This is a genomic window from Chelatococcus sp. GCM10030263, from assembly GCF_042666455.1.
In the GTDB taxonomy this organism is placed as follows: Bacteria; Pseudomonadota; Alphaproteobacteria; order Rhizobiales; family Beijerinckiaceae; genus Chelatococcus.
The window spans coordinates 1-56,798 of sequence record NZ_JBHTDB010000004.1 but is presented as its reverse complement, the minus strand read 5'-3'; the positions used below and the strand labels follow the sequence as shown (position 1 = coordinate 56,798).

General features: G+C 63.7%; 51 protein-coding genes (1 of these 51 running past the window's edge). 42 read left to right on the top strand and 9 right to left on the bottom strand.

Going from position 1 to position 56,798, the window contains the following annotated elements; translation table 11 throughout:
• On the bottom strand, positions 1 to 582 hold the 5' portion of the coding sequence (locus tag ACFQU1_RS09545) for a protein-L-isoaspartate O-methyltransferase (protein WP_378131771.1). 90 nt of this gene lie to the left of the window's left edge; the window shows 582 of its 672 coding nt (coding positions 1–582); the start codon lies at positions 580 to 582; its stop codon lies beyond the left edge, outside the window.
• 52 nt (positions 583 to 634) lie between these two features.
• Here ACFQU1_RS09545 and ACFQU1_RS09540 point away from each other — a divergent pair, with 52 nt between their 5' ends.
• Positions 635 to 1,117, top strand: coding sequence for an iron chaperone (locus tag ACFQU1_RS09540; RefSeq protein WP_378131769.1), 483 nt, complete (start codon positions 635 to 637; stop codon positions 1,115 to 1,117).
• Positions 1,118 to 1,851: 734 nt separating this feature from the next.
• Here the strand turns inward: ACFQU1_RS09540 and ACFQU1_RS09535 are convergent.
• On the bottom strand, positions 1,852 to 3,045 hold the full coding sequence (locus ACFQU1_RS09535; protein WP_378131767.1) for a M20 family metallopeptidase: 1,194 nt from the start codon (positions 3,043 to 3,045) through the stop codon (positions 1,852 to 1,854).
• A gap of 113 nt (positions 3,046 to 3,158) precedes the next feature.
• Here ACFQU1_RS09535 and ACFQU1_RS09530 point away from each other — a divergent pair, with 113 nt between their 5' ends.
• From ACFQU1_RS09530 to ACFQU1_RS09500, 7 genes are all read left to right on the top strand, one after another.
• Entirely contained in the window at positions 3,159 to 3,932 is a 774-nt protein-coding gene (locus ACFQU1_RS09530; RefSeq protein ID WP_378131765.1) for an IclR family transcriptional regulator, read from the top strand.
• A gap of 18 nt (positions 3,933 to 3,950) precedes the next feature.
• Positions 3,951 to 7,820, top strand: a complete 3,870-nt coding sequence (locus ACFQU1_RS09525; protein WP_378131763.1) for a hydantoinase B/oxoprolinase family protein — start codon at positions 3,951 to 3,953, stop codon at positions 7,818 to 7,820.
• A gap of 46 nt (positions 7,821 to 7,866) precedes the next feature.
• On the top strand, positions 7,867 to 9,429 hold the full coding sequence (locus tag ACFQU1_RS09520; protein WP_378131761.1) for an ABC transporter substrate-binding protein: 1,563 nt from the start codon (positions 7,867 to 7,869) through the stop codon (positions 9,427 to 9,429).
• 258 nt (positions 9,430 to 9,687) lie between these two features.
• Entirely contained in the window at positions 9,688 to 10,695 is a 1,008-nt protein-coding gene (locus tag ACFQU1_RS09515; RefSeq protein ID WP_378131759.1) for an ABC transporter permease, read from the top strand.
• Positions 10,692 to 11,585 (top strand): ABC transporter permease, encoded by an 894-nt coding sequence (locus ACFQU1_RS09510; RefSeq protein WP_378131757.1) that lies wholly within the window; start codon positions 10,692 to 10,694, stop codon positions 11,583 to 11,585. The genes ACFQU1_RS09515 and ACFQU1_RS09510 overlap by 4 nt, the downstream gene beginning before the upstream one ends.
• 11 nt (positions 11,586 to 11,596) lie before the next feature.
• Positions 11,597 to 12,625: an ABC transporter ATP-binding protein gene (locus tag ACFQU1_RS09505; RefSeq protein WP_378131755.1), complete on the top strand. Its 1,029-nt coding sequence runs from the start codon at positions 11,597 to 11,599 to the stop codon at positions 12,623 to 12,625.
• Positions 12,622 to 13,482: an ABC transporter ATP-binding protein gene (locus ACFQU1_RS09500; RefSeq protein WP_378131753.1), complete on the top strand. Its 861-nt coding sequence runs from the start codon at positions 12,622 to 12,624 to the stop codon at positions 13,480 to 13,482. The genes ACFQU1_RS09505 and ACFQU1_RS09500 overlap by 4 nt, the downstream gene beginning before the upstream one ends.
• Before the next feature lie 198 nt (positions 13,483 to 13,680).
• Here ACFQU1_RS09500 and ACFQU1_RS09495 read toward each other — a convergent pair whose 3' ends face one another.
• Positions 13,681 to 14,340 (bottom strand): FadR/GntR family transcriptional regulator, encoded by a 660-nt coding sequence (locus ACFQU1_RS09495; RefSeq protein ID WP_378131751.1) that lies wholly within the window; start codon positions 14,338 to 14,340, stop codon positions 13,681 to 13,683.
• A 328-nt stretch (positions 14,341 to 14,668) separates the two neighbouring features.
• Between ACFQU1_RS09495 and ACFQU1_RS09490 the strand changes: the two genes are divergently transcribed.
• Both ACFQU1_RS09490 and ACFQU1_RS09485 read left to right on the top strand, forming a co-directional pair.
• Entirely contained in the window at positions 14,669 to 15,892 is a 1,224-nt protein-coding gene (locus ACFQU1_RS09490) for an iron-containing alcohol dehydrogenase (protein WP_378131749.1), read from the top strand.
• A gap of 9 nt (positions 15,893 to 15,901) precedes the next feature.
• On the top strand, positions 15,902 to 17,374 hold the full coding sequence (locus ACFQU1_RS09485; RefSeq protein ID WP_378131747.1) for an NAD-dependent succinate-semialdehyde dehydrogenase: 1,473 nt from the start codon (positions 15,902 to 15,904) through the stop codon (positions 17,372 to 17,374).
• Between the two features lie 61 nt (positions 17,375 to 17,435).
• Here ACFQU1_RS09485 and ACFQU1_RS09480 read toward each other — a convergent pair whose 3' ends face one another.
• Entirely contained in the window at positions 17,436 to 18,215 is a 780-nt protein-coding gene (locus ACFQU1_RS09480; RefSeq protein ID WP_378131745.1) for a GntR family transcriptional regulator, read from the bottom strand.
• A gap of 321 nt (positions 18,216 to 18,536) precedes the next feature.
• Here ACFQU1_RS09480 and ACFQU1_RS09475 point away from each other — a divergent pair, with 321 nt between their 5' ends.
• The 12 genes from ACFQU1_RS09475 to ACFQU1_RS09420 all read left to right on the top strand — a co-directional run bounded on the left by ACFQU1_RS09475 (position 18,537) and on the right by ACFQU1_RS09420 (position 31,167).
• The gene (locus tag ACFQU1_RS09475; protein ID WP_378131743.1) at positions 18,537 to 19,517 is read left to right on the top strand and encodes a TRAP transporter substrate-binding protein; all 981 of its coding nucleotides are present in this window, start codon (positions 18,537 to 18,539) and stop codon (positions 19,515 to 19,517) included.
• An 18-nt stretch (positions 19,518 to 19,535) separates the two neighbouring features.
• On the top strand, positions 19,536 to 20,015 hold the full coding sequence (locus ACFQU1_RS09470) for a TRAP transporter small permease (RefSeq protein WP_378131741.1): 480 nt from the start codon (positions 19,536 to 19,538) through the stop codon (positions 20,013 to 20,015).
• Entirely contained in the window at positions 20,012 to 21,298 is a 1,287-nt protein-coding gene (locus ACFQU1_RS09465; protein WP_378131739.1) for a TRAP transporter large permease, read from the top strand. Before ACFQU1_RS09470 ends, ACFQU1_RS09465 begins: the two co-directional genes overlap by 4 nt.
• Positions 21,299 to 21,311: 13 nt before the next feature.
• Complete coding sequence (locus ACFQU1_RS09460) at positions 21,312 to 22,223, top strand: amidohydrolase family protein (protein WP_378131737.1); 912 nt, start codon at positions 21,312 to 21,314, stop codon at positions 22,221 to 22,223.
• 274 nt (positions 22,224 to 22,497) lie between these two features.
• A complete protein-coding gene (locus ACFQU1_RS09455; RefSeq protein WP_378131735.1) occupies positions 22,498 to 23,469 on the top strand; it encodes a Bug family tripartite tricarboxylate transporter substrate binding protein in 972 nt (323 codons plus the stop codon).
• A gap of 18 nt (positions 23,470 to 23,487) precedes the next feature.
• On the top strand, positions 23,488 to 23,955 hold the full coding sequence (locus tag ACFQU1_RS09450) for a tripartite tricarboxylate transporter TctB family protein (protein ID WP_378131733.1): 468 nt from the start codon (positions 23,488 to 23,490) through the stop codon (positions 23,953 to 23,955).
• A 1-nt stretch (position 23,956) separates the two neighbouring features.
• Complete coding sequence (locus ACFQU1_RS09445; RefSeq protein WP_378131731.1) at positions 23,957 to 25,489, top strand: tripartite tricarboxylate transporter permease; 1,533 nt, start codon at positions 23,957 to 23,959, stop codon at positions 25,487 to 25,489.
• A gap of 40 nt (positions 25,490 to 25,529) precedes the next feature.
• The gene (locus ACFQU1_RS09440; protein ID WP_378131729.1) at positions 25,530 to 26,726 is read left to right on the top strand and encodes a CaiB/BaiF CoA transferase family protein; all 1,197 of its coding nucleotides are present in this window, start codon (positions 25,530 to 25,532) and stop codon (positions 26,724 to 26,726) included.
• 78 nt (positions 26,727 to 26,804) lie between these two features.
• A complete protein-coding gene (locus ACFQU1_RS09435; protein ID WP_378131727.1) occupies positions 26,805 to 27,587 on the top strand; it encodes an enoyl-CoA hydratase-related protein in 783 nt (260 codons plus the stop codon).
• Positions 27,588 to 27,680: 93 nt separating this feature from the next.
• A complete protein-coding gene (locus ACFQU1_RS09430) occupies positions 27,681 to 29,045 on the top strand; it encodes a flagellar biosynthesis protein FlgA (protein ID WP_378131725.1) in 1,365 nt (454 codons plus the stop codon).
• 78 nt (positions 29,046 to 29,123) lie between these two features.
• Positions 29,124 to 30,065, top strand: coding sequence for an amidohydrolase family protein (locus ACFQU1_RS09425; protein ID WP_378131722.1), 942 nt, complete (start codon positions 29,124 to 29,126; stop codon positions 30,063 to 30,065).
• A gap of 94 nt (positions 30,066 to 30,159) precedes the next feature.
• Complete coding sequence (locus ACFQU1_RS09420) at positions 30,160 to 31,167, top strand: 4-hydroxythreonine-4-phosphate dehydrogenase PdxA (protein ID WP_378131720.1); 1,008 nt, start codon at positions 30,160 to 30,162, stop codon at positions 31,165 to 31,167.
• A gap of 70 nt (positions 31,168 to 31,237) precedes the next feature.
• Here the strand turns inward: ACFQU1_RS09420 and ACFQU1_RS09415 are convergent, their stop codons facing one another.
• Positions 31,238 to 32,182, bottom strand: coding sequence for a LysR family transcriptional regulator (locus ACFQU1_RS09415; RefSeq protein WP_378131718.1), 945 nt, complete (start codon positions 32,180 to 32,182; stop codon positions 31,238 to 31,240).
• Between the two features lie 207 nt (positions 32,183 to 32,389).
• Between ACFQU1_RS09415 and ACFQU1_RS09410 the strand changes: the two genes are divergently transcribed.
• Genes ACFQU1_RS09410 through ACFQU1_RS09375 form a run of 8 tightly spaced genes read left to right on the top strand, consistent with a single transcriptional unit; the run spans position 32,390 to position 40,428 of the window.
• Positions 32,390 to 33,361, top strand: a complete 972-nt coding sequence (locus ACFQU1_RS09410; RefSeq protein WP_378131716.1) for an ABC transporter substrate-binding protein — start codon at positions 32,390 to 32,392, stop codon at positions 33,359 to 33,361.
• 57 nt (positions 33,362 to 33,418) lie between these two features.
• Positions 33,419 to 34,195 (top strand): ABC transporter permease, encoded by a 777-nt coding sequence (locus ACFQU1_RS09405; protein WP_378131714.1) that lies wholly within the window; start codon positions 33,419 to 33,421, stop codon positions 34,193 to 34,195.
• Complete coding sequence (locus ACFQU1_RS09400) at positions 34,192 to 35,058, top strand: ABC transporter ATP-binding protein (RefSeq protein WP_378131711.1); 867 nt, start codon at positions 34,192 to 34,194, stop codon at positions 35,056 to 35,058. Before ACFQU1_RS09405 ends, ACFQU1_RS09400 begins: the two co-directional genes overlap by 4 nt.
• A complete protein-coding gene (locus tag ACFQU1_RS09395) occupies positions 35,059 to 37,101 on the top strand; it encodes a hydantoinase/oxoprolinase family protein (RefSeq protein WP_378131709.1) in 2,043 nt (680 codons plus the stop codon). It begins immediately after the preceding gene.
• Positions 37,098 to 38,927, top strand: coding sequence for a hydantoinase B/oxoprolinase family protein (locus ACFQU1_RS09390; RefSeq protein WP_378131707.1), 1,830 nt, complete (start codon positions 37,098 to 37,100; stop codon positions 38,925 to 38,927). The genes ACFQU1_RS09395 and ACFQU1_RS09390 overlap by 4 nt, the downstream gene beginning before the upstream one ends.
• Positions 38,924 to 39,343 carry a nuclear transport factor 2 family protein gene (locus ACFQU1_RS09385; protein WP_378131705.1) on the top strand — a complete coding sequence of 140 codons (420 nt, stop codon included), beginning with the start codon at positions 38,924 to 38,926 and terminating at the stop codon, positions 39,341 to 39,343. The genes ACFQU1_RS09390 and ACFQU1_RS09385 overlap by 4 nt, the downstream gene beginning before the upstream one ends.
• A gap of 16 nt (positions 39,344 to 39,359) precedes the next feature.
• Positions 39,360 to 40,199 carry a fumarylacetoacetate hydrolase family protein gene (locus ACFQU1_RS09380; protein ID WP_378131703.1) on the top strand — a complete coding sequence of 280 codons (840 nt, stop codon included), beginning with the start codon at positions 39,360 to 39,362 and terminating at the stop codon, positions 40,197 to 40,199.
• A gap of 28 nt (positions 40,200 to 40,227) precedes the next feature.
• The gene (locus ACFQU1_RS09375) at positions 40,228 to 40,428 is read left to right on the top strand and encodes a tautomerase family protein (RefSeq protein WP_378131700.1); all 201 of its coding nucleotides are present in this window, start codon (positions 40,228 to 40,230) and stop codon (positions 40,426 to 40,428) included.
• 102 nt (positions 40,429 to 40,530) lie between these two features.
• Here the strand turns inward: ACFQU1_RS09375 and ACFQU1_RS09370 are convergent, their stop codons facing one another.
• The 3 genes from ACFQU1_RS09370 to ACFQU1_RS09360 all read right to left on the bottom strand — a co-directional run bounded on the left by ACFQU1_RS09370 (position 40,531) and on the right by ACFQU1_RS09360 (position 42,093).
• Positions 40,531 to 40,917, bottom strand: a complete 387-nt coding sequence (locus ACFQU1_RS09370) for a type II toxin-antitoxin system VapC family toxin (RefSeq protein ID WP_378131698.1) — start codon at positions 40,915 to 40,917, stop codon at positions 40,531 to 40,533.
• Positions 40,917 to 41,171 (bottom strand): type II toxin-antitoxin system VapB family antitoxin, encoded by a 255-nt coding sequence (locus tag ACFQU1_RS09365; RefSeq protein ID WP_378131696.1) that lies wholly within the window; start codon positions 41,169 to 41,171, stop codon positions 40,917 to 40,919. Before ACFQU1_RS09365 ends, ACFQU1_RS09370 begins: the two co-directional genes overlap by 1 nt.
• A gap of 229 nt (positions 41,172 to 41,400) precedes the next feature.
• A complete protein-coding gene (locus ACFQU1_RS09360) occupies positions 41,401 to 42,093 on the bottom strand; it encodes a TetR/AcrR family transcriptional regulator (RefSeq protein WP_378131694.1) in 693 nt (230 codons plus the stop codon).
• A gap of 96 nt (positions 42,094 to 42,189) precedes the next feature.
• On the opposite strand from ACFQU1_RS09360, the gene ACFQU1_RS09355 reads away from it, so the two are divergent.
• The 8 genes from ACFQU1_RS09355 to ACFQU1_RS09320 all read left to right on the top strand — a co-directional run bounded on the left by ACFQU1_RS09355 (position 42,190) and on the right by ACFQU1_RS09320 (position 49,785).
• Positions 42,190 to 43,176, top strand: a complete 987-nt coding sequence (locus ACFQU1_RS09355) for a 3-keto-5-aminohexanoate cleavage protein (protein WP_378131691.1) — start codon at positions 42,190 to 42,192, stop codon at positions 43,174 to 43,176.
• A gap of 184 nt (positions 43,177 to 43,360) precedes the next feature.
• Positions 43,361 to 44,632, top strand: coding sequence for an amino acid ABC transporter substrate-binding protein (locus ACFQU1_RS09350; protein WP_378131689.1), 1,272 nt, complete (start codon positions 43,361 to 43,363; stop codon positions 44,630 to 44,632).
• Positions 44,633 to 44,668: 36 nt separating this feature from the next.
• Complete coding sequence (locus ACFQU1_RS09345; RefSeq protein ID WP_378131687.1) at positions 44,669 to 45,544, top strand: branched-chain amino acid ABC transporter permease; 876 nt, start codon at positions 44,669 to 44,671, stop codon at positions 45,542 to 45,544.
• Positions 45,541 to 46,542: a branched-chain amino acid ABC transporter permease gene (locus ACFQU1_RS09340; protein WP_378131685.1), complete on the top strand. Its 1,002-nt coding sequence runs from the start codon at positions 45,541 to 45,543 to the stop codon at positions 46,540 to 46,542. The genes ACFQU1_RS09345 and ACFQU1_RS09340 overlap by 4 nt, the downstream gene beginning before the upstream one ends.
• Complete coding sequence (locus tag ACFQU1_RS09335; protein ID WP_378131683.1) at positions 46,539 to 47,285, top strand: ABC transporter ATP-binding protein; 747 nt, start codon at positions 46,539 to 46,541, stop codon at positions 47,283 to 47,285. The genes ACFQU1_RS09340 and ACFQU1_RS09335 overlap by 4 nt, the downstream gene beginning before the upstream one ends.
• Positions 47,275 to 48,009 carry an ABC transporter ATP-binding protein gene (locus ACFQU1_RS09330; RefSeq protein ID WP_378131681.1) on the top strand — a complete coding sequence of 245 codons (735 nt, stop codon included), beginning with the start codon at positions 47,275 to 47,277 and terminating at the stop codon, positions 48,007 to 48,009. Before ACFQU1_RS09335 ends, ACFQU1_RS09330 begins: the two co-directional genes overlap by 11 nt.
• Before the next feature lie 35 nt (positions 48,010 to 48,044).
• Positions 48,045 to 49,001, top strand: a complete 957-nt coding sequence (locus ACFQU1_RS09325) for a cyclase family protein (protein ID WP_378131679.1) — start codon at positions 48,045 to 48,047, stop codon at positions 48,999 to 49,001.
• Between the two features lie 22 nt (positions 49,002 to 49,023).
• The gene (locus ACFQU1_RS09320) at positions 49,024 to 49,785 is read left to right on the top strand and encodes an SDR family NAD(P)-dependent oxidoreductase (RefSeq protein ID WP_378131677.1); all 762 of its coding nucleotides are present in this window, start codon (positions 49,024 to 49,026) and stop codon (positions 49,783 to 49,785) included.
• 110 nt (positions 49,786 to 49,895) lie between these two features.
• Here the strand turns inward: ACFQU1_RS09320 and ACFQU1_RS09315 are convergent, their stop codons facing one another.
• Complete coding sequence (locus ACFQU1_RS09315; RefSeq protein ID WP_378131674.1) at positions 49,896 to 50,798, bottom strand: LysR family transcriptional regulator; 903 nt, start codon at positions 50,796 to 50,798, stop codon at positions 49,896 to 49,898.
• A 140-nt stretch (positions 50,799 to 50,938) separates the two neighbouring features.
• Between ACFQU1_RS09315 and ACFQU1_RS09310 the strand changes: the two genes are divergently transcribed.
• The 4 genes from ACFQU1_RS09310 to ACFQU1_RS09295 all read left to right on the top strand — a co-directional run.
• Entirely contained in the window at positions 50,939 to 52,006 is a 1,068-nt protein-coding gene (locus ACFQU1_RS09310) for an ABC transporter ATP-binding protein (protein ID WP_378131672.1), read from the top strand.
• A 65-nt stretch (positions 52,007 to 52,071) separates the two neighbouring features.
• Positions 52,072 to 53,487 (top strand): ABC transporter substrate-binding protein, encoded by a 1,416-nt coding sequence (locus ACFQU1_RS09305; protein WP_378131670.1) that lies wholly within the window; start codon positions 52,072 to 52,074, stop codon positions 53,485 to 53,487.
• 80 nt (positions 53,488 to 53,567) lie between these two features.
• Entirely contained in the window at positions 53,568 to 55,292 is a 1,725-nt protein-coding gene (locus ACFQU1_RS09300) for a hypothetical protein (RefSeq protein WP_378131668.1), read from the top strand.
• Positions 55,293 to 55,376: 84 nt separating this feature from the next.
• The coding region (locus tag ACFQU1_RS09295; protein ID WP_378131666.1) for a hypothetical protein at positions 55,377 to 56,798 on the top strand (1,422 nt) is incomplete at its 3' end.

The window sequence follows — 56,798 nt, the reverse complement described above, 5'->3', positions numbered from 1 at the left end:
CACCGTCTCGGGGTCGCCGGTCGCGAAGGCGGCGCGCAGCCGCGCAACATCGTCAGGATCGGCTTCAAAATCTCCTTCCGCGCAGACGAAATAGGCCGTGCTGACCGCGCGTGCCGCGTAGCCGTTGCCGCGGCGTTCGATCCGCAGCGCCGCGCCGCGGTCGCTGTGGCGGCCGCCGGAATTCGGCCGCTGCGGTCCGGGCACGCCGAGCGGGAAGACGAGCCGGCCGCCCGGCGCCAAATTCTCGACCCAGCGATCGGCCGGGCGCGCGACGGCAAAGTTCACATAGACGCCGTCGGCCGGGCTTTCGGGCCAGCGGCCGCCGTCGTCACAGACGACCCGGACGTTCGGGCGGCCGGACAGGGACGCCTGAGCGTGCTTGGCCAGGGCGGCGTCGAACTCGACCGCCGTAACCTCGCCGGAGGTCCCGACCAACTCGGCCAGAACCGCGCTATAGTAGCCGGTGCCGGCGCCGACATGCACGATGTGGTCGCCGGGCTTGGGGCCGAGCGCCTCGAGCAATTTGGCATGCAGCGACGGGCTGCCGTTGTTGACGCCGCGCGCCGGATCGAGGGCGATCACCAGATCCTGGTAGACAAGGACCGGATCGGTGCCGGGCAGGGGACGATAGCCCGTGAACGGCGTGGATGCCGTCGCACGCGGCGTGCAGCTTCGAGTTCAGGCCGCCCTTGGTGCGCCCGATACGTCGGGGAAGCGCCCCTTTGTTGTCTTTGGACATGCTAAAAGGCATACTGTCAGCATGACGAAGAAGGATAACCATGACGCCTATATTGCCGCCGCACCGGAGCAGTTTCGCGCCATGTTGGGTCAACTGCGTGCACAGCTATCGCGCGCACTACCAGACGCCGAAGAAGTCATGAAGTACGATATGCCCGGATTTCAGATCGAAGAAACGATTATCGCGGGCTATGCTGTATTCAGTAAACAATGCGGTCTATATGTTGACCCGGGTGCAATTGCTGCCCATGCAGACGAGATCGCTTCTTTGCAACTCAAGGCAACTAAGACCGGAGTTACGTTCTCGGTGAGCAAGCCTATCACCGATGAACTAGTTGAGAAATTGGCAATTAGTTCGCGCAGCAAAAAGGGACTTTAGCGACTGTCTTCGGCAACCCCAAATTCGGCTTAAAAGCCGGTGCAAACTCGGAGCGGGTCATTTGGACTTGAAGCGTTCGGCCAAAGCGGACATTAGCTAATCACATTTCGGATGCAGTTTGGGCTCGGCGCTGTCATTCCATGCTACTCGGAATTAATTGGTCCTGACCCTAGGTGTCGTATCGGCTGACGGTCAGAACCCCCGGCCTTGGAAGTCCGGGCAAATCAGGGCTGCGGGTCCTGAGATCGTGGCGGCTTACAATATGCGCGCCTTGTGCAGGTCTCTGCAGCATCTTCGCGCCGCTGAACGTCATAAGCCGCAGAATTCCTTAGCCGGCTTCTCTATTGAACCCAGACCTCACTCGACGTTTTGGCTCGAGCAATGATTAAGATCTTCGCGAATAGCGGCCGTGGAATAATAGCGGAAGCGAGTATAAAAGCGCTTGCGGCCGAGCAAAACATCGGCGGCAACGGCATCATGCGGCGGAAGTGACATCGAAAGATGTCCGGAATCGCGGTCGAAGCAGCACGGCTAGTTAGTCGGCGAATACAGTGGCGACGTCGCAGCATCTATGGCGGAGCGGCGTGCCGCGCCGCGCATGTTTCCGCGAAGCCCCTGCAGACGGCTGTCGATGGTCGAGACCGCCTCCAGGAGGCTGCCAAGACGGGCTGGACGTTTCTTTGCCTCGGCAACCGTCATTTTGAGCAACGCCTTGTTGGGGGCGTTCCGCCTGTTCAGGCCTCCATGTCGCGCAGGCGCATCACCGCGAGTGCAAGCGCTTGCGCCGCGGGAGCGAGGCTTGCGATCTCCACATATTCCTCGGGCGTATGGCCATGTGCCCCCACCGGCCCGATGCTGCACAGCGTCGGGCAGCCGACGGCGGCGGTGAGGCCGGAATCGGCACAGCCACCGGTGAAGCTCGCCGCGACCTCTATGCCGAGCTCGCCGGCCGCGCTGCGATAGGCCTCGTAGAGCGCGGTGCTCTCGGGCGTCTGTTCGAGTGGCAGGAATTCGCCTGAAATTGCAAGTTTCGCGGTGGTGCCCGGCAACGAGCAGGTCTCGCCGATTGTGCGAATGGCGGCGACGGCCTCGTCGCGATCGGCTACCTTCACGTAGCGCAAGTCGATTTCGCAGCGCGCATGGGGCGCCACCGTATTCACCGTCTGCCCGCCCGAGATGAGCCCGACGTTGACGGTGATGCCGCGTTCGAGATCCGTGAGCTTATGCAACTCCGGGATCTTACGGGCGAGTTCCTCGATCGCCGAGATGCCGCGCTCGTAATGGGCACCGGAATGGGCGGCCTTGCCGTAGACGTCGAGCGCCATGAAGACGCCGCCCTTGCGGCCCGAGGTAACGACATGCGGCCCGAGCTGGGGATCGGCGCGGCTCGGCTCGGCGTTGAAGACGGCGCGGGCGCCACGAGCCTCGGCCTCGATGACCGGGCGAGATGAGGGCGAGGCGATCTCCTCGTCGCTCGTCACGAGCGCCACGACCGGTCCTGGATGACCGCCGAAACGCGCGAGCGCCGCGATGACGAAGGCATTCATGACGAGGCCGGCCTTCATGTCGGCGGTGCCGGGGCCATAGCCGCGCCCGTTCTCGATGCGGAAGGCTCGGCGCGCCGCCTCGCCCTTCGAGAAGACCGTGTCGCGATGGCCCATCAGGATGATCGGCCGCTGGTCGTTGGCCGTGGGATGGGCGAGCGTCGCGCGGATCGCGTCGCCGTATGTGTCGTGCGGCACCGTCTCGACGCTTAACCCGGCCTCGCCAAAAAAGCGCTGCAGCACCTCGCCGACGGCATCGACGCCCGCCTTGTCGTAGGTGCCGGAATCGATGTTCACGAGCTCGGCCAGCAGAGCGATCATCGCCGTCTCCTGCGCCGCGAGCCAGCCGGTGACATCCTGCTCGGTTCCCGCAATTCCACCCATCCGCTCGCTCCTTCCATTGCGTCGCAGCCGGCGCTTGCCTGGCGGTTGCGTGCATCGTATGGTTGCTGATATCGCAACACAAGTTCCATTTTTTGGAACAACTGGTTGGTCGTATGAGCATTCTGGTCGGCGCGGCCAATGTGCTGAAGTGCTTCTCGCCCGATCGTCACGAAGTCACCGTGACCGAGGCGGCGGCCTTGCTGTCGCTTCCGAAAAGCAACGTATCGCGGCTCCTGCGCAGCATGCGCGAGGTCGGTTTTCTTGATACCGTAGGCAATTCGAAGCGTTATCGGCCGGGCATCCTGCTGGTGGAGGCCGCGCAGATCGCTCGCCGCAGCTCGACGCTGCGGTCGCGCGCCGACGCGGTCGTCTCCGAGATCACGGCCGAGTTTGGCCACACCACCTATGTCAGCGCCCGGCTCGGCTGGGAGGTGCTGGCCCTGTCCGATCACACCGGCACCAATGTGCTGCGCGTCGCGAGCACGGTGGGCGAGCGCCTGCAGGCCTTCGCCTGCGCTACCGGGCGCACGCTCCTCGCACGGCTCGATGACGAGGCCGTGCGTGCGCTCTATCCCACCCCCCTCGATCCGCCCTCGAAAAACGCGCCGCAGACGCTCGATGATCTTCTCGTTCGCCTCAACGGGGTGCGTCGCGATGGCTATGCGGAGGCAGACGACGAGGCGAACCGCGGCGTCGGCGGCATCGCGGTGGCGGTTGGCGATCCGGAAACGAGCGAAGAGGTGAGCCTCTGCGTCACCTTTCCCGTCGCAACTATTGAAACGTCTGAGCGGACGGCGATGCGAGAGCGGCTCCAGCAAGGTGCGCGCGAGATCGCCGCGATCCTCGGCGATCCGCTTTTTTATCCTCAGGGCGCGATGGCGCGCTGACAGACAGAGGGACTGACGATGCAGCCTGCGAGTGAAGGGCGACGGACGACAGGGCAGCCATCCCGCTGGCGGATCGGCTTCGACATCGGCGGCACCTTCACCGATTTCATTCTCTATGATGATGTCGAAGGAACCGTGCGTCTGCACAAGCGGCTGACGACGCCGCACGATCCCTCCGAGGCAGCGCTGATCGGCCTGGGCGAACTCGTCGACATGGCCGGCATCCGCCTCGCCGATGTGGGCGAGATCGTCCACGGCACGACGCTCGTCACCAATGCAATCATCGAGCGCAATGGCGCTAAGCTCGGCCTCATCACCACACACGGCTTCCGCGACGTGCTCGAAATGGGCACCGAGCAGCGTTACGACATCTACGATCTCTTCCTCGCCTTCCCGGAGCCGCTCGTTCCGCGCGATCTGAGGCTGGAAGTGCCCGAGCGCATGGACCGCGACGGCCATGTCGTCGAGCCGCTCGATCACGAGGCGGTTCGGGCGACGCTCAGGCATTTCCGTGACGCAGGCATCGAGGCCGTCGCGGTCTGCTTCCTCCACGCCTACCGTAACCCGGCGCATGAGCGCGCCGTCGGCGAGATCGCCCGCGCTGAATTCCCGGAGCTCGCGGTGTCGCTCTCATCAGAGGTCGTCGCCGAGCTCTGGGAATATCAGCGCTGCGTCACGACTTGTGCCAATGCCTATGTGCAGCCGCTGATGGACCGCTATCTGAAGCGCCTGCAGCATGAATTGGCGCTGCGCGGCTTCGGCGGGGCGCTTCGGCTGATGCATTCGGCCGGCGGCCTCGTCTCGCCCGAGACGGCGCGCGCTTTCCCCATCCGCCTGCTCGAATCCGGGCCGGCCGGCGGCGGGCTCGCCACGGCGCTCTTCGGCGCGCTCGCCGGCAAGAAGGATGTCATCTCCTTCGACATGGGTGGCACCACGGCGAAGGCCTGCATGGTCGAGGATGGGCGCACGGAAATCGCGCCGATGCTCGAGGCAGCGCGCGTCCACCGCTTCACCAAAGGCTCTGGCCTGCCGATCAAGGCACCCGTCATCGACATGATCGAGATCGGCGCCGGCGGCGGCTCGATCGCGGCGATCGACGAGGTCGGCTTGCTCAAGGTCGGGCCGCATTCGGCGGGCTCCGATCCCGGACCCGCCTGCTACGGCATGGGTGGGACGAAGCCGACCGTCACCGACGCCAATCTCGTGCTCGGCTATTACGATCCGGGCTTTTTCCTCGGCGGCCGCATGAGCCTCGACGTGGAGGCGGCGCGCTGCGCCGTCGCGACTGTCGCCGAGCCGCTCGGCCTCACCATCGAGGAGACCGCCTGGGGCATCCACAAGGTGGTCGGCGAGAACATGGCGGCGGCCGCCCGCGTCCATATCGTGGAGAAGGGCAAGGACCCGCGCAACTACGCCATGGTCGGCTTCGGCGGAGCCGGACCGGCGCATGCGGCCAATGTGGCGCGCGTGCTCGGCGCGCGCGAAGTCATCGTGCCGCCGGCCTCGGGCGCTGCCTCAGCGCTCGGCTTTCTCGCCGCGCCGCTTTCCTTCGAGCTGGTGCGCTCGCATCCGGTGGAATTTTCGGAAGGCTTCAACGCGGAGGATGTCAACGGCCTGCTCGCGGAGCTCGAAGCCGAGGGTCGCCGGCATCTGAGCGAGGCCGGCATCGCGGCGGGCGATGTCATCGTCGAGCGCACCGCCGACATGCGCCTCGTCGGCCAGATGCACGAAATCTCCGTGCCGCTGCCGGCCGGCACGCTCGGCGCCGAGAGCCTGGCCGCGATCCGCGAGGCCTTCACCCGGGTTTATTCCGCCCGCTACACCTCAGTCTATGAGGGCGCGCGGCTCGAGGCGATCAATTTCCGCGTGCGCTGCGTCGGGCCGACCCCCGTGCTCTCCTTGAAGGGCGCAGCCGGCGGCGGCGATGCCGCAATGAAGCAGAAGGGCAGGCGGCGTGCCTGGTTCGAGGGCGGCCATGCCGAGACGACGGTCTACGACCGCTATGCGCTCGTGCCGGGCGACCGCATCGCCGGCCCCGCCATCATCGAAGAACGTGAAGCGACAACGATCGTGCCGCCGGGCGACACGGTTCTCGTGGATGAAAGCCTCAATCTCAGGATCGCCATCGGCGACACGGTCGCGGTCGAGACCGGCATCACGGCGGACCTGCCGCTCGCCGAGGCGATGGCGCGGATCGAGGCCGATCCGATCGCGCTGGAGATCATGTGGAGCCGGCTCATCACCGTCGTCGAGGAGATGTGGCTCACGGTCTGCCGCACCGCCTTCTCGCTCGTCATCTCGGAAGCGCAGGACTTCGCCTGCGAGCTGCTCGACCCCGAGGGCGAGACCCTGGCGCATTCACCACGCGCCATGCCGGTCTTCAACCTCACCCTGCCGCGTGCGGTGAAGGCGCTGCTCGAACGTTACCCGGCAGAGTGTCTGAAACCCGGCGACGTGCTCATCACCAACGATCCCTGGCTCTGCGCGGGTCATCTCTTCGACATCGCCGTCGTCACGCCGGTCTTCCGCGACGGTATCGTCGTCGGCCTGATGGGCACCGTCGGCCATGTGTCCGATATCGGCGGCACCAAGGATTCACTGAAGGCCCGCGAGATCTTCGAGGAAGGCTTCCAGATCCCGCCCATGAAGCTCTTCGAGGAGGGCCGGCCCAACGAGACTCTGTTCCGCCTGATGCGCGAGAATGTGCGCAATCCGGACCAGGTGCTGGGCGATGTGCATTCCTTCATCGCCGCCAATGCGATCGGCGCCGAGCGGTTGCTGTCCTTCATGCGCGACTACGGCATGGCGGACTTGCGGGCGCTTGCCGCCGTTGTGCAGGGCCGCTCGGAGAAGGCGATGCGCGATGCCATCACCGCCATTCCCGATGGGGTCTACAGCTCGGAGATCTGGAACAACCCGCTCGGCGAGCCGATGCGCTATCCGCTGAAGCTCACGGTCGAAGGCGACGCCATCGAGATCGACTTCGAGGGCGCCCCGCCGCAGGCGCCGCAGGGCGGGCTCAACGCGACGCTGAACTATACCGCCGCGCATGCGACCTATCCGCTGAAATGCATGCTGACGCCGAATGTGCGCGGCAATGCCGGGTGCTATCGAGCCTTTACCGTCAAGGCGCCGGAAGGCTCGATCCTCAATCCGCGCCGGCCGGCGGCCGTCAATCTGCGCACGCGCACCGGCTGGTATATCGCGCCGAACATCTTCCGGGCGCTGGCGGAGGCAGCCCCCAACCAGGTGCAGGCCTTCACCGGCCTGCCGGCGGTCGGCAATATCTACGGCCAGGATAGCGCCGGCCGCACCTACTCCGACCTCCTCTTCATGGGCGGCGGGCAGGGCGCCTGGGCCCAAGGCGACGGCAAATCCGGCCTGTTGTGGCCGACCTCGGCGGCCAATACCTCGATCGAATTATTCGAGGCGCGCGTGCCGGTTCTCGTTATCGAGAAGGCCTATGTCACAGATTCCGGCGGGCCCGGCCGTTTCCGCGGCGGCCTTGGCCAGCGGGTGAGCGTGCGCAAGCTCCACGACGACGGCCTCACGACCTTGGTCGCCGTCTATCCGGAGGGCGTCACCAATCCGACGCCGGGGCTCTTCGGCGGGATGCCCGGCGCGCCGGCGCGCGGCCGGGTGATCACGCCCGATGGTGATCTCATCCACGACTGCGGCACCGGCGATCTGGTGGAAGTCACCGGAACGGATCACATTGTCGAGGTGGTCCTCGCGGGCGGCGCCGGTTATGGCGATCCGCGCGAGCGGACCCGCGACAGAGTGGTACGGGATATGCGTCTCGGGCTCGTCAGCGAGGCAGGCGCGCAACGTGACTACGGCCTGGCGAGGGAGGTGGCGCCTGCGCGCGAAACGGCGCTCACGGCCTGAGGGAGAACAAGGCAAAAGAAATCCAGAAGGGAAGCGGAGTAAAGCAATGTTCACATTGACCAGACGCCGGATGATGGCCGGCACGGCAGCCTCGCTCACGGCCGCGTCGCTCGTCAGCACGACAGGCGAGGCAGCGGCCCGCAAGATCCTGATCATCGCCAGCAATCAGGACATTCCGAATTTCGACCCGCATATCGCCACCGGCTATTCGTCGGCCATGCTCCTGCGCAACACCTATGACTCGCTCGTCAGGGTCGAGGGCAATCCGCCGAAGCCGGTGCCGCATCTCGCCCAGTCCTGGACCGTCTCGCCGGACGGCACGGAGTATGTATTCAAGCTCGACCCGGCGGCGAAATTCCACGACGGCTCGCCGGTGACGGCGGACGCGGTGCGCTATTCCTTCAACAGGCTCCTCAGGCTCAACAAGGGCAATGCCTGGATGATTGCCGGCACCGTGGACGAGGCGAGCGTCCAGGCGGTCGATCCGCAGACGGTGAAGGTCAAGCTGGTGAGGCCCTTCGCGGCCTTCCTGCAGGTGCTTCCCTGGGTGTGGATCGTCAATCCGGCACTGGTCGAGGCCAACAAAGGCTCGGACGACGGCCAGACCTATCTGCGCTCCAATCTCGCCGCTTCAGGTGGCTTCACGGTGAAACGCGCCGAACCCGGCAATCTTTATGAGTTCGAACGCGTCGCCAATGGCTGGAAGCAGGGCGGCGGCAATCTCACCGGCGCCATCTGGAAGATCGTGCGCGAGACGGCGAGCCAGCGCCTGATGATCGCCCGTGGCGAAGCCCATATCGCCGTGGACCTGCAGAGCGAGGACATGGACGCGCTGAAGAACCGGCCGGGCCTCGTCTCGATCATCGAGCCCGAATACCGCACCTTCTCCATCAAGATGAACGTCAAGCACGGCCCGCTCATGGATATCGAGCTGCGCAAGGCCGTCTCCTACGCCTTCGACTACAAGGCCATGGTCGATGCCGACGGCTATTCCAAGCTGATGGTGGGGCCACTGCCCGACGGCATCTTCGGCCATGCCCCCTCGCTCGACGTCTATCGCACCGATCTCGACAAGGCGAAGGAGCATCTCGCCAAGTCGCAATATGCCAAGGGCGGCTTCAAGCTGAAGATGGCCTATGTCTCCGGGCTCGACCAGGAACGCCGTTTCGGCCTCATCCTGCTCGACGCACTGAAGAAGCTCAACATCGACCTGGATGTCACGCCGCTCATCTGGCCGGACATGGTGGCGGCGGCGCGCTCGCCCGAGACCTGCCCGGATTTCTTCCCCGTCTATCAGACGGCGAATTACGGCGACCCGGACAATATCGCCTTCGCCGCCTATCATTCCTCGCGCAACGGCGGCTGGCAAAACCCGGTCTATGCCAATCCGAAGGTCGACGAGCTCATCATGCAGGCACGCGGCGAGACCGACCAGGACAAGCGCAAGGCGCTCTACGTCGAGTTCCAGAAGGCGGTCGTCGCGGATGCGCCGGACATCTTCGGCGTGCTCGAAGAGCGCAAGCTCGCGCTGCGCACGGATGTGAAGAACTTCGTCTTTACGCCGGTCGCCTCGAATGCGGTCGAGCTCTTCCCGCTGTCGCTGGGGTGAGGTGGTAAGGTCAAAGGCATTGAATGGCACGGGCCTTAGGACGTTCATCGACAGTCATTCCGGGACGCCCCGCAGGGGCGGGCCCGGAATCCAGAAGCGATGTGGAACGACCAGTGGTCAAACGGCGAAATTAGATCTGCACAATCATCGGTTCTGGATCCCGGACACCTCGCTTCACTCGGTTCCGGGATGACCAGAGCAAGTTGCTGAAACGTATTGAGGGACATTGGTCGCCTCGCGACCGTCCCGGAGACGGCGATGCTCAGATTTGCGCTGAGGCGCATCATTCTCCTCATACCCGTGCTCATCGGGTTGTCGCTGCTCATCTTCGCCATTGCCCGGCTCCTGCCGGGTGATCCGGTGGCGCTCGCCGCCGGCCCCAATGCAACGCAGAAGGAGATCACCGATCTCTCCCGTGAGTTCGGTCTCGATAAGCCCTTGCCGGTACAATACTGGACCTATGCCACCGGACTGCTGCACGGTGATTGGGGGCAGTCGATCTATACGCGCCGGCCGGTGATGGAGGATCTCGAGGTCTACCTGCCGGCGACACTCGAACTCGTCATTGCCGCCATGCTTTTCGCCATCATCGTCGGCATCCCCGCCGGGCTGATGGCAGCCGTCTATCGCGACCGATGGCCGGACTATACATCGCGCGTGCTCTCGCTCGGCGCCATCTCCATACCGCGCTTTTTTTTAGGGCTGCTGCTGCAGCTCGGCTTCGCGATGTGGATGGGCTGGCTGCCGCTCGGTGGGCGCTTTCCCCTGACCGAGGCACCGCCGCCGACCGTCACCGGCTTCCTCACCGTCGACAGCCTGATCGCCGGCGATCTCCATGCCTTCGGCCTTGCGCTCACCTATCTTTGTCTGCCGGCGATCGCCACAGCGCTGTCGCCACTCGCCACCATCATGCGCATGATGCGCGCGACGACGCTGGAGGTCCTGCAGCAGGATTACGTACTGACCGAGCGCGCGCTCGGCCTCTCGCGACGGCGCATCATCTTCAAATATGTTCTGAAGAACGCCATGTCGGCGACGCTGACGGTGATCGGGCTCTATTTCGGTTGGCTGCTCGGCGGCACCGTGCTCGTGGAGACGGTGTTCGACTGGCCGGGCATTGGCCTTTATGCGACGAAGGCCATCATCACGCAGGATTTCATGCCGGTGATGGGCGTGACCTTGATGATCGGCATCCTCTTCGTTTTGGCCAATCTCATCGTCGACCTGCTCTACGGCGTCCTCAATCCGAAGGTGAGATACGAATGAGCGCGATCACCGAACGGATGGCGGGTCGTTCTTCCGCCCGCCGGCAGGCTTGGCGCCGTGGGTTTTACCGGTTCCGGCAGAGCTGGCTGTCGATCGCCGGCCTCGTTATCGTCCTCGCGCTCTTCGTCGTGGCGATCGCCGCACCCGTTATCGTGCCCTATCCGGAGCAGGTGAGCGGTGCAATCGATACCGGCGCGCGTTTCCAGCCGCCCTCGCTCGCGCATCTCTTCGGCACCAACGAGCTCGGCCAGGATGTCTTGACGCTGACGCTCGCCGGCGCGCGCATTTCGCTCGTCGCCGGCGTTGCCGTCGTCCTTCTCGGTGCCGCCGTCGGCACGCTCGCCGGCGCCGTCGCCGGCTATGTCGGTGGCTGGGTCGACGAGATCATCATGCGGCTCAGCGACCTCAAGCTCACGCTGCCCGGCCTCATCCTCGCCATGGCGGTAGCGGCAGCGCTCGGCGCCGGGCTCCTCAACACCATCATCGCCATCGCGCTCACCTGGTGGCCGGGCTATGCGCGGCTCGTGCGCGGCGAGGTCATCGCCAAGAAGGAGGAGATGTTCGTGCAGGCGGCGCGGGCGCTCGGCGCTGGCACCGGGCGCATCCTGCGCCGGCATGTCATCCCCAATATCATCTCGCCGATCATCGTGAAGATGTCACTCGACATGGGCTTCGCCATTCTCACCGTCGCCTCGCTCGGCTTCATCGGCATCGGCGTGAAGCCGCCAACGCCGGAATGGGGCTCGCTCCTGTCCACCGCGCGCGGCTATATGCCGGATTTCTGGTGGATGGCCATCTTCCCGGGGCTCGCCATCTTCCTCGCCGTGTTCGGCTTCAACCTCCTGGGGGACGGCTTGCGCGACGTGCTCGACCCCAAGGCGCGGCGCTGAGGAAACCCGCCATGGCGCTGCTCGATATTCGCAATCTCCATCTCAGCATGAGGAGCTTCGACGGCGAGGCGCATGTGCTGAACGGCATCAATCTCACGGTCGAGCGCGGCGAGATCTGGGGCATCGTCGGCGAGACCGGCTGCGGCAAGTCGCTCACCGGGTTGTCCGTTTCGCGCCTCGTGCCGACGCCGCCCGGACGCTATCTCGCCGGCTCCATCCATTTCGACGGCCGGGATCTGCTGCAGGTTCCGGACGAGGAGATGCGGCGCCTGCGGGGGCGCCGTATCGGCATGATCTTCCAGGACCCGACGACGAACCTGAACCCGGTGTTCCGGGTGAGCGAGCAGATGATCGATGTCGCGCTGCACGCCGGGGCCGTCGATCCGTCCATTCTGGACGTCTCTCCGTCGGCCTCACGCCGGCAGCGCAGGATCGCAGCACGGCGCCTCGCCATCGCTATGCTCGACAAGGTCGGCATTCCCGAAGCGGCAGACCGCATCGACGATTATCCGCACCAGTTCTCCGGCGGCATGCGCCAGCGCGTGCTCATTGCCATGGCGCTGATCGGCCGGCCGGATCTTCTCGTCGCCGACGAGCCGACGACGGCGCTCGACGTGTCCGTGCAGGCGCAGATTCTTCGGCTCGTCTACGACCTCGTGCAGGACTACCGGCTCACCGTGCTGATGATCACGCACAACCTCGGCGTGGTGGCGCAGCTCTGCAGCCATGTCGCGGTGATGTATGCCGGCAATATCGTCGAGGCCGGACCGGCGCGCTCCGTCTTCAAGTCGCCGACCCACCCCTATACACGGGCGCTGCTCGAAGCCGTGCCGCGGGCGAGCCAGAAGCGCGGCAGCCTCTTCGGGCTTGCCGGCAGCGTGCCCAATCTCTTTGCGCCGCCGCCGGGATGCCGGTTCGCGCCGCGCTGTCCGCTGGCGGAGCCACGCTGCACGTCGGGCTTCCCCGAGACGGTGATGGTCGGGCCCGGCCACCGCGTCGCCTGCGTGCGCGCCGAAGCAACGGCGGATGCGGCGGCATGATGCTCGAAATCGACCATCTCACCAAGGTCTTCCCGGTGCGCGGCAAGGGTTTTTTCGGCAAGCGCTCCGGCTTCACGGCACTCAAGGACGTTACCTTGAACGTCGCAAAGGGCGAGAGCTTCGGTCTGGTCGGCGAATCCGGCTCCGGCAAGACGACGCTGACACGCTGCATCCTGGGCCTGGAGACGGTCACGTCAGGGCGCATTCTCTACGAGGGCACGGACCTCGCGAGCCTCTCGCCGGCAGCGATGCGGCACATGCGCTCGCGCATCCAGATCGTCTTCCAGGACCCGTATGCGTCGCTCAATCCGCGCATGACCGTGCACGACATCGTCGCCGAACCCATGGAGATCCACGCCGATGTGTTCGGCCTCGATGCCCGCCAGCGCACCGCGCGTGTCGAGGAACTGCTGGCGCTCGTCGGCCTCGGCGCACAGCACCTCTTCCGCTATCCGCATGAATTCTCCGGTGGGCAGCGCCAGCGCATCGGCATCGCCCGGGCGCTCGCCGTCAATCCGGAATTCCTCATTCTCGACGAGCCGACCTCGGCGCTCGACGTCTCGGTGCAGGCGCAGGTGCTCAACCTCCTGCACGAACTGCAGGGGCGCCTCGGCCTCACCTATTTCTTCATCTCCCACGACTTGGGCGTCATCCGCTACATCTGCGACCGCGTGGCGCTGATCTATCGCGGCGAGATCGTGGAGGAGGGCGCCTGCGACGCCATCTTCGAGAATCCGCAGAGCGATTATGCACGCATGCTGCTCGCCGCCATGCCCGAGCCCGACCCGGACCGCTCGCCGTTCCGGGCAACCCCGGACAACGAAGAGGCGAACGACCACAATTCCGTGGACGCTTAGCCGGCTGCGGCGGCTTTTTTGGGCGGCCCGCCGCGTCTGCGGTACTCTCCCTTGATAGGGTAGGGGTGGGTTCTGAACGGCCCATATCGCTCCGCAGCCATAGCCGGCCGAGAAACGAGCAGAGGTGAGTGCCTCCGTCGGTTCCGCATCGGCCTTATCATGACCACCGCAAGCCGCGGCTTTCTGGTGCAGAACGCGCTATTGACGCGAGAACAGAAAATCTACGACGCGGTTCAAGTGAATTTCGGTTGCACGCCGCGCGCCGTCGCTGTCGCGCTCGAGGAGCGCGTTCAGAATGTCCCGATGGTCCTTCTCGTAGAGGAGCCTGCGTTCCGCGGTGACGCTGACGAATTTGAGACGCCCCCATTCGGCCTCCGTCCTTACGCGCTGCACGTGACTGCAGATGAGGCGCACGAAATTGTTCTGCGTGGCATCGGCAATGGCGAGGTGGAAGGCGCCGTCCCAATAGTCGAACTCGGGCACAGTGGTCGCCGCCTCGCTGCGTTCGACGCAATCCTTCATCTTCTGCAGATCTTGCCGCGTCGCGTCGACCGCGGCGAGCGCCGCGACCTGCGGCTCGAAGAGCAGCCGGGCGCGCGTCACCTCGCCGGGGCTGAGCTGGTCGATTTCAGCAAATACGCCCTGGGGAAGGGAACTGCGCGCCTCGGCCACGAAGGTGCCACGCCCCACCCAACGGCGGATATGTCCTGCCCGCTCCAGGTCGTCGAGATCTTTCCGGACAGCGCTGCGTGAAATGCCGAGCTGCAGGGCGAGTGCCCGCTCGGTCGGCAAGCGGTCGCCCGGCTTCATCAGGCCGCCGCGAATATCGCCAAGCATCTTGTCCTTCAAGCTCGTCACGGCGATCTCCGCGGTTTGGTTCACTCGGGGGCTTGACGCGCCCGTAACAATGCGCAACCATTATATACAATTGGTCAACCAATGAAGCAAGTGCCGGCACCATCGGCAAACAGCACGGAGGACGGGGAGGGTTGGCCACCATTGGCGTGGAAAGAACCTTGGCTTCCCTGCCGTCGGTTGGCTCAGGAGTTGGTTGGGGGCTTTCGCGATCACGGCGCGACCAATCCAACCAATCGGACCTTGCTGACAGGCCTGAGCGGTTCGAGGATGCGGCGCCGCCGCATGAGGGTCGAAGTCCTCCGTCCGACAAAAAAGAAAGCGGGAAGAGATGAGTCTTTTCGGAGTTTTACGCGCACCGCGCGTCGTGCTGTTCGGACCCGGCCAGCGGAATGCGTTGCCGCGCCTCGCCGCGGAACTCGGCCGCCGGGTTTTCCTTTGCACGGACGCGCGGTTCCACACGGACCGGCGGCTGTCCGATCTCGCCGAGAGCCTGCGCCAGGCAGGCATGGACGTCGAGATCTATGATGAAACGCTGCCGGAACTCCCTCTGCAATGCATTGAGGAGGCCGGCGCCCGCGCGAAGCGCTTCGCACCAGATGTCGTCGTCGCGGTCGGTGGCGGCAGTTGCATCGATCTCGGAAAGCTGGTGGCCGTTCGCCTGGTTTTCGAAGGGCCGCTCGCGGATCTTTACGGCGAGTTCAAAGTGCCGAGCGGCGTGCCACCGGTCATCGCCATCCCGACCACCGCAGGGACCGGATCTGAGGCGACGCCCGTTGCGGTGCTCGGCGACGATGCCCGCACCATGAAGGTCGGCATATCAAGCCCCCATCTCATCCCCTATGCGGCGATCTGCGATCCCGAGCTCACGCTGACCTGCCCGCCAGCCCTGACGGCGACCGTCGGTGCCGACGCGCTGACCCACGCGATCGAGGCCTTCACGGCGCTGGCGCGTGAGCCTTCGTCCGATCTTGCCTTCGACCATGTCTTCGTCGGCCGCAATAGCCTCAGCCAGATGCTGGCGCGCGAATCGATCCGCTGCCTCGCCGCGCATCTCGAGCGCGCTGTCGCCGAGGGCCAAGATCTTGCGGCGCGTGAGCAGGTGATGCTGGGATCATTCCTTGCGGGCCAGGCCTTCGGCGTGTCCGGCACGGCTGCCGCTCACGCGATCCAATATCCGGTGGGCGCGCTCACCCATACGGCCCATGGGGTAGGCGTCGCCGTTCTCCTGCCCTTCGTGATGGAGTACAACCGGCCCGCCTGCTTGGCGGAATTCGCCGAGATCGCCCGCCTGTTCGGGATCAACGAGGCAGGATCCGACGAGGCCCTGTCGCACCGCGCCATCGACGCGATCGACGGGCTCTTTGCGCGGATCGGCTTGCCGCGAACCCTTGCCGACCTCGGCGTCGGCGAGGCCGATCTCGACCGGATCTGCGAGCAGTCGCTCAGCATCGAACGCCTCATGAAGAACAATCCCCGCCCGCTCGCCCGTGACAGCCTGGCGCAACTCCTGGCCGCCGCCTATTCGGGAAACCGCGCCCTGCTCCGCAACTAAGGGTCAATCATGTCAGTCCAAGCCAAAATCGAGCCCAACGGCCTCGTCTCGACCGTTCCCACCGAGCTTTTTATCGGCGGGCAGTGGATGCCATCCGCTTCGGGAAAACGTATCGATGTGATCGATCCTTCGACGGAAGCCTGCATCGCGACGGTTGCCGATGCGACCGTGGAAGAAGGGATTGCCGCTGTCGATGCCGCCGATACGGCCGCCGCGGGCTGGGCGGCAACGCCGCCGCGCCAGCGCGCCGAGATCCTGCGCCGCGCCTTCGACCTGATGACGCAACAGGCGGGCGAGCTGGCCGAGCTGATCTCCCGCGAGAACGGCAAAGCCCTTTCCGACGCGGCGGGCGAGGTCGCCTATGCCGCCGAGTTCTTCCGCTGGTATGCCGAAGAGGCCGTGCGCATCGGCGGCGAGCTCGGGCTGTCACCCAGCGGCGCCAACCGCATCCTCGTGCAGCACCAGCCCATCGGGATTGCGGTCCTCGTCACGCCGTGGAATTTCCCGGCCGCCATGGCGACGCGAAAGATCGGCCCGGCGCTCGCCGCCGGGTGCACCTGCATCTTGAAGCCAGCAACTGAGACGCCGCTGACGGCACTCGCCATTGCGGCGATCCTCGCCGAAGCCGGCGTGCCCGATGGCGTGGTGAATGTGGTGACGACGCGGCGCTCCGGCGCGGTGGTCAGCGCCATGCTGCACGATCCGCGGGTGCGCAAGCTCTCCTTCACGGGGTCGACCGAGGTCGGGCGCATTCTGCTGCGCGAGGCGGCCGATCAGGTCATCAGCTGCTCCATGGAACTCGGAGGCAATGCGCCGTTCATCGTCTTCGAGGATGCGGATATCGACGCTGCCGTCGATGGCGCCATGATTGCCAAGATGCGCAACGGCGGCGAAGCCTGCACTGCGGCGAACCGCTTCTATGTACATCGCAGCATTCTCGAGCCGTTCTCGAAGGCGCTCGCTGAACGCATGAGCGCCTTGCCGATGGGGCCGGGCTGCGACCCCAAGACCAAGCTCGGGCCGCTGGTCAATGCATCGAGCCGGGACAAGGTGGCTTCGCTCGTGGCCGGCGCCGTCGCGAAGGGCGCGCGCCTGCTGACGGGCGGCCAGACGCCGTCCGGTCAAGGCTTCTTCTATCCCCCGACGGTCCTGGTCGATGTGCCCGTCGATGCCGAGCTGATAGAGGATGAGATCTTCGGCCCTGTCGCTCCAATTCTCGCCTTCGAGCGGGAGGACGAGGCGATCGCCGCCGCCAACAAGACGGAATATGGTCTCGTTGCCTATGTCTATACGCAGGATCTGGCGCGTGGGCTGCGGGTTTCGGAGAAGCTCGAAAGCGGAATGGTGGCACTCAACCGCGGCCTCGTCTCAGACCCGGCGGCGCCTTTCGGCGGGGTCAAGCAGAGCGGGCTCGGCCGAGAAGGCTCCCATCACGGCCTGTTGGAATTCATGGAAGTGAAATATATCGCCACGAATTGGTAAGGGGCGGACAGCGCTCCGGGCGGGCGACGCCCGGAGCGGCCTATCACTGCCGCCGTGCGGCTCAGTCCGTTGGCGGCACTTGCGCCGCGCCCGATCGGCGGCGCTTGCGGACGAGCGGCGTCGCTGTGGCCGCCGCCTCTGCTGTCAACGCCTCCTGCATCTTGTCCCAGGCGTGAACCACGTGGCCGCGCAAAATGGTATTCAGTGTCGGGCCGTCGCGCCGCTCCAAGGCCGCCAGAATCGCTTCATGCTCTGTGATGGCGGTTTCAAGGCCCAGTGTTCGCAGCGTGCAGACATAGCGGGCACGGTAGACGCGAGCATTGATGATGCGATGCTGGGCGATGAGCGCACGGTTGCGCGAAGCCTTCGTCAGCGTCATGTGAATGCTTTGGTTGCGGTGAAAATAGCTCAACCTGTCACCGCGCGTAAAATCCGCCAGCATTTCGAAGTGCAGTGCCCGCATCTCCCGCATCTCGGCTTCCGTGATCAGTTCACATGCGAGCTCGGCGGCATAGCCCTCGAGCACGCCGAGCAGGAGCAGAAGCTCTCTCACTTCCTCGTTGCTCGGAGCGGCAACGATGGCGCCGCGGTTGGGATGAAGTTCGACCAGCCCCTCCGTCGCGAGCATCTTGAGCGCCTCACGCAGCGGTGTGCGCGAGACGTTCAGCCGCTCGGCGAGCATTCGCTCGCGAACGGGCGCACCAGGAGGCAGAAGATCCTGAATGATCATCTCCCTGATGCGTTCCGCCACCTGCGCGCCCTTCGCGCCGCTGCCTGCGTCCGCAGCCGGTGCGGTCGCCGTCGTTCGGCGCGTTGGCAGGACATGAACATTGTCGCTCATCAGTCGTCTCCTGGAGCCTCACGATAGAGGTGAACCATCTCCGGTGGAAAGATATCCGCCTCGATATCACCTGCGGTCGCGTGCGGCTCATGTGCTCGTCGGTCCGTCGCTCACCCGAATAGCGTTGATCCTGCATGCAACATGGGACCAAAATAGGGATAGCGCCAGCCATTTTTCGCCTATTTCTCAAGTTTTTCCATTGAGTATCAGTTGATTAAATCGATCTCTCGGCAGCCGTGCGGCTGCGGTTGACGGGCCCTTAATCGCATGCAATTCTCGCCACAAGCAAAATAAGCCATCTGTGATATCGGGAGGAACGTTATGCGGACCAGCTTCGCCGCCCTGGCAGCCATGATCTTTGGCCTGGCCGGTACGATCGGCACTGCACATGCGGAGACGGTGCTTCGCTTCGCGCATACCCAGCCCGCCAGCGATACCCATCACCTCGCTGCAGAACGCTTTGCGAAACTGGTTGAGGAGCGCACGAAAGGTGAAGTGAAGGTCGAGGTGCATGCCGCGGGCACGTTGGGCAACGATTCCGCAATTCTCGAAGGTGTGCGGCTCGGAACGATCGACATCGGCCAGACGGGTAATCCGTTCTACACGCGCTTTGCGCCGCGCCTGAACGTGCTCGATCTGCCTTACCTCTTCCGCAACTACGAACAAGCCTACAAGGTAGTGGATGGTGACATCGGTCGCTCTCTCCTCGGTGACTTGGAGGAGCGCGGCATGAAGGGACTGGCCTTCTGGGAGATCGGGTTCCGCAAGGTCACCAACAGCAAGCGCCCGATCCGCACACCGGCCGATCTCAAGGGGCTCAAGATCCGCACGACGCCCAATCCGGCTCACGTCAAAGCCTTCGAGATCTTCGGCGCCATCCCGACGCCCATGCCCTTCACGGAAGTCTATATGGCGCTGGAGACCGGGACGGTCGACGGCCAGGAAAATCCGTTGAATATCATTCGGTCCAACAAGTTCCAGGAAGTCCAGAAATATCTGTCCTTCACGGACCACGCTTACACTGTCTCCGTCGTGTCGATGAACCTGCGCAAGTTCAAGAATCTCACGCCCGAGCAGCAAAAGATCGTCCTGGACGCTGCACATGAGGCGGCGGTCTACCAGCGGCAACTCAATCGCGACCAGGCGGCCAATGACCTCAAGGCCATCGAGGAAGCAGGCGTCCAGGTCATCCAGGATATCGACCGCGAAGCCTTCAAGAAGCTCGTCTTCGAGCCGGCCAAGAAGGGCTATACGGATCAGTTCGGCAGCGAACTGGTCGACAAGATCACCGCCACGCAGTGATCAGGCGGTCAGCCGGACATGCGCTCCCTAATCGTTAAGATCGCAACGCCGCTGCGGCATTTGCTCGACGTGCTGACTGCGCTGCTGCTGGCTGCCGTCCTCACGGTTACCTTCGTCCGGGTTGTCGCGCGCTATGCCCTGGGCGAAGGGCTGCCCTGGAGCGAGGAGCTCACACGCCTCCTCTTCGTGTGGCTCGTGATGATGGGGGCGGCCCGGGCCGCGCATCTGCGCGTCGATCTCGTTCCGCTCGCCTTGCCAGCACGTGCGCGCGGCGTGCTCGAGCTGGCGACAGCCGCGCTCAGCATCGGCATCACCTCCTTCCTGGTCGTCAAGGTTATCCCGTTGATCGAGCTGACGCGGACCGACTATTACACGGCGCTCGGCGTCTCCCTTCAGTTCCTCTACTGGTCGGTGGTCGTCGGTGGTTGTCTTTGGATCGTCTCGACGATTCTCGGGTTGTTCGTGCCGATCGCCGACGAGGACATGCCGCCGTCATGACCCTGCTGCTGCTCCTCACCAGCCTTCTCGGGCTGGCCTTCCTCGGCGTGCCGCTGGTCTTCGCGCTCCTGGCCGGCTCGCTCGTCACCCTGCTCGTCACGCGTCCCGACATGCCGCTCGAGCTCGTGCCGCAGCTCTTCGTGCAGGGGATGGACAACTTCCCGCTGCTGGCCATCGCGCTCTTCTTCCTCGTCGGCGAGCTCATGGTGACCTGCGGCGTCACGCAGCGCCTCCTGAGCTTCGCGCAGGCGCTTGTCGGGCACCGGCGCGGCGGGCTGGCCCAGGTCGGCATCATCGCCTCCTTCCTGATGGCAGGTGTTTCCGGCTCGGCGGTCGCCGATGCTGCGGCAGTCGGCTCCGTACTGATCAAATCGATGATACGGGCCGGCTATCCGGCGGGATTTGCGGCCGCATTGGTGTCGACGGCGTCGATCCTCGGACCGATCATTCCGCCGTCGATTCCCATGATCATCTATGCAGTTCTGTCGGGAGCGTCGGTCGGGACCATGTTTCTCGCCGGCATTCTTCCCGGCATCCTGATCGCCATCGGCCTCAGCATCGTCGCCCATATCCGCTGCGGTCGCCTCGGTCTGACCACCTTGCCACGGGCCGGCCGCGCCGCGGTGCTGCGGGAAACCGGCCGCGCGAGCTTTGCCCTTCTCGCGCCGATCATCGTCGTGGCGGGCATTCGCGGCGGCGTTTTCACGCCCACCGAGGCGGGCGCGGTGGGCGCCGTCTACGTCCTTCTCATCGGGCTCTTCATCTACCGCGGCGTTGGGCTCAACGACATCTATCGTTCACTGGTGCGCGCCGCGCATGGCACGGCCTCGGTCCTCGTCGTGCTCGGCGCGTCCTCGATCTTCGCCTGGATCATCGCCGACCAGGGCATCAGCCGCCAGTTCGTCGGCACGATCTCGGGGCTCGACGTCGCGCCGTGGCTCCTGATCCTTCTGTTCAACCTGCTCTTCCTCGCGGTCGGCATGTTTCTAGACCCGATCGCGGCGCTGATCATCCTGGTGCCGATCATGGTGCCGCTTCTGCCGCAGTTGCAGATCGACGTCATCCAGTTCGGCGTGATGATCGTCCTCAACCTGATGATCGGGCTATGTACGCCCCCGGTGGGCTATCTCATCTTCATAACCAGCAATCTCGGCAAGGTCTCGACGGTCGAGGTGGTCCGGCAATCCTTCCCCTTCCTCATGGTTCTTTTTGCCGTCCTGGCCCTCGTGTCCTATGTGCCGGCGGTGACGCTGCTGGTGCCGTCGCTCCTGAGTGGCCATTGACAAGGAGATCGCGATGGACGCACCGCTGAAGATCGTCGATGCCCACCATCACCTGTGGGACTTGGACCGCAACTATTATCCGTGGCTCGCCGACCGCCCCGAAGAGCACTTCTTCCTCGGCGATTATTCGGCCTTGAAGAAAAACTTCCTCCCCGCCGATTATCGCCGCGAAACGGCCGGCTACACGGTCTGCGCAACGGTCCACGTGGAGGCGGAATGGGACCGTGAGGCACAGGTCGCCGAGACCGCCTGGCTGCACGAGATTTCTGCTCAACATGGCATGCCATCCGCGGTCGTCGGGCATGCCTGGCTCGCCAAGGACAATTGCGAAGCGGTGCTGGCCGGCCATGCGGCCTTCCCGCTGATGCGCGGCATCCGCTCCAAGCCGGTGACGGCTCAAAGCCCCGACAAGATCGCGCGTGGCGCGCCGGGCACCATGCAAGACCCCAAATGGCTTGCCGGCTTCGCACTGCTGCAGAAATACGGGCTGACCTATGATCTGCGCGTTCCCTATTGGCATTTGGCCGAAGCGGCCGAGGTAGCGGCGCGCTTCCCCGAGACACCGATGGTCCTGAACCATACCGGTTTTCCCTGGGATCGCAGCGAAACGGGGCTCGCAGCCTGGCGCGCGCAGATGCGCATTATCGCCGAAGCTCCGCATGTCTGGCTCAAGATCTCCGAATTCGGGCTGAAGGACCGTCCCTGGGATCGTGACAGCAATCGTCGCGTCATCCGCGACGCTATAGAAATATTCGGCATAGAGCGCTGCATGTTTGCGAGCAACATGCCCGTGTCCGGATTGAGGGCGTCCTTCGCAACGATCGTCGAAGATTTGAGAGATGCCGTGGCGGATGCCTCCCGGGAAGAGCAGGAGCTGCTGTTCAGTCGCAATGCAGCGCGTTTCTATCGCCTGGACATCGTCTGAGCGCATCCCTGCGACGGCGGCGGGCGGCCTCCTGCCCGGTAACGAATGCCGCGGACTCGCATCGTCGGATTGACAAGACATCGATTTGGTATGCAAAATCGCGGCAAGGCGTCGTTGAGGCTGCCGCCTCGGAAGCCCGATCGGCGCTAGATCAAGCTGGACAAGACTATTGAAAGTCGCCCGGCGAACGGGAGTGACGCGAAAGATCCGCCATTTTGCATTCCATGAGAGGAATCGAATCCGGCGGACGCAACAACGAGGGAGGAGAATCGATATGGCACTGGTGAGAATGCGTCGCGCCTTTCTGCAGGCGGTCGTCGGCGTCCTGTTCACGGCGGGCAGCGGTTTTGCCGCGCAGGCTTTTCCGGATCGGCCGATTACGGTGATCGTGCCCTATCCGGCCGGTGGCGGCACAGATATCGTCGCCCGCACGCTGGTCAACGAGATGCAGAAAGAACTTGGCGTGGCCATCAATGTCGTCAATCGCGGCGGCGGCGGCGGCATCGTCGGAACGACCGCGATCGCCTCGGCAAAGCCGGAGGGCTATACGATCGGCCTCGTCGCGAGCGACATCAGCATCTACAAGCCGCAGGGGCTGTCGGATCTGACATTTGCCGACGTGACGGCGATCGGCGAGGTGGACGAGCTGCCCGGCGGCATCACCGTCAGCGCGACGTCTTCCTACCAGAAGCTCAGTGATCTGATCGATGCCATCAAAGCCCATCCCAATACCCTGAAGGGCACGGGGGCCGCCCCCGGCACCAACTGGAACATCGGCTTTTCCGGCTTCATGCTGGCGGCCGGACTGGATCCCAAGACCGTCATCTGGGTGCCGACCCAAGGGGGCACCGCCGGCCATCTCGACGTCGCGGCGGGCAATTCCACCTTCTCCACCGCCTCGCTCGCCGAGGCGCGCGCCCTGATCGAAGCGAAGAAGCTGCGGCCGCTGGCCGTGATGGCTGACGAGAGGACCAAGATCTTTCCGGATGTCCCGACGCTGAAAGAGCTCGGCATCAACTGGTCCTTCGGTCTCTGGCACGGCGTCGTCGGCCCGAAGAATCTGCCGCCGGAGGAATTCAAGATCCTGAGTGCGGCGGTCAAGAAGGCAGCCAATACACCGGCCTTTCGCACGGCCATCGAGGAGCGCGGCTTCCGGGCCGTCTGGCGCGGCGGCGATGATTTCACCGAGTTCATGAAGGCGGATCTTGCCACGATGCAAGAGCTCTTCAACGGCCTGAAGAAATAAGGCCAGGGGAGCTCGTCCATGCGCATCGGAGACGGTCTGTTCGGCATCCTCGCCGGAATTCTCGGGCTTGCCGTCGCCTGGCAGGCGGCAGGCTTCCCCAATCCATCCGGCCATTATTTCGGGCCAGCCCTGTTTCCGGGGATCATTGCCGCCGGGCTGATCCTCTGCGGCGCTCTCCTGATGCTGCGCAGGCAGACGGCCGGCGGCGGCTTTAGTCTCAGCGCCGCCGCGCTATTCGGCGATCGACGCGCCACCATCAGTCTGGGGCTGATGATCGTGTCGATCCTGTCCTTCGTTTTCTTCGGCGACAGCATCGGATTCCAGATCCTCACCTTCGTCATTCTGACGACTTTCTTCTTGTGGTTGCGTGGCGGCGTCGTTTTCTCCGTCGTTTTGGCGCTGTCGCTGGCCATCTGCTTTGATCTCTTGTTTCGCGAACTTCTGCGTGTGCCCGTTCCGACGGGACTGCTGACGGCGGTGCTGTGAGATGATCGAACACCTTCTCGCCGCCCTGGCGCTCGTCGCTCAGCCGAGCACCCTCGCGAGCATTCTCCTCGGTGCGATCTTCGGATTCGTCGTCGGCGCCTTGCCCGGGCTGACCGCCACCATGGCGGTGGCCCTGATGGTGCCGATCACTTTCCTCCTCAGCCCGATCGCGGCGATTGCCTCGGTGGTCTCGGCCGCCGCCATGTGCATCTTTGCGGGTGATATTCCGGGGGCGCTGCTACGCATTCCCGGCACACCCGCCTCGGCGGCCTATGTGGAGGAAGCGCACGCCCTTACGCGAAAAGGGGAGGCGGGTTTCGTTCTTGGGACGAGCGCCCTTTATTCGCTCATCGGCGGGATCATCGGCACGTGCGTGCTCATCGTCGCCTCGCCGATCCTGGCCAATTTCGCGCTCAGATTCAGCGCCTTCGAGTTTTTCTGGCTGGCGTGCCTCGGCCTCAGCTGCGCCGTTTTCGTCGCCGGCGAGGACACGGTGAAGGGTTTGGTGTCACTGCTGATCGGCCTGCTGATTTCGACGGTGGGCATGGACTACGGCACCGGCCAGATGCGCTTCACCTTCGGTAGCGTCACGCTCATGGAGGGGGTGTCGTTCATCCCTGCACTGATCGGCATGTTCGCCTTGCCGGAAATCCTGCGCTCGCTCGCCTGGCGCGGAACGGTCGAGCGCATCGCGCAAGCGAGCACAGGGGAATCCTGGGGCAAGGTTTTTCGGGCGGGCCGAACCTACTGGAAGGGGGTCCTGCGCGGCAGCGCGCTCGGCACCGTCATCGGCGCCCTGCCAGGCGCGGGCGCCGATATCGCCGCCTGGATCTCCTTCGCGGTCGCCAAGCGCTTCTCCAAGGAGCCGGAGAAGTGGGGCAAAGGCCATATCGAAGGCATCATCGCCGGAAGCTCCGCCAATAACGCAGCCCTTGGCGGCGCGTGGATCCCCGCGCTGGTCTTCGCCATTCCCGGCGACACGATCACAGCCATCGCCATCGGCGTGCTCTATCTGAAGGGCCTCAATCCGGGGCCGACCGTGTTCATCGACAAGCCGGACATGGTCTATGCTCTGTTCATCGTTTTCATGATCGCCAACCTGCTGCTCCTGCCTTTCGGCTGGGCCGCCATGCGCATGGCCGGCGTCGTCCTGCGCATCCCGCGCGATCTCATTATGCCGGCGTTGCTGATCCTGGCCTGTACGGGCGCTTTCGCGATCAATAACGACGTCAGCGGAATCCTGGTGATGCTGGCCTTGGGCGTGCTGGCCTTCGTCATGGAATCGGCGAGCGTGCCGCTGGCGCCCGCCGTGCTCGGCATCGTCCTCGGCAAGATTCTCGAGGAAAACCTGATCCAGGCCCTCACGAGCACGCAGGGCAACGTTCTCGCCTTCTTCGATCGGCCGATATCGGCCTTTCTCGGGGTCATCACCCTTGCGGTCTGGACGGTACCGCTGGTGCGCCTCGCCTGGCGGCGGCTGGGGCCCGCCCAGCGGGTCGCTGCAGCGCGAACCAGCGACGCTGCCGAAGGATAAACAGACGAATGATCGTATTCATGAAAAAAGGACGGAGTTTATGATCCTGCCGCTGGAGCGCCTCAAAGTCCTCGACCTCAGTCAGGTCATGGCAGGGCCATTCTGCTGCATGTTGCTGGGCGACATGGGAGCCGACGTCATCAAGATCGAACCGCCGGGGGTAGGCGATCAGACGCGCCACTCGATGGGCTTTCGCCTCAAGGGGGCTGACAGCGGTGGCTTTCTCGCGCTCAATCGCAACAAGCGCAGCGTCGAAATCAATCTGAAGACGGAAGCCGGCCGCGAGGTTTTCTATGAGCTGGTCCGCGATGCCGATATTCTCGTCGAGAACAGCCGGCCGGGCGTGACGGCGCGCTTGAAGATCGATTACCCAACGCTGAAGGCGATCAATCCCCGGCTCGTTTATGCGAGCATTTCCGGCTTCGGCCAGACCGGGCCCTGGGCAGAGCGGCCGGGCTTCGACCTCATCGCCCAGGCAATGACCGGGGTGATGAAGGCGACAGGACATCCCGGCCAGCCGCCCGTCAAGTGCAGCGTTCCGATCGCCGACCTCGGCGCGGGAATGTTTGCAACCTATGCCATTCTCTCCGCGGTGATCGGGCGAGAGCTGACCGGCGAGGGGCAATATATCGACACCTCCCTGTTCGAGACCGCCCTCGGCCTCTCCATCTGGGAAAGCGCCGAATACTGGGGCACGGGAAAGGTCCCCGAGGCGATCGGCAGCGCCAACCGTATGAGCGCCCCCTACCAGGCGGTGCGGGCATCCGAGGGCTATCTCGTCATCGGCGCGGCCAATCAGAAGCTTTGGGAGATCCTCTGCGAAGTCATCGACCGGCGCGACCTGAAGGATGATCCGCGCTTCCTGACCAATGTGGACCGCCTGCAGAACAGAGGCGAGCTCATCCCCGAACTGGAGAAGAGCTTCGTAACCCGCACGGCCGAGGAATGGACGGAGGCACTGCTCGCCGCCGGCGTTCCGGCGGCTCCGATCTATGATTTCGGACAGGCACTGGCGAGCGAGCAGGCGCTGGCGCGCGAGATGGTGATGGAGGTCGAGCACCCCGTGGAAGGCTCGTTCAAGGCGTTGGGCTTTCCGGTGAAGATGAGCGGAACCCCGCAGCAGGTCCGCCGCCCGCCGCCGTTGCTGGGGGAGCATACGGAGTCGGTCCTCACCGATCTCGGCTTCAGCCCGGATCGCATCGAGGCCTTTCGCAGCAAGGGCGCTTTCAGTCGGTGACGCGAGCGATGCGGGACCGCAACATCTCACAGTCGAACGGAATAGTTCCGCATCACTGCTTCTGAATGGAGTTTCACTATGGCCGGACAGATACGCTCGGAGATCCTCGAGCCTGGAATACGGACGGTCGTCATCGACCATCCGGAGCGGCTCAATGCGATGAACCGGGCCATGTGGGACGCGCTCGGCACAGTCATGCGCGAGCTCGATGCCGATGAAAGCGTGCGCTGCATCATCCTCACCGGGACCGGCGACAAGGCCTTCGGCGCGGGCGCGGATATCTCCGAGTTCGAGGAGGTGCGCAGCACCACGCAGAAGGCGCGCGCCTATGCCGAACATACCCATTCGGCGCTCGCCGCCGTAGGGAGCTGCCGGCACCCGGTGGTCGCCGCCATTCGCGGTTTGTGCGTCGGCGGTGGTCTCGAACTCGCGAGCCAAGTCGACATCCGCATCTGTGGCGAGGGCTCCCGTTTCGGCATACCGGTGAAGCGCCTCGGTCTCGTCGTCGCCTATTCCGAAATGCGGGCGCTGGTGGAGCTCGTCGGCAAGTCGAATGCCCTCGAGATCCTGCTGGAGGGCGAGTTGTTCGGGGCAAGCGATGCGCTGCGCATGGGCCTCGTCAACCGCGTCGTTGCCGATGCGGAGGTCGAAGCCGCGGCTCTCGCCTCTGCCCGCAAGATCGCCGTCGGCGCCCCGCTCGCGGCCCGCTGGCACAAGAAGTTCGCGAACCGGCTCATGGACCCCCGCCCGCTCTCGCCGGAGGAGAACGACGAGAGCTATCACTGCTTCGATACCGAGGATTATCGCGCGGGCGTGCGTGCCTTCCTCGGCAAGACCAAGCCCGTCTTCGCCGGCCGCTAGGGGTGCCAGCTTGACCGAAAATGCTCCTAGCAGGCGCCTGACACAGTCTTGGCGGGCGCGGGCCCGCTTGCGGATCGCAGAGCGGAGTGAACCATGAATCTCGAGGCGATATTCGGCCGCTCGGCGGACATGCCGGTGCGCGCCGGCCTGGTCGGCGCCGGCGAGTTTGGTGCGACTTTCGTCGCCCAGTCCCGACGCATCCCCGGCCTGACGGCCCCGGTCATCTGCGACCGCGATCCCGAGCGGGCGCGTCGGGCGCTCTGCGCTGCGGGGCTTGCCGTCGAGGACATAGCGATCTGCGACGACAAGGCGGCCGCACTACGCGCACTGGAGCTCGACAAGACGGTCGTGATCGCCGATGCCGCGCTCCTGCCGGACCTGCCGCTCGACGTCATCGTCGAGGCCACCGGAGATCCGGAGGGAGCAGCGGCGACGGTCCTCGCCGCCATTGAGAGCGGGCGGCATAGTGTTCTCGCCACCAAGGAGACCGAAAGCGTCGTCGGCCCAATTCTGGCGCGTCGCGCCGCCGCTGCCGGCCTGATTCACACGCCGGTCGATGGCGACCAGCCGAGCCTTCTAATCGGGCTCGTCGGCTGGGCGCGTCTCCTCGGGCTCGAGATCATCGCTGCGGGCAAGGCGAGCGAATCGGACTTCGTCTGGGACCCGGCGACCGGTCTTGTGACGGCCTGGGGCCGATCCTGCCCAGCGCCCTCCTATCACGCCGCCTTCGGCTCCGTTGATGCTGCGGCGGCGCGCGATCTGGCGGAGTTTCCGCGCACGACCGTGCCGGATCTGTGCGAGATGACGATCGTCGCAAATCACACCGGGCTCGTTCCGGACCTGCCGGAACTGCACGCACCGATCGCGCGGACAATCGAGCTTCCCCATCTCTTCAGGCCGCGTGAGGAGGGCGGACTGCTTGGACGCAGGGGCGCGGTCGATATGTTCAATTGCCTGCGGCGCCCGGACGAACTGAGTTTTGCCGGCGGCGTCTTCGTTACGCTGGAAGCGCCGGACCCGGCAACCGGACAGCTCTTCGCGCAAAAAGGCATTCCAGCGAGCCCGGATGGCCGGTGTTTCCTCGCCCATAATCCCGTCCATCTGCTCGGTGCGGAGGCGGCGATGTCCGTCTTGTCGGCGGCGCGGCTGCGCTGCTCGACGGGCGGCACGGTTGTGCGGCCAGCCTTTGATCTCGTCGCTCGGGCACGCCGGGATCTCGTGCCCGGCGAACGGCTCGATCTCGGCGCTCGCCATGCGATTGCTGCGCTCGACCACCTCATGTTGCCGGCCCGGCCCCTCGGGCCGGATGCGGCAGTGCCCTATTATCTCCTGGCGGGGCGCACCGTTCGGGCCCCGGCGCGCGCAGGCGAGATCATTACCGCGGCGCATGTGGCGCTCGACCCCATTAGCACGCTCTATCGGCTGCGCGCGGAGCAGGACCAGGCCTTCTTCAGCTAGCGGCCAACCGAGAACAGCGAAGCGCCCGGAGCCGGGCCAGACGGCATCGCCGGCGTCTCCAACGGAGGATATGCATTCATGCCCGAGCAGCGGGTCATCCCTATCGTCGATGCCCATCAGCATTTCTGGGATCTTCAGGCGAATTATCTTCCCTGGCTTAGGGACGAGCCGCTCATTCCCTTCCGTTACGGTGATTACACCGCCATTCGGCGCAACTACCTGCCAGAGGACCTCAGACGCGACAGCGCCTCTTTCGATCTCGTCGGATCGGTCTATGTGGAGGCCGAGTGGGACCCGACCGATCCGCTCGGCGAAACACGCTGGGTGCATGCCTTGGCATCACGGGAGGGATTGCCGACCGCCATGGTCGCTCAGGCATGGCTCGACCGCGAAGACGTGGCAGAACTCCTGGCCGCGCAAGCCGGCTTTCCGCTGGTCCGCGGGATCCGGCATAAGCCGAAGGCGGCGCCGCGGCCAGCGGATCTGCGCCGCGGCACCGCGGGCTCGATGAGTGATCCCAAATGGCGCGAGGGCTACGCGCTTCTCGCGCGGCACGGCCTTTCCTTCGACCTGCAGGTCGTCTGGTGGCATTTCGAGGAGGCCGCCGAGCTCGCGGCGGATTTCCCCGAGACGCAGATCATCGTGAACCACACCGGCCTTCCCGCGGACCGGAGCGAGGACGGGTTGGCGCAGTGGCGGCGAATGCTGGCGACGCTCGCGCGACAGCCGAATGTTGCACTCAAGATCTCAGGCCTCGGGCGCAGGGACGCGCCATGGACGGTCGAGGCGAACGGGCCCGTGGTGCGCGACGCCATCAGCATCTTCGGCGTCGAGCGCTGCATGTTCGCGAGCAATTTTCCCGTCGACAGCCTTGTCGGGAGTTACAGCGACATCTTTAACGGCTTTCTGGCAATCACCGCCTCCATGCCGCATGAACATCGTCTGAAGCTGTTCTGCGAGAATGCGAAGCGCTTCTATCGCATCGAAGCTGCAGCCGCCTCATCCGCCATTTCAGCGTGAACAAGACCACCAGCACCGCGCCGGCCGCGGCCTTGCCGCCGGTTTGCCGACCAATTGAACCGAATGCAGAAGCTGCAGCGCAGGGGAAACCATGATGGAAAACACGCCACGAATCGCACTGGTGATGGGCGATGCAGCGGGCGTCGGCGCGGAGCTCACGGCAAAGCTTCTCGCCTGCCATGACGAGATCAGAAACATCCGCCTCATCGTTCTCGGCGACCGCAAGCTGCTGCAGAACGGCGCGCGCATCGCCGGCGTCACGCTGGATCTGCCAGTTGTCGAAACGGCCGAAGGTCTGGCTTTGGAACCGGGGCGGCCGGTTCTCCTCGACCTGCAGCACAAGGATGCCGACGCAATCCCGGTGGGGCGGCCGACCCGCGAAAGCGGCGCCTTCGCGATGCGCAATTTCGGGGCCGCGCTCGATCTCGGCCGGACGGGCGCCATCCAGGCCATCTGCTTCACCCCCTTCAACAAACAGGCCTTCAAGCTCGCCGGCAATCCCTATCTGGATGAGCTCCACTGGGCGGCCGACCGGCTCGGTGCGGCGGGACGCGTTTCCGAATACAACAGGCTCGACGATCTCTGGAATGCCCGTGTGACGTCCCACATTCCCATGGCCGAGGTTCCCCGTCAGCTGACGCGCGAAGCGGTCCTCGAAGCCATTTTCGATACCGACCGCACGCTGCGGAAGGCCGGGATCGCTGCGCCGCGCCTCGGCATTGCCGGCTACAATCCACATGCCGGGGAAGGGGGGCTGTTCGGCCGGGAGGAAATCGACAGCATCGAACCGGCCATTGCCGATGCCGCGGCGCAGGGCCTTGCCGTGGCAGGCCCCTTTCCCGCCGATACGGTCTGGCTGAGGGCAAAGCGTGGCGACTTCGATGCGGTGGTGACCATGTATCATGACCAGGGACAGATCGCGCTGAAGCTCATGGGCTTCAGTCGTGGTGTCACCATTCTCGCCGGCCTGCCGGTGCCGATCGCAACGCCTGCGCACGGAACGGCCTATGACATCGCCGGAACCGGCAAGGCCGATCTCGGCGCGACGCTCGCCGCTTTCCGCACCGCGGTCGCCTTTGCCGGCAATTCTCCACCGAGCTGATAGCCCGCTCCGCCCAGCACCTTCGGCGCGTGCACAGCGACGGTGACGAGCCGCGGGGACCGTTAAAGCGTCATGGCGCGGCGGCAAGGCGCAGCGGCTGCTGATCCTGGAGCGTGGCGCTGCAAATGCGTTCGACCTCGCGCATCAAGGCGCGCGCAGCGGGCGTGGGTGGCCGATGTATACTGTAGTAGATCCCGACACTGCGCTGGAGATGCTCCGACAGGATCGGCAGACAACACAACGTCCGCGCGTGCATTTCCGGCTCGATGGTATGAGCCGGCATGAGGCCGAGCGCGTCGCTCGCCGTCATGACGGTCTTGGCGAACTGGACCGAAGCACATTCCATCTGCGCATGGGGAGGTTGAATGCCCGACTCCTTGAACAACTGGCTCAGAATAGGGCGATGCGCCGTGCCGACGACGGGGTGAACCCAGGGAAATTTGATGAGGTCAGCGCAGGTCACCGTCTCCTGCCCGTCGAGCGGGTGACCGACGCGAGCCACGATGCGCAGCTGATCTCTAAGAATGATCCGGTAGCGCAGAGCAGGATCCGGATCGGGCTCGAACCGCTCGGCCATGGCGATCACGAAATCATATTCGCGACGCCGGATCGCCGACATCAGTTCGTAATGCACGCCTTCATGCACGTGGATCGAGAGGTCCGGCATGGTTGCCGCAACCTTTGCGATCGCGCGCGCGAAGAGTGTGCTCGAGACACTGGGCAGCACACCGATCTTTAGAAAGGCCCTGCCGATGCCGCTGAGCTGGCGGATCTCGGCCCGCGCATGTTCGATTTCCGCAGCGACGGCACGTGCATGGGCATAGAGCGATCGTCCGAACTCGGTCATCGTGACGCCGGCGCTGGTGCGCACCAGAAGCTTCACGTTGAGCTCGTTTTCCAGAAGTCGCAGGCTCTTGGTCAATGCCGGCTGCGAGACCCGCAGGGCACGCGCAGCCTTGGTTATGCTCCCCTGATCGACGGTCTCCGTAAAGTGCAAGAGCTTGCGCGTGTCCACCAGGCATAACTCCAGGTTATGTAGCGGGATCATTAGATATGAGCCCATCTCGGCCGGCAAGTGCTAACCATTTCCCATCCTGCCCCGGCGACTCCTCCGGATTGAGCGCAGCTATGGCGCCCCCGGCAAGTCGATCGGCAGAACGAGCAGGTCGGGAAACAAGCGGTCCGAAGGGCCGGGACTTTCCACAGTCAGGGAGGAAAGTTGATGAAACGCAGATATCTATTGCAGGCCGCTGTTGCGGCCGTCATCGCAACGGCGCTGCCGGCGGCGGCGGAAACGCAGACCATACGCGTAGCTAATCTCGAGATAGCCCCGTTTCTGCCCGTCGCCTATGCAGCCAAAATCGCTTCCAAACACGGCATCAAGGTGGAAGTGGTCAACTTCAGGCGTGGGCTCGAAGCAGCCAATGCCCTGAAAGCCGGTGAGGTCGATGTGGCTGTCGGCGGCGTCGAGGCGGCGATCTCCGCGATCGGCGGCGGGGCCCCTGCCGTCATCGTTGCGGGCTGCTCCACCGGCGGCCTCGCCTGGGTGAGCGCCAAAGATGCCCCCATCAATTCCGTTGATGACCTCAAAGGCAAATCCTTCGCCGTCATCCGGGGTCTGCACGAGCTTGTCATGCTCGCGGAATTCGAAAAGCACAAGCTGAAGATCGTCGAAGACAAGAGCCCCGACGGCGTTCACGTCGTCTACATCAACAGTCCCCCGTCGCTCAATGTCGCACTCAAGGGCGGAGACGTCGATGCGATGTCGGCACCCGAGCCGTTCCCGAGCCGCGCGATCAGTGAAGGCTATGCCAAACCGCTGATCCGCCCCTTCGATACGGCACTGAGGGATGTTCCCCGCGCGATCTTCATGCGCAAGGATTTTATCGAGAAGAATCCCGAGCTCGCGCAGAAATACGTCGATTCGATCGTCGATGCGACCAAGCAACTGCGAGACAGCCCAGCTCTTGCGAAAGATTTCGCACTCAATGACGCCTTGAAGGAGGCGATTACCGAGCAAGATTGGGATCTGAGCGTCGACAATATTAAGTTCGACGTCTCGCTCGACGCTGACGAAATCGGCGCCTACATCACCTACATGACCAAATATGGGATGTTGAAGGCGAGCATCGACGAAGCCGCCGTGACGTCCTTGGACATGCTGGCCAAGGCGAAGGCGTCTCAAGGCTGGTGACGGCCGCCCCGTTGCCATCTTCGCGCAGCCCGTTCCAAGACAAGCGAGGGCGGAGCCATGCCTGTCGTCACCGTGATCTATGACGTCATCGTACGCTGGTGGTTTCCGCTGCTTCTCATCGTCCTGTGGGAGCTCGCCCTCAGGTTCGGGTTGCTGGACCACAGCTTCTTTCCCGCTCCATCCTCGCTCGCCGTCATTGCCTGGCGCGATCTTGCGTCGGGCAAACTGCTCGTCGATTCGATCGCCAGTATCCAGCGCCTCGCGGCGGGCATGAGCATCGGCCTCGTCGTCGGCATCGGGCTTGGGCTCTCGATGGCGCTGTGGCGGCCCTTCGATCTGATGCTCGGCTCGCTCGTCCAAGTGCTGCGTGCCATCCCGCCCATTACTTGGATCGGCTTTTCGATCCTCTGGTTTGGGCTCGGCAGCAAGCCGGCCATCTTTCTGATCGCGCTCGGCGTCGTCTTCCCCATCCTGCTCAACACCTATGCCGGTGTTAAGCAGGTCGACCAGATCTATCTGCGCGCAGCGCATAATCTGGGCGCGCGGGGCTGGATGCTGTTCAAGGACGTTGTTCTTTCAGCCGCGCTTCCGAGCATCCTGACCGGCTTGCGGGTCGCCATGGGGCTCGGGTGGATTCTGGTGGTGGTGAGCGAACTCATCGCCGTGCCGAGCGGGCTCGGCAATACCCTGATGCGCGCCCAGGATTACGGATTGGTGGACCGAATGCTCGCATATATGCTCGTCATAGGCCTGTTCGGCTATCTCTCCGACCTTCTGGTGATGCGGCTGACCCGCTATCTGCTGCGCTGGCAGCGAAGCATGGAGGCCGCATGATGAATGCGTCCGTCATGCCCAGGTCCGCGAGCCGACCGGCGCGCAGCGACACCTCCGCCGATGCAGGCGTTCCGGCCATCGAGGTGCGGGAACTGACGAAGGTCTATCCCGCTCGCGACGGCTCTCCGGCTGTAACGGCGCTGGACCGCATCGATCTTGTGCAGAACGAAGGTGAATTCATTGCCGTGATGGGCCCTTCCGGCTGCGGGAAGACGACCCTGCTCAACATCGTGGCTGGTTTCGAGCGCCCGGACAGCGGCCTCTGCAAAGTATCGGGAAAGACCGTAACCAGAGCAGGTCCGGACCGTGGCGTCGTGTTCCAGGAATACGGCTTGTTTCCCTGGATGACTGTCGAGCGCAACATAACCTTTGCTTTGAAGGCCGCAGGTCAATGGGACAGCAGCGGTGAGGCGCGCGCCAGGGACATTCTGGCGCGCATGGGCCTCACCAACTTCATGAAGGCATGGCCCAAGAATCTGTCGGGAGGCATGCGCCAGCGCGTGGCGATCGCACGCATCCTGGCGATCAATTCCCCGGTCATGTTGATGGATGAGCCTTTCGGGGCGCTCGATGCGCTCACCCGCAACGTTCTGCAGCGCGAACTCATGGAGCTTTGGACGGAAACGCATAAGACGATTCTGTTCATCACCCACAGCGCCGAAGAAGCAATCTATCTGGCAGATCGCGTGCTCGTCATGACGCCGAGACCCGGCCGTGTCGTGCTCGACCTCAAGATCGATCTCGATCGCCCCCGGGATCCGACCGAGGCACGGTTCAATCAGTACAAGCGGGACATTCTCGACGTGATCAACCCAGCCCTGCGGCAGGATTCCGACACGTTTTCGCTCAGGAGCATCTCTTAAATGCCGATTGTAGCCATCGATATTGGCGGCACCTTCACGGATCTCGCCTCGCTCGATCCGCAAACCGGCGCGCTCAAGTTCTCGAAGAGCCTGACGACGCCGCCGAATTTCGAGCAGGGGGCTCGCGACTGCCTGGAGCTCGCCGGGATCGAGGCCGAGACCATCACCGTCCTGCGTCATGGCACGACTGTGGTCATCAACGCGCTGCTGGAGCGCAAGGGCGCGGCAACGGCGCTCGTCACGACGGAAGGCTTTCGGGACATTCTCGAGATCGGACGCGGCAACCGGCCGGAAGGGTTCAATCTGTTCTACGAGCGCCTGCCGCCGGTGGTGCCGCGCGAATTGCGCTTTGATCTTCCCGAGCGCATGGATGCGCGTGGCAATGTGCTCAAGTCCGTCGATCGCGAGGCGCTCGCTCGAGTCGCCGCCAGAATTCGCGAGACCGGCGTCGATGCCGTCGCCGTCTGCTTTCTCCATGCCTGGCGCAACCCTCTCCATGAAATCGAAGTCGGCAACTACTTGCGGGAGCACACCGATTGCTTCGTGTCCTGCTCACACGAGATCTCGCGCGAGCTTCGGGAATTCGAGCGCACGACGACGACCGCCCTCAATGCCTATGTCGGCCCTGCGGTCGAGCGCTACATCGCGCGGTTCGACGGCAAGCTGCGTGAGAACGGATTTACCGGCCGCCTCTACCTGATGGGCTCGAACGGCGGCGTGCTGACCGAAGAGGATACGCTCCATCGGCCGCTCCTTCTGGTGGAATCCGGCCCGGTGGGCGGTGTCGCCGGCGCGGCAGAGATCGGCCGGCGCGCCGATCTCGGCAATGTCGTTGCATTTGACATGGGCGGCACCACGGCCAAGGCCGTATTGATCGAGGACGGCGAAGCCGCTGTTTCGCCGCTCTATTGGGTGGGCGGCTACGACCGCGGCTATCCGGTTCAGGCGGCGGTGCTCGACATCGTCGAAGTCGGGTTCGGCGGAGGCAGCATCGCCTCGGTCAGCGATCTCGGCTCGCTTCAAGTGGGCCCACGCAGCGCCGGCGCGGTTCCGGGCCCTGCCTGCTACGGGCGGGGCGGCACGGAACCGACCGTGACCGACGCCAATCTGATGCTCGGGCGACTGGACGCCGAACGCTTCCTCGGTGGCAACATGCGGCTTGACCTGGGGCAGGCGCAATCGGCGCTGGAAAGCGTCAGCTCGGCCTTTGGCCAATCCGCGGCGGCACTCGCGGCCGGCATCCTGCAGGTTGCGACCGTCAATATGGCCAATGCGGTGCGTAAGGTGACACTCGAACGCGGTTTTGATCCGCGCGACTTCGCCATGGTCGCCTTCGGCGGCGCCGGGCCGCTTCATGCCGTCGCAGTGGCACGGGAGATCGGCATGCGCACAGTCGTCATTCCGCCCCAGCCGGGCCACTTCTCGGCTTACGGAATGCTGTTCGCCGACTTCCGTTACGACCTGACCAGCACGATTATCGGCCAACTCGAAACGATCGATCTCGACGACGTGGAAGCGCGTTTTGCCGAGATGGAGAGGGAAGGGGGCAGCCGGGTCGATAAACTCGGTCTGCCGATCGAGTCCATCGGCTTCACGCGCTACGCAGAAATGCGCTACCGCCGACAGGAATACACGATCAAGGTGCGCCTGCCCGACGACGGCAAGATTCCCGGCAAGGCGGCCCTGCGGCAGCTATTCGAAGATGCGTATCAGCGCCGCTACGGCCACACCACCCGCAACATGGACATCGAAATCGTCATGCTGCGCATCGTGGTCGCCGGGCGCACCGCCCGGCCGCAGCTCGGTCTGCGGTCACGCGCCACTGCCGCCGACCTCACCTACGGTGAACGGCCGATCTGGTACAGCTCCACGGGCACGATTGCGGCCAAGGTCTGGCAGCGCAGCGACCTTCCTGCCGGCTGCAGACTGACCGGGCCCGGCGTCGTCGAGGAGGAAGCCTCCACGACCGTGCTCGGGCCGCAGGACACCGCCGTCATCGACGAGATCGGCAATATCGTCATTACGCTGGGAAGCGAAGCATGAACGTCGTCACCAACACAGGTCGCCCGCAAGTCGATCCGGTCACACTCGAAATCATTCGCAACCTGCTGATAGCAATCCTCGACGAGGGCGAAATCAATCTCTCGCGCACGGCCTTCAGTCCCATCATCTACGAGGTGAAGGACTATTGCGTGGGCCTGCTCGATGCCCAATGTCAGACCATAGCCCAAAGCCGCGGCGGCATTACCACCTTCATGGCCGATCTCGGCATGCCGGTTTCCGACGGGCTGACGATTTACGGCGAGGACGGCTTTGAGCCTGACGACGTACTGCTGATGAACTATTCGTCCGTCTGCGGTCAGCATCTCAACAATATGGTGCTCTATATCCCGGTCATCCACGAGGGCAAATTGATCGCCTTCGCCGCGACGCGGGCCCATTGGACCGACATCGGCGGGCGCGTTTCTGGCTCCTTTGCCACCGACACGACTGAGATCTTCCAGGAAGGGCTGCAACTGCGCAGCGTCAAGGTCTACAAGGCCGGCGTGCCGGACGAGGAGATCTTGCGTGTCATTCGCCACAATATTCGCTTCCCGGAACTATCCTTCGGCGACATGGCCGCGCAGATCGCCTGCTGCAAGCTTGTCGTGCGACGCCTCGAGGAACTGATCGCGCGCTACGGCTGGGATCTTATCCAGGAATGCATCCGCATCACCTGGGACCAGTCCGAGGCCTATGTGCGCCGGCAAATCGCCGCGCTGCCGGACGGCCGCTACGAATCCGCAGCATTCCTGGATGACGACGGTGTCGACCCGGACAAGACGCTGGAGATCCGCGTTGCCGTCACCATCAGCGGCGATGAATTCGAGATCGACTTCACCGGCACGGCCGACCAGACGCCGGGCCCCTCCAATATGGGCCGCAGCGGTGGCATCTCCGCCGCAAAGGTGGCCTTCAAAAGTGCCGTCTTTCCGTGGCTGCCGCCGAACGAGGGAGCGTTTCGCCCTCTGAAGGTGGGGCTGCCTGACGGCACCGTCATCAGCGCAGTCGACAATGCGGCGATGGCGCAATGGACGATGACCATCAAGACGGTCATCGACACGATCTATCTTGCCATGAGTCAGGCGATGCCGGAGCGCATACCTGCGGCGCACCATGGCTCGAACGGCATGTACACGATCTTCGGACGCGATCCGGAAACCGGCTTTCGCTACTCCACGGTGGATACGGTTCTCGGTGGATGGGGCGCCCGGCCGAACGCCGACGGCTTTTCCCCGCTCAAGACGGTCACCCACGGCGATACCCGGAATATCCCTCTCGAAGTCGAGGAGACCTTCTTTCCGGTCCTCGTCGAGCGCTACACATGGCGTCCCGACAGCGGCGGGCCCGGCAAATTCCGCGGCGGGCTCGGCCTGAGCAAGGTTTATCGCGCGTTGCAGGACCTGAGCTTCATCTGTGCCTTCGAGCGCACCAAGTGCCCACCATGGGGGCTGGAGGGCGGCGGCGCCGCGAAGGTCGGGACCGTGCTCGTCACCCAGCCGGGCGAAAGCGCGCCTAAACAATATCAGAAGGTCACAGCCCTGCCGATCAAGAAGGGCGCGACCATCGAACTGCTGTCGGCCGGCGGCGGCGGTCGGGGCCCCGCCTACGAGCGCCCGCTCGACAAGGTAATGGACGATGTGCGCAGGGGATATGTCTCGGTGGAAGGCGCCCACCGGGACTACGGAGTAGCCATCGACCCGGCGACGCTGGAGGTCGATCGCGAAGAGACCAGCAGACTGCGCGCCGAGATGAAGGCGACGGCACCGCCGCCGGTCACGCGAAACATCCTTCTGCCCGAGATGTTCAAGGAAGGAGTGCCGGTGTGAGCACGCAGGCGAACATCCGCGAGGCCGTGGAAAACCTCATCGTCGACTTCTTCTACCATCTCGACACCTTCGGCTTCGAGGCCTTGGTCGGGTGCATGGCGCCGGATGGCGAATGGCATCGCCAAGGCAAGATCTTGCGCGGCCACCAGATGATCCTGGCCGCCTTGGCCGAGCGCGGCACCGACGTGCGAACGGCCCATCTGGTCACCAATTTCCACATCGTCTCGGCAAATGCCACATCAGCCGAAGCGCGCTTCTACATGGTCGCCTACCGATACGACGGCCCGATCAGCGAGAACGAACCGGCAAAGTTGGACCTGCCGTTTTCCATCGGCCTCTACAGCTGTCGCTACGCGCGCGCCGGCGATAGCTGGACAATCGCCGATCTCAGGTCAGAGCTGCGCTTTCGGCGCTAAGGAGAGACACCGCCCCATGAAGCTTCTCAGCTACCGTTTCGCAGGCAACCCGTCCTATGGCGTCCTGAGCAATGACGGCATTATCGATCTCAAGGAGCGGCTAGGGCAGCCCACGTTGCGCCTCGCAATCGCGTATGGCCTCCTGGAGGGGATCGCTGCACGTATCGCGGGCGCATCGACCGATCACGCCTTGGCGGATGTGGAACTGACGGTGCCCGTTCCGGATGCCGAAAAGATCGTCTGCATCGGACGCAACTACCGTGGGCATGTTGCCGAGGGCCATCAACAACTGCCGAAGACGCCTAGCACCTTCATCCGCGTCAGCGGTTCATTCGCGCCGCCCGGCGGGGCTATGGTGCGGCCGAAGCTATCGGAGCAGTTCGACTACGAGGGCGAGCTCGCCGTTATCATCGGCAAGGCCGGCAAGCACATTGTCCCGCAAGACGCTTTCGAGCATATTGCCGGATATACATGCCTGCATGACGGCAGCATCAGAGATTATCAATTCGAGCATTGCCTGGCCGTCGGCAAGAACTTCGACCGGACGGGAAGCATTGGTCCCTGGATGGTCACGCGCGACGAGATCGCCGACGTTTCGTCCCTTACGCTGACGACGACCTTGAACGGCGTGGAAGTGCAGCGCACCAAGACGGACGACTTCATTTTCGACATCCCGACCATCATCGCCTATCTGTCGAGCTTCATGGAACTCCGCCCTGGCGACGTGATCGCCACCGGCACGCCCGAGGGCGTCGGCTTTGCGCGCAAGCCGCCCCTGTGGCTCAAGCCCGGCGATCACGTCGATGTCGCGATCACGGGCATAGGCGTGCTTCGCAACACCATCATCGCAGAGTAGTGTCGACCTCGGCGGAAAGGACGATCCCATGCCGGAGATTTATGTCTATGCAGTCGAGGGCCGAGACCTGGATCAGAAGCGTGCGCTCATTCAGGAGATCACGGCCGCGACCGTGAAGCACTTCAAGGTCGCACCGGAAACCGTGATGGTCCAGATCATCGAATCGCCGCGCCACAACAAGGCCAAGGGCGGTGTCCTGTTCAGCGAACGCGATGCGGTCAAGAGCTAGCTGAAATCGCGTGGAGCCAACGCCCTGGCGGGCGATTTATGAAGGCGGGTCCGGTGGGCCGAACCCAATCTCAGCCACGGATAGTCGGAGCGGCCGCAGCAGTTACGCCACTCGAACGTCGGTCTTCGCGAAATCATCGCCCTTGAAGAGCAGCGGCTCCTCTGTCAGCGCAGCGAGCGCATAGGAAAAGCAGTCCCCGAAATTTAGACCTGCGGGATGGCGGCCTTTTCCAAAACGGCGCCAGGCACGGCGGGCCAAGTCTGCGTGATCGGCCCCGACGGCGACGACCTCGACACCCGCCTTGTGAAACCACAGGTCGAGCTCACTGCCGCCGCTCTCGCCGAGTCGCGTTTCGATGACCATGGCGGCCTCGAGGACAGTCGCGGCCGAGATCAGGCGGACGGGATCATCGGCTATGCGTTGCTCGAGAGAGGGCGCTTCGGGCTCGTTCAGGGCGATGGCCACAATGGCCGAGGTATCGATGACCATCAGTTGGGGACGCCATCTTCGTCATAGCCGATGATGTCATCCGCATTGCGCGCGTCGCGCACAGGCATGGTGCTCCAGCGACGGCGGATGGCGGCGAGGTCCTCGATTAGGGCCGCTCTGCGCGCATCCGATCCGACCCGGCGCAGCCGTTCCTCGAGCGCGCGTCGCGTCGCCACCGTAATGCTCTCGCCGGTCCGCTCCGCGAGTTTCCGGGCGAGCCGCTCGGTCTCCGGATCTTTGATGCTCAGCGCCATCGGGGTGCCTTGGTTCCTGATCGTCCATATTCTACCTGATTGCGCGGCCGCGGCAAGGGTCGGTGGCGTTCAGCTCCGATGTGCCGGAGCTGCCATGCGAGAGCACCCGACACCATCCAAGTCATGCTACCGTCAGACCGGCGGCATAGCTCCGGCCACATTCGAGATTGCGATGACACGGCCTGTGCCCGACCAGTTGGCCAGGTGGCGCCCATGACCGCCAGCCACTTTATCGTCGGTCGCCGAGGAAATTCGAGACGATGCGCGACACCATCGCCGTTTTGTCTTCCGCGACCGTCTGATGATGTACGTATTTCCTCACGAGAAAATAGATGAAGGTCGAGTGCAGATGCCAGGCGAGCTCGAACTCGATCGGGTCGATGTCGCCCTCTTCGGAAAAGCCGCGGTGGACGCGCAGCTCCCGCAGGATAATCATCAGCAGCTTGTTCACATGGGTCTGAATATAGCGGCCGATAATGTCGTGCCCCGCAAGGCTCGCATAGAGTGAAACCCTGATCCAGTAGGATTCGTCGACCGCCTGGAAGTAGGATAGGTAGAATTCTTCGAGCCGCTGTTGCAGCGGCTTGGCGCGATCCCGCAAGCCGGCTTCCCAGCCCGGCGACCAACGCTGCAGGAAGACCTTCTCGTAGACTTGCTCGACCAGGTTCTGCTTCGTCGTGAAGTAGCGGAAGATCAGGCCCTGGGAGATGCCGAGCCGATCGGCAAGATCCTTGATCTGCGCGCCGAAGCCGTGTTCGGCAAAAAACTCCACCGCCGCATCGAGGATCATGCGTCTGCGCACCTCGGGATCGAGCCGGCTGCGTGTTCGGCCCTTGGGCTTGGTGGAAGGGGAGGGCGCGACGGCTGCAGCGCGCGGTCCTGAAGCGGTCCCCGCATTCGCCCGTTTCTTCTGTTCTCTCAACGACATGCTCCTTGCAGGCGCTGCACGAAGCAGCCTGCGACACCGGATATCGTGTTTAACCCTCTCCTTCGCTATTGACAATCGGCTCAATAAGTAATGACTATTGACTCAATAAGGCCGGACGAGCCGGAAGAACATGGGAGAGAACGCGTGCCCAAGCCCCGCAGCGTCATCATCACCTGCGCCGTCACCGGCGCCATCCACACGCCCACGATGTCGGAACATCTGCCGATCACGCCCGACGAGATCGTGCAGGACGCCGTCGCCGCGGCGGAAGCGGGAGCCGCGATCCTGCATCTGCATGCGCGGGATCCCGAGACCGGCAAGCCGGACCAGCGCCCGGAGGCATTCGCGCCCTTTCTGCCGCGCATCAAGCAGCAGACCAATGCGGTGATCAACATCACCTCCGGGGGCAGCCCCTATATGCGCGTCGAGGAGCGCGTGCTACCGGCGGCGACCTTCAAGCCGGAAGTGGCCTCGCTCAATATGGGCTCGATGAATTTCGGCCTTTACCATCTTCTCGACAAATACAAAGAATTCAAATTCGATTGGGAGCGCACCCATCTCGAAAATACCCGCGATCTCGTTTTCCGCAACACGTTCAAGGATATCGAATATATCCTGACGACTTGTTACGACAACGGCACGCGCTTCGAGTTCGAGTGCTATGACATCGGCCATCTCTATAATCTGAAGCATTTCTACGATCGGGGCATGGTGAAGCCGCCGCTCTTCATTCAGTCCGTCTTCGGTCTTCTCGGCGGCATCGGTCCGCATCCCGAAGACGTCCTGCATATGAAGCGCACCGCCGATCGCCTGTTCGGCAACGACTATCGCTGGTCGGTGCTGGGCGCTGGTCGCAACCAGTTGCCGGTGGCGGCGATCGCGGCAGCGATGGGCGGCAACGTCCGCGTCGGCCTCGAGGATTCGCTCTGGGCCGGTCCCGGCAAGCTCGCCACCTCGAATGCCGACCAGGTGCGCCTGGCACGGCAGATCATCGAAGGTCTCGGTCTCACCATCGCCACGCCCGACGAGGCCCGCGAGATCCTCGAACTGAAGGGCGCCGACAAGGTCGCCATCTGACGCGCCTAAGCGCCTCGGGGCCGGGTGCACCCATCCGGCTCCGTTGACGTCGATACAAAGGCCGGTGCGGTTTCGGCGGGCGTCGAGCGCCCCGCCGATAGCGTCCCGAGCGGCGCCTGCCCGGCATGCAGGCTGAAAATTATAGCAAACCGGTCGCAAAGGCCGTGTCATGGGGAGGAACGTTATGGGACTTCACATCGGTTTGACGCGCCGTGCCGCCGCCATTGCTGTTGCCACGGCATTGGCCTTATCGGCTGTGCCGACGATGACGCAGGCGGCTGAGCCGCCCATCCGCATCGGCCTCGGCATTGCGCTGTCCGGCGGTCTCGCGGCTTTCGGAAAATCGGCCCTGCTTGGCATGCAGCTTTGGGCGGAGGACGTGAACAGCAAGGGCGGCCTGCTCAACCGCAAGGTCGAGCTCGTCTATTATGACGACCAGAGCAGCCCGGCGACCGTGCCCGGCATCTACGCCAAGCTGATCGACGTCGACAAGGTCGATCTGGTGGTCTCGGGTTATGCCACCAACCAGATCGTCGCGGCCATGCCGACGGTCATGCAGAAGAAGAAGCTCTTCATCACGCTCTTTGGCCTCGCCGCCAACGACAAGTTCAAATACGACCGCTATTTCCAGATGCAGCCCAACGGGCCCGACGCGCAGCGGGAATTCTCCAAGGGCTTCATCGATGTGGCCATGGCTATGGACCCGAAGCCGCGCACCATCGCCATTGTTGGCGCCGATGCGGAATTCCCCAGCATCGCCATGGAAGGTGCCCGCGAGAACGCCAAGGAAGCCGGCCTCAAGATCGTGTTCGACCGCACCTATCCGCCGAATTCCATTGAATTCGCCTCGATCGTGCGGTCGATCAAGGCGACTAATCCAGATCTCGTCTTCGTCGCGTCCTATCCGCCGGATTCGGCGGGCATGGTGCGTGCCGCGCGCGAGGTCGGGCTCGACGTCAAGATGTTCGGCGGCGGCATGATCGGCCTGCAGGCTGCAGCGCTCAAGACGCAGCTCGGCGAAGCGCTCAACGGCGTCGTCTCCTATGACCTCTACGTGCCCGAGCCGACCATGAAATTCCCTGGCGTCGAGGAGTTTCTCACCCGCTACCGGGCGCGCGCCCAGGCCGAAGGCGTCGACCCTCTCGGCTTCTATATCGCTCCGCTCGCCTATGCGGAGATGCAGATCCTGCAGCAGGCGGTGACGGCCACCGGCACGCTCGATGACGCCAAGCTCGCCCAATATATCCACGCCAATTCGTTCCAGACGGTCGGCGGCGAGATCAAGTTCCAGGAGCGCGGCGAATGGGCCGAGCCGCGGATCCTCCTGGTTCAGTATCAAGGCATCAAGGGCAGTGACGTGAACCAGTTCAAAGAGCCTGGCCGGCAGGTCATCGTCTATCCGCCCAAATTTAAGTCCGGCAATCTCATCTATCCCTTCAACGCCGCATCGAAGTAACCGCCCTTCCGCCCTGAGTTGCCGGAGTGTAGCGCGATGGACGTCAGCTGGGATTTGACCCTGAACGCGATCGTCTCGGGGATCATGCTGGGCGGCTTCTATGCCGCGGTGGCAGTCGGCATAACGATCGCCTTCGGGATGCTCGATATCGTCAATATCGCGCATCCCGCCTTCATCGTCGTCGGCGCCTTTCTCGCCTATATCAGCATCAATACCTTGGGCATCGACCCCTTTGCCATGGCGCCGATCTTCGCCGCGCTCGGCTTCGTGGGAGGTCGGCTGTTTTATCGCGCCTATTATCACTTCTTCGAACGGCGCGGCGATGAATCCTTACAAGGTCTCGCCTTTTTCTTCGGCATCATGTTCATCGTCGAGATCGGCCTGGTGCTGACCTTCGGCGTGGACTACCGGCTGGTGGACCTTTCCTATCTCGGTTCCACCTACACGCTCGGGTTCGTGCAGTTTCCGCTGCGCCTGCTCGCCCCCTGCCTCATCGGCATCGCGATGGTCGCCGCGGTTCAGCTGTATCTCGCCAAGACCTTCACCGGCCGGGCGATCCTCGCCGTGGCGCAGGACCCGGAGGCCGTGCGGCTCGTCGGCGCCGATCCGATCCACACCAAGGAGATCGCCTTCGGCATCGCAGTTGCGACGGCGATCGCCGCCGGCGTGCTCCTCATCATCATCCAGCCGGTCGAGCCGTCGTCGGGGCGCGAATTCATCGGCCGCGTCTTTGCCATCTGCGTGCTGGGTGGGATCGCGAGCCTGCCGGGAACGCTGATCGCCGCCATGATCCTCGGCATCGCCGAGACGCTGACATCGACCTATTTCGGGCCCTCCTGGTCGCCGGCGGTCGCCTTCGGCGTGCTCCTCCTGACACTGGCAGTGCGCCCAACGGGGATCCTGGGACGATGACGCAGATCTCTCCCGCCGCTCCCGCCGCCCGCAGCGGCGCCAAGCTCCGCGCCGCCGGCCACCCCGGCATCGCCATCGTCCTCGTCGGCGCTGCACTCGTCGGGCTGGAGCTCTTCGCCGGCTCAGGCGTGAGCGAGTATTACTTCCTCGCTTGCTACGTCATCGCACAATATGTGGTGCTTGCCACCGCCTGGAATATTCTCGGCGGCTACGCCGGCTATGTAAATTTCGGCGTCGCCGGCTTCTTTGCGGTCGGCTGCTACACGACGATCGTGCTCGATCAGCTCATCAAGCCGCCGCTGCCGGTCTCGATCCTGGTCGCCGGCGCGGTCGCGGGTCTCCTCGGCTTCGGCACCGGCTATCTTACCCTGCGGCTGCGCGGCGTGTTCTTCTCCATCGCAACGCTCGCGCTGGCGATGGTCCTGCAGACGCTGATCGTCAACTGGAGCTTCGTCGGCGGCTCGCGCGGCGCCTATGTCCTGCGCCCCGACGCCACCGCGCCTTTCGTCTCCTATGTGCAGTTCCTGCTCGTCGTCATGACGATCCTCGGCACCATGGCTGTGCTGATCGCTGCCGCCGTCGAGCGCTCCTGGATCGGCATGGGGCTCGCCGCCATCCGCGACGACGAGATCGCCGCCGAGGCGAGCGGGGTGCCGGGTCTGCGGCTGAAGCTGATCGCCACCACCCTCTCCGGCGCGCTCATGGGCATGGCAGGCGCGCCGTTCCCCTATTTCATCACCTATGTGGATCCGCCGTCCGCCTTCAGTCTGGCGATCGCCGTCAATGCCATCGCCATGCCGCTCATCGGCGGAACGGCCACCTGGTGGGGGCCGGTGATTGGCGCGGTGCTGCTCGCCTCCGCCCAGCAGATCCTGACGGTGACGATTTCGTCGGCGGCCAATCTGCTCATCGTCGGCATCCTGCTCGTCGTCTTCGTGACGGCAGCGCCGAGCGGCGTCGTCGGGCTCGTGCGGCGGTGGCGGGGAGGGGGCTCATGAACCAGCATCCGGCCGAGAGCCCACGCGGCCCCATCCTCGAGGCGCGCGGCGTCACCAAGATGTTCGGCGGCTTCACCGCCCTCCAGTCGGTCGATTTCAGCGTCGCTCCCGGCGAGCGGGTGGGCCTCATCGGGCCGAACGGTTCGGGCAAGAGCACCTTCGTCAATTGCCTGAGCGGCGCACTGACGCCCGAGCAGGGCACCATCCTCTTCGAAGCCTCGAATATCACGGGGCTGCCGGCGTGGAAGCGGGCCCGCCGCGGCCTCTCGCGCAGCTTCCAGATCCCGCGCCCCTTCCGCCGCCTCACCGTGCTGGAGAACGTGCAGGTGCCGCTGCGCTTCGCCCTTCCGGAGCCGTTGGCCGAGGGCTCGGCGCGGGAAGCGCTCGCGATTCTGGAGCGGGTCGGCCTGGCGCCGAAGGCCTTCATCAGCCCCAAGGACCTCAGCCAGGTGGAACTGCGCAAGCTCGAGCTCGCCAGGGCGCTCGCTTCCCGCCCGCGGCTCCTCATCGCCGACGAGGCCATGGCGGGGCTTTCAGACAGCGAGGTCGACGAGATCGTGGCGCTGCTCGAGGAGCTCAACCGCCAGGGCATCGCCGTCATCCTGATCGAGCACATCATGCGCGCCGTCATGCGCTTTTCGGAGCGCATCGTCGTCCTCGTGGCCGGTCGCAAGATCGCCGACGGCCGGCCCGACGAGGTGATGCGGCTGAAGGACGTGGAAAGGGCTTACCTTGGCCAGTAGCCTCTCCATCAGAGGACTCCATGCCGGCTATGGCGCGGTGCGCGTTCTGTCGGGCATCGACCTCGACGTGGCCACGGGCGAGACGGTCGCCCTGCTCGGCACCAATGGCAATGGCAAGAGCACGCTCATCAAATGCATCGCGGGCCAGGTGAAGCCGACGAGCGGCCGCATCGTCGCGCAAGTCGATGGTGTCGAGCACGATCTCTGCGGTCTCAGCACCGAGGCGATCGTCGGCCTCGGCATCGCGCTCGTGCCCGAAGGGCGGCGGCTTTTCCCGAAGCTCACCGTCGAGGAAAACCTCCTCCTCGGTGCCTACCGTCCCGAGGCGCGCCTCAAACTAACGGACAGCCTTGCCTTCTGCTTCGACGCCTTCCCGCGCCTCAAGGAGCGCCGGCGTCAGCTCGCCGGCAGCATGAGCGGCGGCGAGCAGCAGATGCTCGCCATCGCCCGCGCGCTGATGACCCTGCCCAAGATCCTGCTTGTTGACGAGCCCTCCGTCGGGCTCGCGCCGATCCTGGTCGCAAAGACCATCGACACCATCGCCGAGCTCAAGGCGCGGCTGGGGCTGACCGTGCTCATGGCCGAGCAGAATTTCCCGCAGGCGATCCGCATCGCCAACCGCGGCTATGTGCTGGTGCACGGCCGCATCGAGCTCAAGGCGGACGATCCGCAAACGCTGCGCGACAGCGAGATCGTGCGCCGGCTCTATCTCGGCACCGCCTGACCAAATCCCTTCACCCGAGCAACACGAGGATCACCATGGATATCACCGTAGGCAAAGCTGCCATTGCCGAGGCGACGAAGAAGCTCTCGAACTGGGGCCGCTGGGGCGCCGATGACGAGATCGGCACGCTCAACCACCTGACGCCGGACGACGTTGTCGCCGCAACGCGTCTCGTGAAGAGGGGCAATGTCTTCGCCCTCGGCATCCCGCTCGACGGCAACGGGCCGCAGAACGGCCTCTTCGGCGGCCGCTGGAACCCCATCCACACCATGCTCGCCACGGGCACGGATGCGATCGCCGGCCGTTTCGACGAGACCAACAAGATCCGCTACGCGGATGACGCGCTCAACATGCCGGTGCAGGCGGCGACCCATTGGGACTCGCTCGGCCACGTCTTCTATGAAGACAAGATGTACAACGGCTTCGACGCCAAGCTCGTCGACGGCGGCGGCGTGCACAAGAACGGCATCGAGCATACCCGCAACAAGATGGTCGGCCGCGGCGTCCTGCTTGATGTCGCGCGCTTCAAGGGCGTCGACAGCCTGCCGGACGGCTATGGCATTTCCAACGACGAGCTGGATGCCACGGCGCGCGCCCAGGGCGTCGACATCCGCAAGGGCGATTTCGTCATCATCCGCACCGGCCAGATGGAGGCTTGCCTCAAGGCCGGGGAATGGGGCGGCTATGCCGGCGGCGATGCGCCGGGCGTCAAGTTCGAGAACTGCTACTGGTCGCATGAACACCAGATCGCAGCGATCTGCTCCGACACCTGGGGCGTCGAGGTCAGGCCGAACGAGACCTCGGAAGTCTTCCAGCCCTGGCATTGGGTCGTCATACCGGCCATGGGACTCACCATGGGCGAGATGTTCTACCTGAAGGAACTCGCAGAAGACTGCGCCGCTGATAAAATCTACGAGTTCTTCTTCTGCGGCCCGCCGCTCGTCATCACCGGGGGCACCGGCTCGCCGATCAATCCGCAGGCCATCAAGTAACGTCTTCGCAAGGAGGGACCCAATGGCAGATTCGACGCGTCCTCTCGAAGGTCGAGTGGCGATTGTAACCGGTGCGGCGCGCGGTATCGGCGCGGCCGCCTGTATCGAGCTCGCCGAAAAGGGGGCGACGGTGATCGCGGCCGTCCGCGATCCCACCGGCGTCGCCCCGGACGTCTTCTCCGGGGCCGGCGATGCCATTGCGGTCCGCAGTTGCGACGTCGCCGACAACGGCGATGTCGAGCAGCTTGTGGCGAGCGTCGCCGATCAGTTCGGCCGCCTCGACATTCTCGTCAACAATGCCGGGACGATCGAGCCGATCGGGCGCATTGCCGACACCGACCATGCGCGCTGGCTGCACAGCGTCACCGTCAATCTCGCGGGCGCCTATTACGGCATCCGCGCGGCACTGCCGCATCTGCCGGCGGGCGGCGTGATCGTCAACCTGAGCTCGGGCGCGGCACATCAGCCGCGCGAGGGCTGGTCGGCCTATTGCTCCGCCAAGGCGGGGCTCGCCATGCTGACGCGGGCCATCGCCCATGAATATGGCGGAGCGGTGCGCGCCTATGGCTTCCAGCCGGGTGTCGTCGACACCGACATGCAGGGCCTGATCCGCGCCTCCGGCATGAACGAGATCAGCCGGTTGAAGCGCGAACAGCTTCGGCCGGTGTCGGACCCGGCGCGTGTCATCGCCTGGCTCTGCTGCGACGAGGCCTCCGACCTCGCCGGCCAGGAATTGTCGATCGCCGATGCAACCTTGCGCGCACGGGCCGGGCTTGCCGCTTAGCGAAGGTCGCGTGAAGCGCCCGCGGACGGCGAACGGAACACCGGTATCCGTTTCGCCGCAGACGCTCTATGCAATGCGCGAAGATTTCGACGCCGCTTAGTCACGTGATATCATCCGCACGCGCATGCATCGCTGGTGACCGCTGCCACGTGTTGGCGCAGTTCGCCGAGAAAAGCCTCTGCCAGACGCGATCGGGGCCGGGTATTCGCCCAAAGGAGGCGAGCGCGAATCTCGACCTTGGGCCTAAATGGACGGCGGACGAGATCCGGGAAAAGCGCCCTGGGCATCCACGGATCGACAATCGCAACGGCATCGCCGCTCTGCAAAAGCAGACAGGTCGTTAGGTTGTGATTGACGTCAATGGTAATGTCGAGCTTCACTCCACTTCGCCGGAAGATCTGCTCGAGGATATGATAAAGTGAGTGATGCGCATTTGTAATGAGCCTGTAGCCCTGCACGTCTTTTGGTTTGACCACACGCTGCTTGGCGAGGGGGTGTTCTTTGTGCATCACGGCGACGAGTTCGGCTGTGACGAGGTCTTCGGTGGCGATGTCGGAGTCGGTCAAAGGATTGGCGGTAATTCCGAGATCGATCTGCCGTGAGGTAGCGAGTTCCACGATCCGGCGCGTATTCGTCACGTCGAGCATGATGTGAACGTTTGGTCGTGATCGACGAAAGCGGGTGATCGCTCCCGCCACATAGGCATAACTAAGTGTCGGTGTTGCCGCGAGGCTCAAGAAGCCCGCATGCGTTCCGCGCAGGTGCTCCGCATATGTCTGAATTGCGTGGAATTTCTGGAACAGCATCTCGACCTCGGGAAAAAGGCTGAGCGCTTCCGGGGTGGGCTCTATGCGGCCGTGGTCGCGCCGGAAGAGCTGCATGCCCAGGCGGTCTTCCGCATGACGCAGGGCGGTGCTCACCGCAGGCTGCGAGATGCCCAGGATCCTGGCCGCCTCGGTGATTGATCCACCTTGCATGATGGCACGAAAGATCTCCAGCTCACGCAGATTCATGCGCTTCCTCCATAACGTCGAATTATACACCTTCCCAAGAATTAGTATTTGTTTGAATGACGGCTATGTCCCAATCTAGTGACAAGGTCGTCGGCGAGCGGAAACGGCCACTCACAATAGGACCACGGGAGGAATGCCGGATGGCTCCGGTCAGCATCTGTGATGTCCGCAAGTCCTTCGGTGCGCTGGAAGTTGTGCACGGCGTCTCGCTCGACATCGCTGACGGCGAGTTCATGGTCCTGGTAGGACCGTCCGGCTGCGGAAAATCCACTCTGCTGCGAATGATTGCGGGCCTTGAAGACATTTCTTCCGGCCAAATCTCGATCGGCGACCGTCCAGTCAACGATCTTCTGCCGCGCGACCGTGACGTCGCAATGGTTTTCCAGAGCTACGCGCTCTATCCGCTGAAGAATGTCTTTGAGAATATGGCGTTCGGATTACGCATGCGGCGCAATCCGAAGTCCCTGATCGATGAACGCGTCAATGCCACGGCCAAGATGCTTGCACTCGGCGATTATCTGAAGCGCCTGCCGAAGGAACTTTCCGGCGGCCAACGCCAGCGGGTAGCGATGGGGCGGGCGATCGTGCGGGCGCCGCGGGCGTTCCTCTTCGACGAGCCCCTGTCCAATCTCGATGCGCGCTTACGCGCTCAGATGCGGGTGGAGATCAGCCTGCAGCACGAGCGGCTGCGCACAACGAGCATCTATGTGACTCACGACCAGGTCGAGGCCATGACGATGGCGGATCGCATCGCGGTCATGCATGACGGCATCGTGGAACAGGTGGGTACGCCGACCGAACTCTATGATGCGCCTGCCAACGCCTTCGTGGCTTCCTTCATCGGCTCGCCGCCGATCAACATGATGCGGGGCATGCTCCGCCGGTCCGGCGACCGAGCCTGGGCAGATATCGCCTCCGACATCCGCCTGCCGGTTCCCGCGCATGTGGGTGGCGTGGACGGTCAACCCGTTATCTATGGCGTGCGACCCGAAAGCATCCAGGCCGGCAACGACGGCAAAATTCGCGGCAAGGTGGCGCTCGTCGAGATGATGGGGTCGCACTACCAGGTGCTCGTATCGGTCGCCGAGCATCGTCTTTGCCTCACCACGGACCGATCGAACCGTCTCGCTGTCGGCGATGACATCGCGCTCGATGTCGACAGCAGCTCCGTCCATGTGTTCGACCAGAAAACAGGCACGCGCATTTAAGGGGAGACAGCCATCGCCGGTTTGGTGCCGGACGAATATTAAAAACAAGCGAAAGGGAGGCGTCCATGTTCTCTGATTTCACACGTCGCTGCCTGGTGGCAGGAGCCACCTGCATGGCGCTGTTCGCCGGAAGTCCGGCCTCTGCGCAGGACGGCAACAGCCCCTACAAGGGAAAGACCGTCCGCTTTCTCACCTCAAGTAATGCGTCTCAGGATGCCTTCGCCGCCAAGCTCCAGGAGATCGGCAAGTCTTGGGGTATGACAGTTGACGTCCGGAGGCTGACGACGGACGAACTGCAGAAAAAGGTGGTGCTGGACTATGTGGGCGGCGCTGACACCTGGGATCTCATCTATGCTGGCGGTGTGCAGCGCGTCTTTGAATGGTTCGATCGCGGCATCCTCGAGGATCTGGCGCCCCTTATTGCCCAGCACGGCGACAAGAAGCTGCTCAACTGGGATGGCATCACCGTCGCTGGGCGCCACGCGGTAACCCTGGGCGACAAGATGATGGGCGTCACCGTCGCGACCAGCGACCAAGCGCTCGCCTATCGCAAGGACCTTTTCGAGAACCCTGAGGAGCAGGCCGCGTTCAAGGCAAAGTACGGGTACGATCTAAAGCCGCCGGAGACATACGAGCAATATCGGGATGTTGCCGAGTTCTTCACCAGGAAGAAGGGTGAAATGCTTGCCGGCAAGGTGCTCGACAACGACTTCTACGGTCTCGTGAACTCCAACAAGAAAGGAACCTATCTCTGGCACGATTATGAGAACCAGCTCATGGCCTTCGGCGCCGAGGTTTGCAAGCCCGATACGCTCCAAGCCGGATTGATGTCGCCGGCGAGCATCGAAGCAGCGGAATATTACAAGTCGCTTATTCCCTTCTGGCCTCCCGGCCACAACAATATGACGAGCGGCGAGACTACGTCATTGTTTGCCGACGGTCGTGTGGCGATGACGATCGAATATTTCGATCGTGTCGTTTATACAATCGGCAAAGGCGAGGGGGCTGTGAAGGCAAGCCAGCTCGGCTACACCTTCCCACCGACCAAGAAAGATAATCCGCGCGGCCTCAACCATCCCTACCGGGCGGGCCCGGCGGTCATTTCGATTTTCAGCCGCTCGAAAAACAAGGAAGCCGCCTACAAGCTCCTGGAAGCGGCGGCCTCGCTCGACGCCCAGATCGATATGGCGCGCAAGACGCCGGGCTTTATGCCGGCACGAACGGCCGCGTTCGAGCAGTTGAAGGGCGAGATGCCGGTGCTGCAATATCTCATCGATGTCGGCAACGGCGGCGCGGATGCGCTCTCCGACGCCGATGAGATGCCTTATCCCTGCATTCTTAGGTCTTCGGAAATCGGCGATTCCGTCAGCGACGCAATCTCGGCGGTCCTCGTCGGCGGCGACGTTAAAGAAGAGCTGCAGAAGGCGCAGAACACGGTGCAGAAGGCGCTCTATGATCTGAAGAGCTCCATGAAGAAGTAGGGGCAATCGAGGCAGCGAAACTGCCCGTGCCACAGCAAGGCTGGAACACCGGATCTTCGGTCGGGTGAACGGGGATGATCATGCCGGAATTTAGCACGCGATTCTTGGAAATTCACAGCGACTATGCTTGGGATTTCGACTGGGTGAAGAAGGCGCTTGCCTTCATTCGCGATCACGACCTGACGGGTCTGGTGTTCCACCAGAATGATGTGGTCGACCGCGTCACCTATCCCAGCGGGCTCTTCGCCAAAGGCCAGTCCTTCGCGAATATCCACGACCGCTATAGAGCGATCCATCGCGATCTGTACGCCTATGCCGCCCGCGAGCGCGGGATGGCGGTGCTGCGCCGCGACTACATGAAACGTGTCATCGAGCTCGCCGACCGTCAGGGAACGCAGGTGTGGTTCGAGAACAAGGAGCTCTGGTTTCATGACGCCATGCTGGAGTTCAATCCCCAGGTCTTCAAAAACGGAGCGCTCTGTCCCAACGAGCCGGTATGGTGGGATTATATAGGCACCAAATACGACGATCTCTTCTCTGACATCGGCGGGATCGCCGGCATCATCACGGCACCGGCGACGCGCGAAAGTAGACTGTCCATTTCCGGTCACCGCTGCCGCTGCGAACTCTGCCGGTCGACCCCGCCTGAAGCATGGTACGGCAGACTTCTGACGACGATGTATGAGCGGATCAAGGCAGCCGGCAAGACGCTCGTGGTGCGCGATTTCGTCTTCGACCTGAAGACCCAGACCGAGATCGCGACGGTGATGGAGGAATTGCCAGACGACGTTATCATCTGCTTGAAGAATACACCACACGACTATTATCCAACCTTTCCAAACAACCCGCGCATCGGCAAGGTCGGGCGGCACCGACAATGGATCGAATACGACGTCATGGCCCAGTACTTCGGCTGGGGCATAGGCCCGAGCCACATGGTCGATGATATGCGCGCCCGCTTCGACTATGCCGAACGTCACGGCGTCGAGGGCGTTCTCATTCGGACCGACTGGGAGGCACTACAGAACCACACCGCCTTCCAAACGCCCAATCTCCTCAATCTCTATGCGGCCTCGGCGCTTGCCGTCGACCGGGAGACACCAAAGCGCAAGATCTACCGCGACTGGCTCAGCGGCGAGGGCTATCTCGAAGCCGATGCTACCGAAACGGAGGTCGAGGAGGCGGTCGATTGGGCGATCGCGCTCTGGGGCGATAGCTGGGAGATCGTTCGCCGCGCACTCTATACCAACGACTGCGTGTTCTCCGACTCCAGCACCTATCCCGTGAGCTTGTCGCATGCCTGGTGGCTCGCGGAGGAAAAGAACAGTCTGCGCGATTGGGATCCGACGAAAGAGCACGCCATGGATGCCGATGAGCCGAATGTTCATCGCATTCTCGCGGAGAAGGACGAGGCGCTGCGGCGGGTGGAGGCGCTGAAGGACGTGGTGGCGCGCCGCCCGAAAGCGTTGACGGATGCGGCTCATGAGGATTTCCGCGGACGCATCGAGGTATTCCGGCGTTATATCCGCGGTTTTCGCGAGATCGGCCATGCCTGCATCCTGACGAAATATGTCACGGAGAACACCGAGCCTTCACCTTTCCGCGCCGAGGCGCGGCGAATGCTGGACCAGCGCCTCGAGGGCCTCCTCGATCTCGCGGCCGAGTTTCGCGATTTTCGCAAGCGAAGCGACCATTCCTACACGACCTATATAGCGCTCGGCAGCGACCGGCTGGAGGTGCTGCACGACGACCTCACGCGCCGGCTCGCGGCCGCAAATGAAAGCGAAAGCGCAAGCGGCATCTGATCACGACATGCAGACCCTTATGGCCAAGTCATCCTTATTGCGCCAAGTCGCTCGGCGGCGGGCGCTCATCCACGGAGGAGCCTCATGGCTTTCGGTTTTCGCGGGTTGGAGCTCAACAGCCACTACGTTTGGGATTTCGATTGGGCGAGAAAATCGCTCTCCTTCATCAAAGACAATCAGATGACGGCTCTTGTGCTTCACCGCAACGAGATCATCGATCAGCTCGTCTATCCGGCGGGCGTCTTTGCCCAAGGCACGAAATTCAAGAACATTTACGATCGCTATCGCGCCATTCATCGCGATCTCTACACATATGTCGCTCGGGGCCGAAGCACCCCGATGCAGCTACGTGAATATCTGAAGCGTGTCATTGAGCTCGCCGACCGGCAGGGCACACAGGTCTGGCTTGAAAACAAGGAGCTCTGGTTCCACGACGCGATCGTCGAGCTCAATCCGCAGGTCTTCAAGGGCGGCCCGCTCTGCCCCAACGAACCGGTGTGGATGGATTTCATCCGCAAAAAATACGAGGATCTTTTCTCCGACATCGACGGCATCGCCGGCATCATCACTGCGCCCGCAACCCGCGAAAGCCGGCTGTCGATTTCCGGCCATCGCTGCCAATGCGAATTGTGCCGATCGACGCCAGTGGAAAACTGGTATCGCAATCTGCTCAACGCGATGTACGAGCCGATCACGGCGGCAGGCAAGACGCTCGTGGTGCGCGACTTCGTCTTCGACCGCAAGACCCAGACGGAGATCGCCACCGCCATGGAGGAACTGCCGGAAGACGTCATCATCTGCCTCAAGAATACGCCGCACGACTACTATCCAACCTTTCCGGACAATCCCCGCATCGGCAAGGTGGGACCACATCGCCAGTGGGTAGAGTTCGAGGTGATGGCCCAGTATTACGGCTGGGGAGTCGGTCCGAGCCACATGGTCGACGACACTCGGCAGCGGCTTGCCTATGCCGAGGCGCATAACGTGGAAGGTGTGCTCGTGCGGACGGATTGGGAGGCGCTGGAGGCGCATTCCACCTTTCACACGCCCAATCTGCTCAATCTCTATGCCGTCGCCGAACTGTCCATCGACCGCGACAAGCCGAAACGCAAGATCTACCGCGACTGGCTGACGGGGGAAGGCTATCTCAAGGCCGACGCCACGGACGCCGACATCGAGGAGGCGGTCGATTGGGCAATCGCGCTCTGGGGCGATAGTTGGGAGATCGTCCGCCGCGCCCTCTATACCAACGACTGCGTGTTCTCGGACTCCAGCACCTATCCCGTGAGCCTCGCCCATGCCTGGTGGCTCGCGGAGGAAAAGAACAGCCTCCGCGATTGGGATCCGGCGAAAGAGCACGCCATGGATGCCGATGAGCCCAACGTTCATCGCATTCTGGCCGAGAAGGACGAGGCGCTGCGGCGGGTGGAGGCGCTGAAGGACGTGGTGGCGCGCCGCCCGAAAGCGTTGACGGATGCGGCTCATGAGGATTTCCGCGGACGCATC

What these genes read in the sequence shown, in the direction of transcription:
- ACFQU1_RS09350 (WP_378131689.1), top strand. Translation starts at nt 43,361, where the DNA reads ATGGGACTTCACATCGGTTTGACGCGCCGTGCCGCCGCCATTGCTGTT.
- ACFQU1_RS09315 (WP_378131674.1), bottom strand. Translation starts at nt 50,798, where the DNA reads ATGAATCTGCGTGAGCTGGAGATCTTTCGTGCCATCATGCAAGGTGGA.
- ACFQU1_RS09345 (WP_378131687.1), top strand. Translation starts at nt 44,669, where the DNA reads ATGGACGTCAGCTGGGATTTGACCCTGAACGCGATCGTCTCGGGGATC.
- ACFQU1_RS09450 (WP_378131733.1), top strand. Translation starts at nt 23,488, where the DNA reads ATGCGCATCGGAGACGGTCTGTTCGGCATCCTCGCCGGAATTCTCGGG.
- ACFQU1_RS09335 (WP_378131683.1), top strand. Translation starts at nt 46,539, where the DNA reads ATGAACCAGCATCCGGCCGAGAGCCCACGCGGCCCCATCCTCGAGGCG.
- ACFQU1_RS09520 (WP_378131761.1), top strand. Translation starts at nt 7,867, where the DNA reads ATGTTCACATTGACCAGACGCCGGATGATGGCCGGCACGGCAGCCTCG.
- ACFQU1_RS09530 (WP_378131765.1), top strand. Translation starts at nt 3,159, where the DNA reads ATGAGCATTCTGGTCGGCGCGGCCAATGTGCTGAAGTGCTTCTCGCCC.
- ACFQU1_RS09465 (WP_378131739.1), top strand. Translation starts at nt 20,012, where the DNA reads ATGACCCTGCTGCTGCTCCTCACCAGCCTTCTCGGGCTGGCCTTCCTC.
- ACFQU1_RS09395 (WP_378131709.1), top strand. Translation starts at nt 35,059, where the DNA reads ATGCCGATTGTAGCCATCGATATTGGCGGCACCTTCACGGATCTCGCC.
- ACFQU1_RS09430 (WP_378131725.1), top strand. Translation starts at nt 27,681, where the DNA reads ATGAATCTCGAGGCGATATTCGGCCGCTCGGCGGACATGCCGGTGCGC.
- ACFQU1_RS09420 (WP_378131720.1), top strand. Translation starts at nt 30,160, where the DNA reads ATGGAAAACACGCCACGAATCGCACTGGTGATGGGCGATGCAGCGGGC.
- ACFQU1_RS09355 (WP_378131691.1), top strand. Translation starts at nt 42,190, where the DNA reads ATGACTATTGACTCAATAAGGCCGGACGAGCCGGAAGAACATGGGAGA.
- ACFQU1_RS09305 (WP_378131670.1), top strand. Translation starts at nt 52,072, where the DNA reads ATGTTCTCTGATTTCACACGTCGCTGCCTGGTGGCAGGAGCCACCTGC.
- ACFQU1_RS09490 (WP_378131749.1), top strand. Translation starts at nt 14,669, where the DNA reads ATGAGTCTTTTCGGAGTTTTACGCGCACCGCGCGTCGTGCTGTTCGGA.
- ACFQU1_RS09510 (WP_378131757.1), top strand. Translation starts at nt 10,692, where the DNA reads ATGAGCGCGATCACCGAACGGATGGCGGGTCGTTCTTCCGCCCGCCGG.
- ACFQU1_RS09500 (WP_378131753.1), top strand. Translation starts at nt 12,622, where the DNA reads ATGATGCTCGAAATCGACCATCTCACCAAGGTCTTCCCGGTGCGCGGC.
- ACFQU1_RS09325 (WP_378131679.1), top strand. Translation starts at nt 48,045, where the DNA reads ATGGATATCACCGTAGGCAAAGCTGCCATTGCCGAGGCGACGAAGAAG.
- ACFQU1_RS09455 (WP_378131735.1), top strand. Translation starts at nt 22,498, where the DNA reads ATGGCACTGGTGAGAATGCGTCGCGCCTTTCTGCAGGCGGTCGTCGGC.
- ACFQU1_RS09445 (WP_378131731.1), top strand. Translation starts at nt 23,957, where the DNA reads ATGATCGAACACCTTCTCGCCGCCCTGGCGCTCGTCGCTCAGCCGAGC.
- ACFQU1_RS09400 (WP_378131711.1), top strand. Translation starts at nt 34,192, where the DNA reads ATGATGAATGCGTCCGTCATGCCCAGGTCCGCGAGCCGACCGGCGCGC.
- ACFQU1_RS09370 (WP_378131698.1), bottom strand. Translation starts at nt 40,917, where the DNA reads ATGGTCATCGATACCTCGGCCATTGTGGCCATCGCCCTGAACGAGCCC.
- ACFQU1_RS09515 (WP_378131759.1), top strand. Translation starts at nt 9,688, where the DNA reads ATGCTCAGATTTGCGCTGAGGCGCATCATTCTCCTCATACCCGTGCTC.
- ACFQU1_RS09435 (WP_378131727.1), top strand. Translation starts at nt 26,805, where the DNA reads ATGGCCGGACAGATACGCTCGGAGATCCTCGAGCCTGGAATACGGACG.
- ACFQU1_RS09535 (WP_378131767.1), bottom strand. Translation starts at nt 3,045, where the DNA reads ATGGGTGGAATTGCGGGAACCGAGCAGGATGTCACCGGCTGGCTCGCG.
- ACFQU1_RS09375 (WP_378131700.1), top strand. Translation starts at nt 40,228, where the DNA reads ATGCCGGAGATTTATGTCTATGCAGTCGAGGGCCGAGACCTGGATCAG.
- ACFQU1_RS09300 (WP_378131668.1), top strand. Translation starts at nt 53,568, where the DNA reads ATGCCGGAATTTAGCACGCGATTCTTGGAAATTCACAGCGACTATGCT.
- ACFQU1_RS09480 (WP_378131745.1), bottom strand. Translation starts at nt 18,215, where the DNA reads ATGAGCGACAATGTTCATGTCCTGCCAACGCGCCGAACGACGGCGACC.
- ACFQU1_RS09405 (WP_378131714.1), top strand. Translation starts at nt 33,419, where the DNA reads ATGCCTGTCGTCACCGTGATCTATGACGTCATCGTACGCTGGTGGTTT.
- ACFQU1_RS09470 (WP_378131741.1), top strand. Translation starts at nt 19,536, where the DNA reads ATGCGCTCCCTAATCGTTAAGATCGCAACGCCGCTGCGGCATTTGCTC.
- ACFQU1_RS09460 (WP_378131737.1), top strand. Translation starts at nt 21,312, where the DNA reads ATGGACGCACCGCTGAAGATCGTCGATGCCCACCATCACCTGTGGGAC.
- ACFQU1_RS09525 (WP_378131763.1), top strand. Translation starts at nt 3,951, where the DNA reads ATGCAGCCTGCGAGTGAAGGGCGACGGACGACAGGGCAGCCATCCCGC.
- ACFQU1_RS09505 (WP_378131755.1), top strand. Translation starts at nt 11,597, where the DNA reads ATGGCGCTGCTCGATATTCGCAATCTCCATCTCAGCATGAGGAGCTTC.
- ACFQU1_RS09365 (WP_378131696.1), bottom strand. Translation starts at nt 41,171, where the DNA reads ATGGCGCTGAGCATCAAAGATCCGGAGACCGAGCGGCTCGCCCGGAAA.
- ACFQU1_RS09485 (WP_378131747.1), top strand. Translation starts at nt 15,902, where the DNA reads ATGTCAGTCCAAGCCAAAATCGAGCCCAACGGCCTCGTCTCGACCGTT.
- ACFQU1_RS09410 (WP_378131716.1), top strand. Translation starts at nt 32,390, where the DNA reads ATGAAACGCAGATATCTATTGCAGGCCGCTGTTGCGGCCGTCATCGCA.
- ACFQU1_RS09425 (WP_378131722.1), top strand. Translation starts at nt 29,124, where the DNA reads ATGCCCGAGCAGCGGGTCATCCCTATCGTCGATGCCCATCAGCATTTC.
- ACFQU1_RS09310 (WP_378131672.1), top strand. Translation starts at nt 50,939, where the DNA reads ATGGCTCCGGTCAGCATCTGTGATGTCCGCAAGTCCTTCGGTGCGCTG.
- ACFQU1_RS09380 (WP_378131703.1), top strand. Translation starts at nt 39,360, where the DNA reads ATGAAGCTTCTCAGCTACCGTTTCGCAGGCAACCCGTCCTATGGCGTC.
- ACFQU1_RS09320 (WP_378131677.1), top strand. Translation starts at nt 49,024, where the DNA reads ATGGCAGATTCGACGCGTCCTCTCGAAGGTCGAGTGGCGATTGTAACC.
- ACFQU1_RS09440 (WP_378131729.1), top strand. Translation starts at nt 25,530, where the DNA reads ATGATCCTGCCGCTGGAGCGCCTCAAAGTCCTCGACCTCAGTCAGGTC.
- ACFQU1_RS09340 (WP_378131685.1), top strand. Translation starts at nt 45,541, where the DNA reads ATGACGCAGATCTCTCCCGCCGCTCCCGCCGCCCGCAGCGGCGCCAAG.
- ACFQU1_RS09475 (WP_378131743.1), top strand. Translation starts at nt 18,537, where the DNA reads ATGCGGACCAGCTTCGCCGCCCTGGCAGCCATGATCTTTGGCCTGGCC.
- ACFQU1_RS09390 (WP_378131707.1), top strand. Translation starts at nt 37,098, where the DNA reads ATGAACGTCGTCACCAACACAGGTCGCCCGCAAGTCGATCCGGTCACA.